The organism is Devosia sp. Root413D1 (genome assembly GCF_001425235.1).
GTDB lineage: Bacteria > Pseudomonadota > Alphaproteobacteria > Rhizobiales > Devosiaceae > Devosia_A.
On record NZ_LMEA01000008.1, the window covers coordinates 677,588 to 732,208 of the forward strand.

A 54,621-nucleotide genomic window follows, 5' to 3' on the forward strand; every position below is an offset into this window, starting at 1 on the left:
TGAGGAAGAACAACACCGCGATGCCGCCGACCAGCAGCAGCCTGAGGGCGAAACCAAAGGCCCCCATCTCGGCGCCGGGCACTCCGCCCAGGTAGAGCGCCAGCTCGACGAGGGTGGCGCCGACCAGCAGCACGGCGCCCCAGCTGGCGCGGATCCACAGGCCCACCGCGGCGAACAGCCGGGCGAGGCAGAACACGGTGAGGAAGGCAAAGCCGGTGGGGCCGAGCTGGGCGATCGGGCTGACGGCGCCGGAGGAGACCCCGAGCAGGCGGGACGCATCGGCAAGGCCGAGCAGCAGCGCGATGATCGCGATGATCCTCAGATAGCGCCCGGCGAGTTCGCTCTTGAAATCCATCCGGCGTGGATAGCGCGGATGGGATGGTGCGACAAGCGCAAGCCTTGGCGCAGGACCGCCGTGCCTGATAGAAGCGCCGCGGTCCGAAGCGTTCTCAGGAAAAGTTGCAGACTTTTCCGGTTCGAGAGCGCGACAAACAAAAAAATGAGGGCATCTCGCCGTTTGACGAATGGCGGGATGCCCTGATGGAGCGCCTGATGAGCACGAACTGGCCCAAGCACGACATGAGCTTTCTCGGCGGGCGGCGGCAACGTCGGCTGCGCCGCGCCGGCTGGATGCGCAACATGGTGCGCGAGACCGTGCTCACGCCGCACGACCTGATCTGGCCGCTCTTCATCATCGAGGGGCAGAACGAGCGCACCGCCATCCGCACGCTCCCCGGCGTCGAACGGTTGAGCGTCGATCTCGTGGTTGAAGCGGCAAGGGCGGCCGCCGCCGAGGGCATCCCGGCGCTGGCGCTGTTCCCCAATACCCAGGACGACCGGCGCAATGCCGACGGCAGCGAAGCCTGGAACCCGGATAATCTGACGGCGCAGGCGCTGCGCGCCATCCGCGACGCCGGCGTCGATATCGGGCTGATCACCGACGTGGCGCTCGACGAGTACTCATCCGACGGTCAGGACGGGCTGGTCCGCGACGGCGAGATCCTCAACGACGAGACGGTCGAGGCAATGGTCAAGGCCGCGCTGATGCAGGCGAGGGCAGGGGCCGACATCATCGCCCCGTCCGATATGATGGATGGCCGCGTTGCCGCCATCCGCCGGGCGCTCGATGCCGAGGGTTTTGACCACGTGGCCATCATGGCCTACTCGGCCAAGTTCGCCTCGGTCTATTACGGCCCGTTCCGCGAGGCGGTGGGCTCGGGCAGCCGGCTCATTGGCGACAAGCGCACCTACCAGCTCGACTATGCCAATTCGGACGAGGCGATGCGCGAAGTGGCGCAGGATATCGCCGAGGGCGCCGACATGGTGATGGTGAAGCCGGGACTGCCCTATCTCGATATCGTGCAGCGCGTGAGCGACGCCTTCGACGTACCGCTGTTCGCCTACCAGGTATCGGGCGAGTACGCGATGATCCGCTTTGCGGCGGAGGCTGCGGCGATCAATGGCGAGGGCGCCATGCTGGAAAGCCTCGTGGCCTTCAAGCGGGCAGGGTGCGACGGCGTGCTGACCTACTTCGCCCTCGAGGCGGCGCGGTTGCTGAACGCCTAGCTCGACTCGGCAGCCACACGGCGCAGCGGGCGCTTGCAGCCGATCAGATATCGGTATGCCTCCCGCTGCTGCAGGTCCCCGAGCGGTTCGATGGCGGGGACACCGATCCTCCGCGAGAGGTGCAGGACGACATCGGCTCCGACGCACAGTCCGACATGCGCGCCCCAGCTGTCGGGATTGTCGTGAACGAGCACCAGGTCGAACGGCGCCATTCGCTCAGCTTCAGCTGTGTCGTCCCGATCCAGCCACAACGCGTCGGACCGCAGGTCGGGCAGGACGAAGCCGTGATGGCGGAGCACGGCGTAGGCGTATTGCTGGCAGTTCGCGCCGCCTTCGACCCCAAGCACGCCGGGGGCGCCTGGAAAATGGCTGGCATTGTAGCGCACGTCCCTCAGATGGGGCGGGATGGCGATGCTGGAACGGCTCAGATCAAGCATGTCGATGCCCACGATCGCCTGCCCGGACGGACAGGCCCCGGACCAGACTGGCGTCACGCTCGGCCGCTGGCCAGGGGATTTTTCGTGTCCCCACTTGTGTGGGACCTCATGGTCCCCATCTTTTCCCTCATGAACCAGGGCAACACCATGAGCGACCATCTTCCCGACCCGTCCAACGCGCCGGAACTGTTCGAGGGCGTGTTGCTGCGCCGCGCTGCGGCGTGGCTGATCGACTGCGTGATCATCACCTTCATCACCATCGCCGCGCTGCTGGTCGGTGGGGTCTTCGGCATCGTGACGCTGGGGCTCGGGCTGCTGGCGCTGCCGATCATCATTCCGCTGGCCATCCTCGGCTACTATGCCGCAACGCTCGGCTCGCCGATGCGCGCCACCGTCGGCATGCAGATGATGGATATCGTGCTGACGCCGGTGCGCGGTACGCCGCTCAACGGCTGGAGCATCCTCATCCACCCGATCCTGTTCTGGGTGACGGTGTGGATTTCCTGGCCGTTCTCGATCCTTTTCGCGCTGTTCACGCCGCGCCAGCAGATGCTGCACGACCTCGTCGTGGGCACGCTGATGCTGCGCCGTTCACCGATGCAGCGGTTCTGGCGGTCCGGCGGCATGCACTCGGCTTGATCGCGGTGCGCTGAGGCATGATGGGCCATTGCCGGCCCATCGGGTCGCGTCTATCCTCTGAGCATCGCTCGAAGGACGACGATGACCGATCAGACGCCCGAGAACACCCAGCTCTTCCTTACCGCGGCCATGCCGTGTCCGTATCTGCCGGGTCGTCAGGAGCGTAAGCTCTTCACCCACCTGACCGGTCGCCGGGCCGCTTCGCTCCACCACCTGTTGAGCGACAACGGCTTCCGCCGCAGCCAGAACCTGATCTACCGGCCGGCCTGCGACGGCTGCTCGGCCTGCCAGTCGGTGCGCATCGTGGCGCAGGAATTCGTGCCGTCGGCGCGCTACCGGCGCATCCGCAAGGCCAATGCCGACATCGCCGTCGAGGTTTGTCAGCCGCGCGCCACCGCGGAGCAGTTCGCGCTGTTCAAGCGCTACCTCGATGCCCGCCATGCCGGCGGCGGCATGACGCAGATGAGTTTTGTCGACTACGAGTACATGGTCGAGGATACCCCGGTGCAGACCGTGGTGGTCGAGTACCGGCTCACCTCGCACCCGCAGCGCCCGCTGGTGGCCGTCGCGCTCACCGACGTCATGCCGGATGGGCTGTCGATGGTCTACAGCTTCTACGACCCGCTGCTCGACAAGCGCGGGCTCGGGAACCTCCTGATCCTCGACCACATCGAGCAGGTGAAGCTCGCCGCGCTCACCTATGTCTATCTCGGCTACTGGGTGAAGGACTCGCCGAAGATGGCCTACAAGGGCCAGTTCCGTCCGCTCGAAGTGCAGCGTGGCCCGCTGGGCTGGCGCCGCCTCGAGTAGCCTCAGGCCTTTCCCCGCAACCAGCGCGAGAAGGCCCGCAGCTTCTTCAGTTGTGGCAGGTACCGCATGTGCAGCCGTCGGCGCAGCGACAACCCCACCTTGATCGGGTGGTAGATGCGGTTCCGCTGGCGGAACTGCTGCGGCGCCCTGACGAAATAGCGGAATCCGCGCGGTGGCCGATAGGCGTGCGTGGTGCCCATTGTGTGCATATCGAGATGACTGCCGTCGTAGTGATGGCCCCAGCGTTCCCTGGGCGTCTGGGTATCATGGCCGCCAATCTCGGCGATGGAGAAGCCATCCGCCCGCGCCATCGAAGGCAGCAGCATCTCGAAGTGGCCGTGCCAGCCCGGCTGCAGCAGCATCCCGCAGTAGTGCTCCAGCAACCGTCGCGACAGGCGTGAGATCGGCATGAACACGATCAGCGGATCTGCGATCGCGTGCGCGGGCTGCCGATAGATCGGCGCGAAATAGTAGCTCGGCTCGGCGCTCAGCGGATGAATGCGGGTTGTCAGCAGATCACCCTCGTAGCCGGCCGCAGGCCTGAAGAAGTCAGCCCAGTCGCCCGAGAAATCGACGTCGTACTCGACCAGCCAGAAGCGGTCGTAAGCCGCCAGCCTGGGGTCGAGAAACGCCGTGATCCAGACCAGGTCGACATAGCCCCGGGGAGTAGGGTGCTGCAGGAATTCCTGGTAGCGAAGCGGGAAATGCCTGGCGCTGTCGGTCATGCGGACTACGAAATCCGCCTGCACCGGCGCGGGCGTGCCGAGTTCTCCCTCGTTGTGCTGATAGGCGAGGAAGACGTCGAGCACCGTGCCCGCCTCACGCTTCAGCCGCGCGTAGTGCTCGGCGACTTCCGACGTCCAGATATGGGTCACGAACACAACGCAGTCGCGTCGTGCACCGTTGGTTTCGGTTTTCGCTTCAGTCAAATCCGGAAGTCCGTCGCTAACCGACAAACCTGTTGTTTCTTGGGAAGCCCGTCGGCGGCTGACGACCGGCCGAGGCGCGATCGCCCAGCCATTCGGTCAGCTCAGTCATTGTCTTGGTATAGTTGCGCCCGGAGGAGTCGGTCCAGGTGAGCCCGACGCCGGAGGGGAAGGTCTTCAGATCCGAGAGGCCGCCGTCCTTGTATTTCTGCAAGCGGACGCCCTTGCCCCTGCCCATCTCGGGCAACTGGTCGAGCGGGAACACCAGCATCTTGCGGTTCTCGCCGATCACCGCGAGCATGTCGCCTTCGAGCGGCGCGATCAGCCGCGCTTCCTCGGTGTCGCCGACATTGAGCACCTGCTTGCCCTTGCGGGTATTGGCGATCAGCTCGTCCTCGGCGACGACGAAACCGTCGCCCTTGCGCGAGGCGATGACCCGCTTGCGGCCCGGCCGGTAGACGAAGAGATCGACCAGGTCCTGGCCTTCCTCGATATCGACCATCAGCCGCACCGGCTCGCCCTGGCTGCGGCCGCCCGGCAGGCGATCGCCGGCGAGCGTGAACACCTTGCCGCCAGTGGAGAGCAGCAGCAGCTTGTCGGTGGTCTGGGCGTGGAGGAACAGCTTCAGCCGATCGCCGGTTTTGAAGCCCTTGTCATCGATCTCGGTGGTGTGGCCGCGCATCGAGCGGATCCAGCCCTTTTCGGAGAGGATCACGGTGATTGGCTCGCGCTCGATCATCTGCGTCGCCACTTCCTCGTGGTCGATATCCATCGCCTCGGAGAAGTCGGTCTTGCGGCCCCAACGCGGGTGGCGGGTGACACCGTCCTTCTCGAATTTGGGGTAGGCCTTCTTCAGCTCGCCGATTTGCCTCGCGATCTCACCCCACTGCTTCTTGTCGGACGCGATGAGGGCGTTGAGATGCGCCTGCTCCTCGCTGAGCGTCTTGTGTTCGGTGCGCAGCTCGATTTCCTCGAGCTTGCGCAGCGAGCGCAGCCGCATATTGAGGATCGCTTCGGCCTGCACATCGCTGAGGCTGAAGGTCGCCATCAGCGAGGCCTTGGCGTCATCCTCCTCGCGGATGATGCGGATCACTTCATCGAGGTTGAGATAGGCGACGATATAGCCGTCGAGCACTTCGAGCCGGCGGGCGATCTCGGCCAGCCGGTTGTTGGTGCGGCGCACCAGCACGTCCTTGCGGTGCTCGAGCCAGGCGACGATCGCCTCCTTGAGGCTCATCACCCGCGGCACGACCCCGCGGTCGAGGACGTTCATGTTGAGCGAGATGCGCTGCTCGAGGTCGCTCAGCTTGAACAGCTGCTCCATCAGGATAGCCGGGTCGACCGTGCCGGCGCGCGGCTCGATGACGAGGCGGACATCGTCGGCGCTCTCGTCGCGGATGTCCTTGAGCAGCGGCAGCTTCTTGTTGAGCAAGAGCTCCGCGATCTTCTCGACCAGCTTGGACTTCTGCACCCCATAGGGGATCTCGGTGACGACGATCTGGTAGACGCCGCGCCCCTTGTCTTCGCGCTCCCAGCGGGCGCGCAGGCGGAACGAACCGCGGCCGGTCTCGTAGGAATTGAGGATCGAGCTCTGGCTTTCCACCAGGATGCCGCCGGTCGGAAAATCCGGACCGGGAATGTAGTGCATCAGATCGGCGGTGGTGGTGCCGTCGCGGCCATTGTTGATCAGGTGCAGCGCCGCGTCGCAGATTTCATCGACGTTGTGCGGCGGGATCGACGTGGCCATGCCGACGGCGATGCCGGTCGAGCCGTTGGCCAAAAGGTTGGGGAAGTTCGCCGGCAGCACCGAGGGTTCCTCGGTGGCGCCGTCATAGGTCGGCTTGAAGTCGACCGCGTTCTCGCCCAGGCCCTCGAGCAGCCGAGAGGCCACCTCGGTCATGCGCGCTTCGGTGTAACGGTAAGCCGCCGCCCCGTCGCCATCGATATTGCCAAAATTCCCCTGGCCGTCGACCAGCGGGTAGCGCATGGCAAAATCCTGCGCTAGGCGGACCATGGCGTCATAGATCGACTGGTCGCCGTGCGGATGGAAGCTACCGATCACGTCGCCGACCACCTTGGCCGACTTCTTGTAGGCGCCGCCCGGGTCGAGTCGCAGCAGTCGCATGGCGTGCAGGATCCGGCGGTGCACCGGCTTCAGGCCGTCGCGGGCATCGGGCAGGGCGCGCTGGGTGATGGTGGAAAGGGCGTAGGAGAGGTAGCGCTCCTCGAGCGCCTCGCGGAGATCTACGACCCGCTGGTTATCGCCATCGGGCGGAACGGTGTCCGGATCGTCGCTCATCGGGTGGTCTCAGTCATGCGAATCATTTTCGCACTATAGCGATTGGGGCCTCGAACCGGGGGTGCAGCAAGGCCGCATCCCCGGAGTTTAGCGTCCCGTCACAGGCGGCAGGTGTGATAGTTGCCGTCGTAGCCGCGATCCCGCGCAACTGCGTCAAAGGTTGCGCCGGCGGTGGCTTGCTCTACGATCTCCAGATGCTTCGCCTGATCCTCGTTCGTCACGCCAAATCCGCCTGGGACGATCCGGGCCTCAGTGATTTCGATCGGCCACTGGCGCTGCGCGGCATCGCCGCTGCGGCGTGGATCGGCGAGACCCTGACCAGGCACGGCTGGTTGCCCGACCGCATTGTCTGCTCTACCTCACGCCGGACGCGCGAAACGCTCGAGTTGGCCATGACCCGCCTGCCGGCCAACGGTCCGAGGCCCGACGTGGTCTGGAGCGACGCCGTCTACGACCGGCGCGACCACGACTATCTCGGCCTGATCGCGGAGCAGGGGAGCGGTGCGAAGAGTCTCATGCTGCTGGGGCACAACAGTGCGACCGAGCAAACGGCTCTGACCTTTAGCGCCGACGGCGCGGCTCTGGGGAATTTCCCGACTGCAGGCATCGCGGTGATCGACTGCGAGATCTCGGACTGGATGGAGCTGGCGCCGCGTTGCGGGCGGCTGGTGCACTTCCTGCGGCCGCCAAAGGGCTAGCCGAAGGTGGGGCGCCGCAGCGGACGCCAAAGGGCTAGCCGAAGGTGGGGCGCCGCAGCGGGCGCCCCCGGGGGCGGCGATCAGAGATTGCAGCGATGGTAGCGGCCATCATAGCCGAGGAACATGTCGGTCTCGGCGTTGTACGAGCGATAGCGGGCCTCGCAGGCAGCGACGTGGCCGTCGAAGCCGTCATAGCGGTCGACATTGCGGTTCATGCTGCCGACGATGGCGGCGCCCACTGCGAAGCCGAAAATGCCGGCGGCGACGCTGCCCAGGTTCGGCTGGTTCCAGCGGTACCAGTTGCGATAGTCGCCGGAGCCCCAGCGATTATGGTTCCGGCGCCAGTCATCGCAGCCACGCCAGTTCGGATGCTCGAGGCACCGCTCCGAAACGTAGCGCTGCTGCTGGCCGATACTGATGTTGACCGAAGCCGCGCTGGCAGGTGCTGGGATCATCATGATTCCGGCAAGGCTGGTAGCGACAATGGCGGAAGCGAGCTTTTTCATGTGAGGACTCCTCGTCTTCTTGTTGAGCTGACGCTGGCTCGCACAACGTTTTGAGGCACGCATAGTTGCGGGGGGCGCCCGGACTGGGGCTTTCATCGGCGGTTCAACTCTGCGATAATGAGGTGTTCGCGCGACTGGCGAGATCAGATGGGGCACCATCGGGGAACGCGAACGAGCAGCTGCCGCTCGCCTGGGCACCCAACCGAAACCTCATGGGAGCCCGCATGAACCGGACGATCCACAGATATTGCCAGGCTGTCCTCAGCTTGGAATCGCTTGGGCCAGCGTGCTACACGCACGCCAGCCGAAACCCCAATCCTACTGCCCCGGGAGACGCCAAATGAGCGCCGCCGCATCCCTTCCGCTCTTCCCCCGCTTCTTCACCAACACCCTGGCCGAGACCGATCCCGAGATCGCCGAAGCCATCAAGCTCGAACTCGGCCGGCAGCAGCACGAGATCGAGCTGATCGCCTCGGAAAACATCGTGTCCAAGGCCGTGCTCGAGGCGCAGGGCTCGATCATGACCAACAAGTATGCCGAGGGTTACCCGGGCAAGCGCTATTACGGCGGCTGCCAATATGTCGACATCGCCGAGAACCTCGCCATCGAGCGTGCCAAGCAACTGTTCGGCGCCAACTTCGCCAACGTCCAGCCGAACTCCGGCTCGCAGATGAACCAGGCGGTGTTCCTGGCGCTGCTCGAGCCCGGTGATACCTTCATGGGCCTCGACCTCAACTCGGGTGGCCACCTGACGCACGGCTCGCCCGTCAACATGAGCGGCAAGTGGTTCAAGGTGGTGTCGTATGGCGTGCGCCAGGATGATCACCTGCTCGACATGGACGAAGTCGCCCGCCTCGCCCGCGAGCACAAGCCCAAGCTGATCCTTGCCGGCGGCACCGCCTATTCCCGTGTCTGGGATTGGGCCCGCTTCCGCGAGATCGCCGATGAAGTCGGCGCCTACCTGATGGTCGACATGGCGCATATCGCCGGCCTCGTCGCCGGTGGCGTGCACCCCTCGCCGGTGCCACATGCCCATGTCACCACCACCACCACGCACAAGTCGCTTCGTGGCCCGCGCGGCGGCATGATCCTCTCCAACGACGAGGCGATCGCCAAGAAGATCAACTCGGCGGTGTTCCCTGGCCTGCAGGGCGGGCCGCTGATGCACGTCATCGCGGCCAAGGCCGTGGCCTTCAAGGAAGCGCTGCAGCCCGAGTTCAAGGCCTATGCCCGCCAGGTGGTGGCCAATGCCCGCACGCTTGCGGCGACGCTGATCGAGAATGGGCTGGACGTGGTTTCGGGCGGCACCGACAACCACCTGATGCTGGTCGACCTGCGCAAGAAGAACGCCACCGGCAAGCGGGCGGAAGCCGGCCTCGGCCGCGCCTACATCACCTGCAACAAGAACGGCATCCCGTTCGACCCGGAAAAGCCGTTCGTCACCTCGGGCGTTCGCCTGGGCACTCCGGCGGCCACCAGCCGTGGTTTCGGCGAGGCCGAATTCCGCGAGATCGGCAAGCTGATCGTCGAGGTGCTGGACGGCCTGCGTGAAGCCAATTCCGACGAAGGCAACGCCGCGGTGGAAGCGGCGGTGCGCGACAAGGTCATGGCGTTGACCTCGCGCTTCCCGATCTACGCCGACTGAGCATAGCTTCGCCTTCGCGGAGCATTCCTGGAGCCTACCGATGCGCTGCCCCTATTGCGGAAATGACGATACGCAGGTCAAGGACAGCCGGCCGACCGAGGACTCCAACGCCATCCGTCGCCGCAGGATCTGTAATGCCTGCGGCGGCCGTTTCACCACCTTCGAGCGCGTGCAGCTGCGCGAGCTGCTGGTGGTCAAAAAGTCCGGCCGCAAGGTGCCGTTCGATCGCGACAAGCTGGCGCGTTCGGTGGGCACGGCGCTCAGGAAGCGCGACGTCGAGCCGGAGCGGGTCGAGCGCATGATTTCGGGCGTGGTGCGCCAGCTCGAAAGCCTCGGCGATGTCGAGGTGACTTCCGATCAAATCGGCGAGTTCGTCATGGAGGGGCTGAAGGGCCTCGACGACGTCGCATTCGTGCGCTTTGCCTCGGTTTACAAGAACTTCTCCGCCGCCGACGACTTCCGTTCGTTCCTGACCGAGCTTGGCAACGACGAGCGCCTGAAGCCCAATCACGACGATTGAGATTGCGGTTCCCACGCCCAGTGGCTAAGCCAAGGGCAGAACATTGCGCGTTTGAGCGCGCACAACAGAATGACTTTCCAATATGGCCCAGCCCAAGCCGCGTGATCCCTCCGCGCCCCGCACCGCCAACCAGCGTGGCGCGGCCCGCCTCGCCGCCGTCCAGGCCCTCTACCAGATGGATGTCGGCCGCCAGACGCTCGAGGACACGCTCAGCCAGTTCAGCGCCATCCATGTGGGGCGTGAAGTGGAGGGGGAGGAGTATCTGCCGGCCGATGCCGACTTCTTCCGCCAGATCGTCACCGGCGTGATCAAGGCGCAGCTGCAGATCGACCCCGCGGTTGATAACGCCCTGGTCGACGGCTGGCCGATGCCCCGCATCGACGCGACGCTCCGCGCCATCCTCCGTGCCGCGACCTTCGAATTGCTGCGGCGCAAGGACATCCCGGCGCGCGTCGTGATCACCGAGTATGTCGACGTCGCCAAGGCGTTCTACGAAGACGACGCGCCCAAGATGGTCAACGCCGTGCTCGACGGCGTGGCCCGCGCCGCCGGCCGCGACGACGAAGCAGCCAAGGCCAGGTAGGACGGGATGGACGAGCGCGCCACCAGCATCGGCTCGCCGCTCCGCAATATCGGCCTGCTCGCCGTCGCCCAGGCGATCCTCGGCTCGAACCAGGCGATCATCATGTCGATCGCCTCGCTGACCGCCGCGACCATGATCGCCGACAAGGGCTTCGCGACTGTCCCCGTTACCCTGATGATCATCGGAACCGCGCTCGCCACCGGGCCGGCGGCACTGCTGATCCATTCGCTGGGGCGGCGCGAGGGGTTGATGCTTGGCGCATCGATCGCCATTCCGGCGGGGATGATCGCGGCGCTCGCCGCCTGGCTCGATCAGTTCTGGCTGTTCTGCCTGGCGCTCGCGGTCTTCGGCGTTACCGCGGCCTTCGCCAACCAGTACCGCTTCGCGGCGGCCGACAGCGTGCCCGCCAACCTCAAGTCGCGGGCCATCTCCTGGGTGCTGTTCGGCGGCGTGGTATCAGGCTTCCTCGGTCCGCAGGTTGCTGCACACACCAAGGGCTGGATCCCTGGACACGAGTTCGCCGCGACCTACTTGGTCATGGGCGTGCTGGCGCTGGTGGCGATCGGAGTGATCAGCCGCACCCGGCTGGCGCCCACCGTGAAGCGGGCGGAGGACCGCAAGGCCGGCCGGCCGTTGGCGGTGCTGCTGCGCGACACCGGCATCTGGGTGCCGATGGTGGTCGCTGCGATCAGCTACTCGCTGATGGTGCTGGTGATGGTCGCGGCGCCGCTGGCCATGGTCTATGTCTGCGGCCACACCACCGAGGAAGCGGCCTTCGCCATCCAGTGGCATATCGTCGCCATGTTCGCCCCCAGCTTCGTCACCGGCGCGATCATTCAGCGCGTCGGCGCCAGGCTGACCGCAGCCATCGGGCTGCTGCTGATCCTGTTGGCGGCTGGCGTCAACCTGCACGGCATCACCACGATGCACTTCAACATTTCGTTGGTGTTGCTTGGTGTTGGCTGGAATTTCGGATTCATCGCCGCAACCGCTATGCTCGCCGCCGCCTACCGGCCGGAAGAGGCCGCCAAGGTGCAGGCCGCCAACGAGCAGGTGGTGTTCGGGGTCATGGCCCTGGCCTCGATCGCCTCGGGCCTGCTGCTGCAGCTGATCGGCTGGGAGGCCATCAACCTCCTGGCCATCCCGGTCGCCGCGGTGGCGATCCTGGCGCTGGCATGGGTCAGCTTTCGGCCGGGCAGGGCGGAGGGGCAGCCGGGCTAGCTCTCGAACACGCCACAACCTCCGGCCGTCATCCCGGCGGACGCCGGGACCCAGTGCTCCCGCCAATCCACGCGCACGAAGCCATCCGACCTTGCTGTGATGGACCGGCGCGGCTGATGCCTGATCTGGCCGTCTGAGCAGTGGGTCCCGGCTTTCGCCGGGATGACGGCTGGTGGAATTGGTGAGCTTGAGATCGACGTCAGATCGAGCTGATGATCGACTCGAGGAAGGTGCGGTCCTGGCCGTAGGACGGGGTACGGCGGCTCTCGATCGAGAAGGATTTGCCATCCTTGACACCCAGGCGCTCGGTATCGACCACCTTGTTCTTCTTGTCGAAGTAGACGACGAGCAGGGTACGCTCCTTGCTCAGCTCCATGCCGAACGCGGTCTGCTGCACCTTTTCGCCCAGATAGTACCAGGCGGTTTCGGTGGCAAAGGAGTTGGTGACCTGCGGCGAGCCCAGCACGGCGGTAACCAGCGCGGCGCTCTGGCCGACGCGAATCTGCGCCACCGCATCTTCCGAGATCTCGTAGCCGCGCGCCTTTGATTGAGTGAGGCTCATGCCGCTGCCGCAAGCGGCGAGCGACAGGCTGACAAGCACGACGGCGGTCATCGGGAAGAGGCGGCTAGTGACGGTGCGCAAAGGCATCAATTTGACTTTCCCGATCGCTGTCTACTATTAGCACGGCCTTGGCCGGCCGGGCACTGTGTAGCTGTCAAAGGCGCCCGCTGGCAAGCTGGCTTGCGTCCTTGCCCGAACCCTTCCACACCGGCAGCACCTTGTCCCGCAAAACCGCGGAGCGCGACTGATGATATTGAACTTGTTCAGGAAAAACCCGTCCTCCGACGCTGTTTATGCCGTCTATACAGCCATTGTGGCGCAATCCCGGCAGCCCGTCTTCTACGCCGACTGGGGCATTCCCGACACGGTCACGGGCCGTTTCGACATGATCTCGCTGCACCTGTCGCTGCTGTTCCGGCGTCTGAGAGTCGAAAAGCAGGCCGGCCACGAGTTCAGCCAGGCGCTGTTCGACCTGTTTTTCAAGGACATGGACCGTTCGCTGCGCGAGCTCGGCGCAGGGGATATGGCCGTGCCCAAGAAGGTCCGCAAGATGAGCGAGATCTTCTATGGCCTGATGACCAGCCTCAACGAGGCGATGGACCGTGATGACCGGCCGGGCGTCGAAGCAGTGCTGCGCCGCAACGTCTACCCCGAGGCCGACTCGGAGCACGCCCCGCAACTGGCGGCCTACCTGTTCACTCAGTACGACAAGCTCGCCGGCCAGTCGCTGGCCGACATCTGCGGGGGGCGCCTCGAGTTGGCGACTGCGGCATGAGCGCTGACCAGTTCCGTATCCCCGACGCCAGCATCCGCCTCGATTCGATGCCGACGGCCGGCCGCGACCTGGTGCTTGCCGTGGACGCCGCCGATCGGCTGGCGGTCGCCGGGCAACTCGGCATCACCGCGGTCGAAAAGCTCGAGGTGAAGCTGCACGCGGTGCGCTTCAAGGGCGGCATCCGCGTCACCGGCCGGCTGGTCGCCACCACCGTGCAGCCGAGCGTGGTGTCGCTGGAGCCGGTGATCCAGGAGATCGCCGAGCCGATCGAACGGGTGTTCCTGCCCGGCGGCGAGAAGGTCTATGCCGGCCCGGCGGACGCGGAAATCTTCGTCGATCTTGACGGCGAGGACGTGCCTGACCATTTCGAGGGCAACGAGGCCGACCTGTCGGCACTGATCGTCGAGACCCTGGCGCTGGCGCTTGATCCATACCCGCGCCAGCCCGGCGAAACCCTGGGCGCGCTGCGCGATGATGGCGATACTGAGAGCGATCTGCCGTTCGCCGGCCTCAAAATCCTCAAGACTCCCGAGGACAAGGGCTAGAACGCTTTCTTTGAAACAGTGAAGCGCTCTAGGACCCCGCCACATCCGGGTGATATCTTGTTTGAGGTAAGCGTTTGAGTATGTTGAAACCCGTCTCCGTCAGGGGACGCTGGACCGGGCGGCGATGAGCGATTCCATCCGTATCTCCGTTGACGCCATGGGCGGCGACAAAGGGCCCCGCGTGGCCGTCGAAGGCGCGCGTCTGTTCTGGCGCGAGCGCAAGAACACCACCTTCATCTTCCATGGTCGCGAAGCCGAGCTGAAGCCGCTGCTCGACGAGTTTCCCGATCTCAAAAAGGTCTCGCGCATCGTCAACGCCGACATTGTCATCTCGATGGAGGAAAAGCCCTCGCAGGCGCTGCGCAAGGGCCGCGGCACCTCCTCGATGTGGGCGGCCATCCAGTCGGTGAAGGACGGCGAGGCCGATGTCGCGATCTCCGGTGGCAATACCGGCGCGCTGATGGCGATGGCCACGTTCTGTCTGAGGCCGATCGAGGGCATTTCGCGCCCCGCCATCGCGGCGCTGTGGCCGACGCTGCGCACCGACATCATCGTGCTCGATGTCGGCGCCACCGTCGGCGGCGATGCCAAGCAGCTGACCGATTTCTCGATTCTCGGCGCCGCCCTGGCGCGGGCACTGTTCGACCAGGAACTGCCCACCGTGGGGCTGCTCAATGTCGGCACCGAAGAGATGAAGGGCCACGACGAGGTGAAGGAAGCGGCGCGCATCCTGCAGGCGGCAAGCGGCGAGGGCTTCATCTATCATGGCTTCGTCGAAGGCGACGACATCGGCAAAGGCACCGTGGACGTGGTTGTCACCGAAGGCTTTGCCGGCAATATCGCGCTGAAGACTGCCGAGGGTACCGCGCGGCAAGTCGGCGCCTATATCCGCAACGCGCTGAAGGCCGACATCATTTCGATGCTGGGCGCAGCCATTGCCGGCCAGGCGCTGCAGGCGCTGCGCCGCAAGCTCGACCCGCGCAACATCAATGGCGGGGTGTTCCTCGGCCTCAACGGCGTCGTCATCAAGTCGCACGGCGGCACCGACGAGGTCGGCTTCAAGGGCGCCCTGAGCCTTGCCTATGAGATGGCCCGCAGCCGCGTCATGGACAAGATCGGCGAAGGCATGCGCCGCTTCCCCACACTCAACGCGGTGCCCTCGACCGAGGCGGCGCCCGTTCCCGAAACCGAGGCGAAATCCGCGTGACCGACAAGAAATCCATCATCCGCAGCGTCGGCTCCTATCTGCCGGCACGTGTGGTGAGCAATGACGAGCTGGCCAAGACCGTCGACACCTCCGACGAGTGGATTCAGCAGCGCACCGGCATCAAGCAGCGCTACATCGCCGCCGAGGGCGAGAACACCTCCGATCTTGCCGCCGCTGCGGGCCGCAAGGCGATGGAGAACGCCGGCATCACCATCGACGACGTCGACCTGATCCTTGTTGCGACGACCACGCCGGATATGACCTTCCCGGCGACGGCGGCAGTGGTGCAGCAGAAGCTCGGCATGCACCATGGCGCCGCCTTCGACATCCAGGCGGTGTGCTCGGGTTTCGTCTACGCCGTCGCGACGGCCGACTCGTATTTGAAGAACGGGCTCGCCAAGCGCGCCCTGGTGATCGGCGCCGAGACCGCCTCGCGCATCCTCGACTGGAACGACCGCACCACCTGCGTGCTGTTCGGCGACGGGGCAGGGGCAGTGGTGATGGAGCTCGGCAAAGCCGGCGAGGAACGCGGCGTGCTCGCGACCTCGCTGCGGTCCGATGGCCACTACTGGAACAAGCTCTATACCGATGGCGGCCCCAGTTCGACGCAGTCGATGGGCCACATCCGAATGGAGGGCAAGGAAGTCTTCAAGCACGCCGTCGGCATGATCACCGACGTGGTCTACAAGGTGCTCGAGGATACCGGCCATACCATCGACGATCTCGACTGGTTCGTGCCCCACCAGGCCAACAAGCGCATCATCGACGGCGCCGGGGTGAAGCTCGGCCTGCCGCCCGAAAAAGTGGTGGTGACCGTCGATCGTCACGCCAATACCTCCGCCGCCTCGGTGCCGCTGGCGCTTCACACCGCCGTAGCCGATGGCCGCATCAAGCGCGGCGACTTGGTGATGATCGAAGCCATGGGCGGCGGCTTCACCTGGGGCGCCTCGCTGATCCGCTGGTAAGCCCCGTCGCGATCAAACTCGGCGGGCCCCTCGTCATCCACGGTGCAGGATGGCCGTTGCCGACCTCTGGGAGGCCGTTTGCCAACCTCTGGGAGGCCGTTTGCCAACCTCACGCCTTTGATTGGTAAGCCAGATTGCCAGTGACGTGACAGCGCGTTAATCTTTGCCACAAATCCGTGGGTGGGGGCGCCTGACGGGCACCTGTATCCAGCTGGGCAAAAACGGAGGGGCGGCATATGACGCAGAGAACGGTCACGCGAGCCGACTTGGCGGAAGCGGTCTACGAAGCGGTGGGGTTGTCCCGCACCGAGTCGGCGGAACTGGTGGAGCGGGTGCTCGACCTCATCGGCGACGCGCTGGTGGAAGGCCACAACGTAAAACTCTCCTCGTTCGGCTCGTTCCAGGTGCGCTCCAAGAACGAGCGGATCGGCCGCAATCCCAAGACCGGCGAGGAAGTGCCGATCCTGCCGCGACAGGTTCTGGTGTTCAAACCCAGCAACGTGTTGAAATCCAAGATCAACAAATCTATGGTCCGGTCTGGAAAATAAGACTCTTTCCGGGCGGGTGAGTCCTTTTGGACAAGTCTCCAGACGCGTTTCGCACCATATCCGAGGCAGCCGACGAGCTGGACCTGCCGCAGCACGTGCTGCGCTTCTGGGAGACGCGTTTCTCCACCATCAAGCCGCTGAAACGTGGCGGTGGGCGGCGTTACTACCGGCCTGAGGACGTGCTGCTGCTCAAGGGCATCCGGCATCTGCTCTACGATCAGGGCTTCACCATCAAGGGCGTGCAGCGGATCCTGAAGGATCAGGGCATTCGCTATGTCATCGGCATCGGCGAGGGCCGCCCGGTCGAAGCGCTGGAGCACCAGCCCGCCGACACCGAGCCCGAGGAGGATTTCACCTCCGAGTCGGCGGTGATCCCCGAAGACGACATGACCGATGCCCCGCCGGCGCCGTCGCGCCTGAAGCTTCCGAGCTTCAAGCCCAAGCCAGCCGGCCTCACGACCGCTGATCGCGACAAGCTTTCCGACGTGCTGCGTGAACTGCTCGACTGCAAGCGGCTGCTGGAGCGCGCTCGCGAGGGTTAGCGCCCGACGCCTTCGTCGGCGTTTTCGGATTCCAGCACGCCGAACGACTGCGACGAGCCGTTGCCGCTGTTCGACACAGCCCCATCGACACCAAGTCCGCGGCGCAGCAATTCGCGGACTGCAGCCGCACGGCTCGGCATGCGGTTGGCGAAGCGGAAGTCGTCGAGAGCGCGCAGTTCGTCCGCTTCAAGCATGATCTGCAGCCGCTCGCCGCGGACTAAGTCGTTACCCTTGTAGGTTTTCTCTGACATCGCGAAGCAGGAATGAGGTTGCGTTACTCATTCAACTCATTGCACGCAGAATGGTTGCCTGCAAGCGGTGTACTCATTCGCCACAAACCGCTGCAAAGCGGCAACGTGCTAACTCCCTTTTTCCTCGATTTGTCGACCGCACGGGCGCATGTGAAAGGGAAAGGAGACAGCCAGTGCTATTGAACACGCAATCGGATGGTTCGGGTTTTGGAACGGTGCTGATCGTCGAGGACGAGGTACTGGTCTCGATCATGATCGAGGATTTCCTGCTCGACCTGGGCGCAGCCGAAGTCATCACCTGTGTGACCCCGAACGAGGCCGAAGCCACGATTGGCAAGCGTTCGATCAACTGCGCCATTCTCGATGTCAAAGTCGGCGGCGCCGACAGCTTCGGGTTGGCTGACGCGCTGACCCATCAGGATGTCCCATTCTTCTTCGCGACAGCCTCCGGGCCTGAGGCAATAGTGGAACGGCACCGGCACCGCCCCATCCTCGCCAAGCCATTCTCGAATGCGCAACTGCTGGAGTTTCTGCACGCCACGATGGCGGGGCAGGGCAGGGATCGCTAGAGCTTTTCGTCTCGAAGGCTCAGCAAAACAGAAGGGGGCCGGACGGCCCCCTCTTATTTTGCGACCTCGGCCGTCAGCCCCGCTTGGGGATCTGCACGTCCTTGAGCATGATGGTGAAGATCATCGCCAGCACATAGACCCCGGCAAGGAACAGGAACAGCGTGTTGAAGCCGGCGGTGTAGTGGCTGAGAACAACTTCGCGCGTCGCCTCCGGCAGGCCGGCCGCGATGTGCGGGCTGAGGCTGGTGAGGCCGCCCGGCACCGCAGCCGCGACATCGGCGGGGAGCTGTGTGTTCTGCTGGGTCAGCGCCCAGGTCATGACCGCGCCGTTCACGGCGAGCCCGAGCGAGGCGCCGATGGTGCGAGCCTGGGTGATGAGGCCGGTGGCGGCGCCGATATCCTGCAGCGGTGCCGCGGCCTGGATAGCGACCATCAGCACCTGGAACTGCAGACCCATCGAGATGCCGAACACCGCCATCAGCAGCGCCATGATCCAGACCGGCGTGTGCGCGTCGACGAAGGTGTAGCCCACCATCAGCAGCGCGCCGACCGCCATCGCGGCCACCGGCATCCACTTGTAGCGCCCCGTGGCCGCAATGATCCGGCCGGCAAGCATCGAGACGATCATCGAAGTCGCCGAAGCAGGCAGGAACAGGAAGCCGACCTCGGCCGGGCCGAACCCGGTGATCACCTGGAAGTAGAGTGCAAAGTAGAAGAACTGGCCGAGCGTTACGACACCCGCGAGCAGCGAGACCAGCGTCACGATGGTGATCGTGTGGTTCCGGAACAGCCGCAACGGCACGATTGGCTCGGCGGCGCGACGTTCGGTCACCACGAACCAGATAGCCGCGGCAATGCCGATGACGGGCAGGGCGAAGGTCAGCAGATCCGGGCCGGCCGGGTCGATCACATGGTCGCCCCAGTAGACGATGGCAGTGGTGGCGACGGCAAGCAGTACGCCGCCGAGATAGTCGACCTTGTGCTGCTTCTCGACGAACTTCGAGCGCATGGCGACGAAGATAAGCGCCAGGACGACGATGCCGACCGGCAGGTTGACGAGGAACACCCAACGCCAGCCGAACAGGCTGGTGATGTAGCCGCCGGCGACCGGCCCGAGAATCGAGCTCAGCGCGAACACGGCCGACGAATAGCCCTGGTACTTGGCGCGGTCGCGCGGCCCGAACAGCTCGCCGATCATGGCGAAAGCCGAGACCATCAGCCCGCCACCGCCGATGCCCTGCAGCACGCGCGCAGCGATCAGCGATTCCATCGACCAGGCGAGACCGCAGGCGGCCGAGCCGATGAGAAACAGCACGATCGCCGTCATCACCACGTTCTTGCGGCCGTACATGTCACCGAGCTTGCCGTAGAACGGCGCCACTGCGGCGGTGGAGAGCAGGTAGGCGGAGCCGACCCAGCCGAACAAATGCAGGTTGCCCAGTTCACCGGCAATGGTGGGCAGCGCGGTGACGACGATCTGCATGTCGAGCGTCGCCATGAACATCGCGATCAGCGCGCCGAAATAGACGAGCAGCGTCGCGCGGTCGGGGCGCGATGGCGCCTCGGCGACCGGCGCGGCGCCGGAAATGGGGTTGGTATCAACGCTCATCAAGCGACCTCCGAATTGGAACGGGGTTATGTGCCTGCTTCACATATGTGTCAACAGCAATTGTATGACATGAGCATGTAATTGACTCTGGCACACATATCTGCTAGCGCGAAGTCATGCAGGACGACACCAAGACCGACCTTCCGGCCATCTGTCACACGCAGGGGGACCAGGAACTCATCGAACTCGCCAAACGGAGCGGGTTCTCGCCGGATGCGGCAGAGGCAGTCGCAGCGATCGATGCGGTAATGCATAAGGTTCGGCGCTCCATCCAGCGCCGTGATTTCGGCCGGCAGGTGATGGCGCAGATCGACCCGACGCTCGACGTCGCGCACCTCGACGCGATCAGCGCGATCGCCCATGCCCCAGCTTACATCGAGGATGCCAAGGTCGAGGTGACCGTGGGGCTGATTGCCGAACGGCTTGCGGTTGATCCGTCACGGGCAAGCCGTATTTCGGCGGAGCTCGTCGATCGCGGCTACGCTCGGCGCGTTGCCTCGCAGCAGGATGCCCGCCGCATTTGTCTTGAGCTCACCTCTAAGGGGAAACGCTTCATCGAGGCGGTGCGGATCAACAAGTGGAATCTGTTCGCCCAGGCGCTCGGGCAATGGAACGAGCGCGACCTCGTGGCGTTCGCCGTGCTGTTCGAGCGCTTCTCGAACTGGTCGACCGACGATGGCGGCGTGGCAAAATCCGCTGCCAACATCAAGCGCCTGTTCGAGGAAAGCGAAGCCGCCGCGAGTGAGGTCGAACCAGCCGGCGCGGAGTAGCCTGCCGGCCAATGATAATGCGGTCCGGCGCGCCAGCTGGACGAGGGTGCGCTGTCGCCGTAACACTGCGCCATGTCGAAAACCACCGCCGCGACGCTCGCGCTCACCAAGGCCGGCATCGCCTTCACACATTTTCCCTACGACTATGACCCGGACGCGCCGCGTATCGGGCTGCAGGCGGCCGAGGCACTAGGCAAGGCGCCCGAGCAGGTGTTCAAGACCCTGATGGCCGAGGTCGACGGCAAGCCGGTTTGCGTCGTCGTGCCATCCGACTGCGAAGTCAGCATGAAGAAGCTCGCCGCGGCCTTCGGCGGCAAATCCGCCAACATGATGAAGCCGGTGGACGCCGAACGACTCACCGGCTTCAAGGTCGGCGGCATCAGCCCGTTCGGGCAGCGGAAGAAGGTTCCGACCGCTATCGACGAAACCGCCGAATTGTTCGACGAAGTCCTGATCAATGGCGGCCAGCGCGGTCTGCTGGTGGGGCTGAGCCCAGTGGACGCCGCGCAAGTGACCGAAGCGAAGCTGATTGATCTCGTCGCCTAGGGCAGCGACGCGTTCTAGAACACCGCCAGGTACTTCAGCAGCGAAACAATGCCGATGATGATCACCACGATCTGGATGATCTGCTTGACGCGAGCATCGACCGGCAGCCGCTGCACCAGCCACAGGATCAATACGACGACGAGGAAGGTAATGAGGATTCCGATGAGAACGGACATCTGAAGTCTCCGTGACGCTGCGGAATGCAGGTACCTGCTCAACGCGCAAACGCGCAATTCGTGGCAGGCGACGCGAAAACTTCGTGTCAAATCCGAATGTTGGCCTGACCGCGGAACCCTGACAGGGCGGCGCCAGTTGCATGGCGATGACCGATGCGATCGATCTCATCGCGCCGCCCGGCCTCCACTTCGGCCCGCTCGGCGCCAACTGGGTACACCTGTGCGTCGACATGCAACGCATGTTTGCTGAACAGACCGATTGGCACGCGCCGTGGATGCAGCGGGTGCTGCCCGAAGTGGTGCGGCTAGTCGAGATGGCGCCGGAACGCACGGTGTTCACCCGCTTCATTCCGGCCCGTTCGGCTGACGATGTCGGCGGCACCTGGCGCCGCTACTACCAGCGCTGGGCAGCAATGACCGGCGAGCGTCTCGATCCCGGACTACTCGAGCTGATCCCGGCCCTGGCGCTGCACACGCCGCCCGCCCGCGTGCTCGACAAGCCGATCTACAGCCCCTGGCTCGGCAGCCGGTTGCACGCTGAGCTCCAGGCTGCCGGCGTCGATACGGTGGTGATCTCCGGCGCCGAGACCGAGGTCTGCGTCATGGCCGCCGTCATCGGCGCCATTGACCTCGGCTACCGCGTCATCATCGCCACCGACGCGATCTGCTCGTCCGCCGACTCCACCCACGACGCCATGCACCACATCTACGACAGCCGCTTCGGCATGCAGGTCGAGACCGCCGAAGTGGTCGAGATTGTGGAGGCGCGAGGGCAATAGGGTGGCTGTCCCCGCTGACCGCTACGTCGCTAACCACTCGTTAAGCTGTTGCCTCAAATGCCATTGATCGGCGGTCTCCGGTGGTGAACCTCAGCGCCCAGTAACTGCCTCTCACCGCTGACCCCACCATGACCACCGCCGATCACCTCGACGGGGCCGGACCTTTGCGTCCTGCCCAAAGCCATCCCGAGATCATCGTGCCCGGGACGGCGCGAATCCACAACCGGATCACTCGCGGCCGCATTGCTATCGTCGCGCTGCTGCTGGTGGCGGGCTTCCTGCTGATCGGCGGGCGGCTGGTGCAACTGGGGCAGGTGAGGCTCGACGACACCATCGAGGGCGTCACGCGCGACATCATCCAGGCATCGCGCCCACCGATCGTCGATCGCAACGGCATCGCCATCGCCGTCGATATCCGCATCCCCTCGCTTTACGCCGAACCTCGTCGCATCGTCGACGTGGCGAACACGGCGGCGCAGTTGCGCACCGTGCTGCCGGATCTTGACGAGGACTGGCTGCGGCAGCGCCTCTCCGGCGACAAGGGCTTTGTCTGGCTTAAGCGAGAGCTGACGCCGGCCCTCGAGGATCGAGTGATGGCGCTCGGCCTGCCGGGCATCGATTTCATCGAGGAGAGCAAGCGCTTCTATCCGGCAGGGTCCGAGCTCGCCCATGTCATCGGCAGCGTCAATGTCGACAACCAGGGGATCGCGGGGATGGAACTGGCCATCGACCGCGACGATCTTGCCGTGCTGCAAGAGGTCGGGCTGGCGCGCGGTGCCGAGCTCGAGCCCAAGGTGCTGTCGATAGACACCCGCGTCCAGTACGTGATGCGCTCCGAGTTGCTCGCCGCGCTTGCCCGCTTCCGTGCCATTGCCGCTGCCGGAGCGATCGTCGACGTCAAGACCGGCGAGGTGATCGCCATGGTCTCGCTGCCGGATTTCGACCCGAACGAGCCGGCCACGGCGCTGAAGCCCGAGAGCTTCAACCGCATCACCAACGGCACGTTCGAACTGGGTTCGACCTTCAAGACTATCACTATCGCGGCCGCGCTCGACAGCGGCGCCGTCGGCATCGACGATATGATCGACGCGCGGGAAGGGGTACGCTTCGGCCGCTTCCTGCTCGATCACGGCCGGCACGAGATCATGTCGGTTTCGGACGTGTTCCGCTACTCCGACAATATCGGCACCATCCGCATCATGGAGACGATGGGCAAGGACAAGCTCCGCGCATTCCTTGGCACCGCCGGATTCGACCAGCGCTCCGGGATCGAACTGCCCGAGCGAGCCGCGCCCCGCGTGCCTGAGAGTTTCTCCGATGTCGCGGCCGCCACTGCCTCTTATGGCTACGGGTTTGCTGCGACGCCGATGCACATGCTGACGGCTGTCGCCGCGCTGATGAACAAGGGCAAGCTGGTGCCGCCGACGCTGTTCCGGCGCAGCGCGGCGGAGGCTGCGCAACTGGCGCGCCCGATCGTCAGTTCGAGGACCAGCGACGAGATGATGTACCTGTTCCGCATGAACGCGCTGCTCGGCTCCGGCCGCAACATGGACGCCGAAGCCGTCGGCTACCGCACCGGCGGCAAGACCGGCACGGCGGAAAAAACCATCAACGGCCGCTATTCCAAGACCAAGAACGTCACCGTGTTCACCTCGGCCTTCCCGATGGAGGATCCGCGTTACGCCATGCTGGTGATGCTCGACGAGGCGCAGGCCGAAAACGCCCGCTCCACCCGCGAGGCCGGCTGGAACGTCGCGGTGGTCAGCGGGCAGATCATCCAGCGGATCGCCCCGATGCTGGGGGTTCTTCCCACCACCGCTGCCGGCATCGACGACCGGCTGATGCGGATCGGCGGAGTGCCGGCGGCCGGTGCCGACGTGACCGTCCGGTGAGGGCCGAATAGGGCGATAAACACCACATTCAGGGGCGGTTCAGAGCAATTAGCGTCAAATGCTCACCATCGACGACGCCTCCCGCGTCGCCACGACAAGGAGAGAAAAGATGCCCGCACTTGGCCTCCGTCGTGCCTTCACCGCCGCCCTCGTCTCCGCCATCGTCGTGCTGCCACTGGCAACCAGCCCGGCCCTGGCGCGGATCAAGAAACCCGGACTCGACTCGCTGTCCCAGGAGTGCTTCAGAGTTCAGACGGCCGCCGATGCCCTTCGTGCCGAATACAAGAATGAGGGGACCACCAACGCCCGCCGCGAGGATATCCTGACCGAGCTGCGCAAGCTGGGCAGCTACTGGATCGCCGCCGGCTGCCGCGATCTCTTCGGCGATATGTCGAAGTTCTCCAAGGTGACCCCCGACGCTATCGCGCCCGAGCCGCCGCGCAGTCTGCTCGACTCGGGCGACAGCTCCAGTGACTCCAACGAGTCCGGCGGCGGCGGCGGCTCCGATTGGCCGGACGGCCCGATCTACTAGGCCGACGTCGCGGTATTTGACGCAGCGAGGCGGGCTGATCACCGCCCCGCTTCGCAGCCTGGGGCGCGCAATTGTTCCACCTGGATCGCATTGCCGCAAAAATGCCTCTTGCCTCAAAAGGCTGGTTTCTGTAGGCCTCCGCACCAGTCGGGGTGTAGCGCAGCCTGGTAGCGCATTTGTCTGGGGGACAAAGGGTCGTCGGTTCAAATCCGGCCACTCCGACCATTTCTTCCAAAGCCTAGAGGATAGCGGATTGGATATTGCCCCCAGCGATCCGCTCCCGGAGGAACTGTCGCTTGTCGCCGGCAGCCTCGAGCGCTGGCCGGTTGCCGCAGGCGGCGCACCGGTCCTGATCAATCTCTCCGAGAATCACACCTTCCGCATCGACGGGGCCAGCGGTTCGCGCCATGTGCTGCGCCTGCACCGGCCGCGCTACCAGTCGCGCACCGCCATCGGCAGCGAGCTCGCCTGGCTCGAAGCGATCACCGACGACACCGAAATCCCGGTGCCGCGCCCGATCCCCGGGGCGGATGGCGAGATTGTGCAGGAAGTGGCGCCGGACCGCTTCGCCGCCTTGTTCGCCTTCGAGAACGGCGCCGAGCCTCAGCCGGATGCGGACCTCGTGCCGCTGTTCGCAACGCTCGGGCGCTACGCTGCAACGCTCCACAACCACATTGCCACCTGGCAGCAGCCTGAAAAATTCGTCCGGCCGATCTGGGACGCGGTGGGCATCCTCGAGGCCTCGGGCCTATGGGGCGACTGGCGCAAGGCCCCGCATGTCGAAGGCGACACGCTGGCAACGCTGATCGCGCTCGATGCGGCGTTGCGCGCCGATCTCAGGGCCTATGGCACCGACATCGACCGCTTCGGGCTGATCCACGCCGACATGCGGCTCGCTAACCTCCTGGTCGACGGCGAGCACACCGTACTGCTCGATTTCGACGATTCCGGCTTTGGCTGGTTCCTCTACGATCTCGCCGCCAGCCTGTCGTTCATCGAGACTTCGCCGCAGGTGCCAGCGCTGATCCGCGCCTGGCTCGGCGCCTATATGGAAATCCGGCCGCTGAAGCCGGAGGACCTCAGGATGATCGATACGCTGATCCTGCTCCGGCGCATGGCGCTGCTGGCGTGGATCGGCTCGCATGGCGAAACCGACCTCGCGAAGTCGCATGCCGAACGGTTTGCGCTGGACACGGCGGCAATGGCGCGAAAGTATCTGAGCCGCTGACGACCGGGGGAGGGCGCCATGCGCATCCTCGCCGTCGCCGATTTACACTACAACCTGCCGCAGTTCGATTGGCTCGTCTCGGCCGCCAATCGCTATGACTTGCTGATCATCGCGGGAGACTTGCTGGATGGCAGCTCGCTGGTCACCATCAGCGCGCAAATGGTGGTGGTGCTGAAATATCTTGAGCGGCTCCGCGCCACCGTGCCGTTGGTGGTCTGCTCGGGCAACCACGACCTCAACCATGTCTACTCGACCGGCGAGCGCTATGCGCGCTGGGTGCCATACGCACGCGGCAACGGCGCTCATGCCGACAATGAGAGCTTTGCCATCGGCGAGGACAGCATCACCATCTGCCCCTGGTGGGATGGCGACATCGCCAAGCACGCCATCGGCCGGCAGCTGGCGGAAGCGGCGGCGACACGCGGGCGGAACTGGTTCTGGGTCTACCATGCGCCGCCGGCCGAGACGCCGGTGAGCTGGTCCGGTTCGCGCTCTTACGGCGATGTGGAGCTCGCGGGCTGGATCGCACAATACCAGCCGCAACTGGTGTTCAGCGGCCATGTGCACGAAGCGCCGTTTGCGCGCGGCGGCTCATGGGCCTCGCGACTGGGCGACACCTGGATCTTCAACCCTGGCCGGCAGGTTGGCGACGTGCCGACGCACATCGTGGTCGATACCGAGTTGAGGCAGGCGGCGTGGTTCTCCTTCGAGGGAGCGGGAACGCTCGACTGGGGCAGCGGCGGCGTGCCGGAGGAAATGCTCGAGTGGCCGGCCTGGCTGCCGCGGGCGCCGCTGGCGGCCTAGAGCGCTTTCTACCCCGGTTCGATTCGGTGAAGCGGCCTAGAGCCGCGGGTCGGGCTTGCCGGTGGCAATGACCGGGGCAGCCGTCTGGGCCGGCAACTGCTGGTTCACCAGCGCCTCGAGCACTTCATCGACCATACCCAGATGGTCGTTGCGGTCGGCGAACTGGTGCTTGAGGTCGGCGAGGTAGGTCGTGGCGTCGATCAGTCGGCTGGCGAGGATGCGGGCGACATGGAAGACGATCTCCGGTCGCATCTGCAGGAAACTCTCGGCATCCTCGATGCGGTGGACGATCACCGGTTCGATGGCGCGCACGGTGGCGCTGTGCGGCCGGCCGAGCAGGGCGGAGATCTCGCCAAACACTGCGCCCGGCTCGTCGACCAGCGAGACACGCACGTCGCCGCGCAGCACCTCGACCGCGCCCTCGACCAGAATGTAGAGCACCCCGCTGCTCGGGCCCTCGCTGATCAGGATATCGCCGGTGTCGTAGCGAACCTTGGCGAGGTCGTCAGTGGTGGCGAGCACCGCCTGCATCGAGCTGTTCTGTGGTTCCACGCTGGCCCCCGGCTGTCGCGCCGGGCCTGATCATGCTCTCAGGGAAGCGGCGCCGCCAAGCCAAATCGCTTGTCGACCCGCCCGTAACCGGCCGTGACGCCCCAGATCAGGCCGGCGACGAGGAAAAAGTGCCGCCAATGATCGATGTCGATGATCGCGGCCTCGCCGGCGAGCGGCACGAATACCGCGACCAGCGGGATCAGCAGCAGGCGGTTGGGACCGGGCCGGGCGATGAACGTGGCGCTCCGCCACAGCGTCACGCCGATGAACAGGATGAAGGCAAAGCCGCCACCCCAGCCATAGGCGTGCAGCACATTGACATAGGTATTGTGCGGCTCTTCCTTGACCCGGAGGTTGCGGAACTCGAGCGGGCCAAGTCCGAGCGGATGCTGCAACGCCAGGTCGAACGCATAGCCCTGCCGGCCGAAGCGGCCGCTTTCGCCGGTATCGTAATTCTGCGATTGGGTCCTGAGCTCGATGAACGAGCGGAACTGCGGGATCGACAGGATACCGGCCGCCGCGACGACGAGCAGCATCAGGCCGGCCATGGCGAGCAGCAGCATGCGGACCTTTTGCCGGGCATGCGCTTCGAGGACGAACACCAGCACGTAAACGATAGCGCTGGAGATGACGATGTGGCCCCAGGCAGCGCGCGAGAAACTGGCGAACACCCCGGCGACCAGCACGCCATAGGCGAGTGCCGCCCAGATGGCGCCGCGCGGCGTACCCAACAGCACGCGCTGCAGCACGTACATGGCCGGCAGCACCAGGAACGGGCCGAAGACGTTCGGATCGTTGAAGAACGCCTTGGCGCGGTCATAGCGGGTGAACAGCTCATGCCCGATGCCAAGATACCCGAGCGTGCCGAGCACGGCCGAGAGCAGGGCGGTTGCGAGGTAGGCACCGATGATCAGCCGCATCCGGGCCTGCGGCGCGTCGGCGACATAATTCGCCACCCAAAACGAGGTGAAGAACAGAAAGATCGTCACCGCCTGGTAGATCAGCGCATCCGGGATGGTGCTGAACTTCACCTGGAACGCCGCGATGATGGCGAACGGCACGAAGCTCGCGAACAGCACCAGCAGCCCCAGCGTCGAGCGGCGCAGCGCGAATCCGGCGACCATCGAGACCCCGAGCACCGCGAGGAACGCCAGCTCGTACGGCGACGGTTCGGTGATGACGAGGCCGCCGGCAAAGATCCAGCCGACGACGAGGGCGTCAAGCAGGGTGGTGGCGCGGGCGCGCAGCCAGGTGCCGGCAAGGGTGGGGGAGGCCGTCGAGGCCGCAGCACTCATCGTGCCACCCACGGGGTGTCATCCCTGCGAAAGCTGGGACCCATTTCACAGCGCGCACCAGCTGCGAGTTGGGTCCCAGCTTTCGCTGGGATGACATCGAGTATGGGGAAGAACCGGTGGCTCGCCCCGGTCATTTCAGAACGCGTTCTTGCGCTGGGTGAACAGCGAGATCGGGGTCAGCGCCACGATCTTCACGTCGAGCCAGAGCGACCAGTTTTCAATGTAGTAGAGGTCGCATTTGACTCGTTGCATGATCTTGTCGACCGTGTCGGTCTCGCCGCGCCAGCCGTGGATCTGGGCCCAGCCGGTCATCCCCGGCTTCACCCGGTGGCGGGCGAAATAGCCCTCGACCGCATCGTAGTAGAGCTGGTTGTCGGCCTTGGCCGAGAGGGCGTGTGGCCGCGGGCCGACGATCGAAAGTTCACCCAGCAGCACGTTGAACAGCTGCGGCAGCTCGTCGATCGAGGTCTTGCGGATGAACTTGCCCACCTTGGTGACCCGCGGATCGTCCTTGGTGACAAGTTTCACCGCGTTGGCGTCGAGCATGTCGGTCCGCATCGAGCGAAATTTCCACATCTCGATCAGCTGGTTGTTGAAGCCGTGCCGCTTCTGCCGGAAGAACACCGGCCCCTTGCTCTCGAGCTTGATAGCGATCGCCGTGGCGACCATCACCGGCGAGAGCAGGATCAGCGCCGTGGCAGCGACGAGTTTGTCGAACAGCCACTTGAACACCAGGTTCCAGTCCGAGATCGGCCGGTCGGCCATGTCGAACACCGGCACGCCGCCGACATAGGAATAGGCCTTCGAGGTGAAGCGCAGCTTGCTCATATGGGCAGAGAGCCGGATATCGACCGGCAGCACCCAGAGCTGCTTCAGCATGTCGAGCACGCGGTGCTCGGCGAATAGCGGCATCGAGACGATCACCAGGTCGATCCGGGTCTGCCGGGCGAACTCGATCAGCTCGGCGACGCGGCCGAGCTTGGCGAGGCTGGCGACGGATTCGGGCGAGCGGTCGTCGTTGCGGTCGTCGAACAGCCCGAGCAGGTCGATATCGTCGCGCCCGGTGGTCTGGATCGATTCGATCAGCGCTTCGGCATCCTGGCCGCCACCGACGATGACGGTGCGGCGCTTGAGCTTGCCCTGCCGGGTCCAGCGCATCACCACCTGATGCAGCGCCATGCGATAGACCGCGAGCATGCCAAGCCCGGCGGCCCAGAAGGCGGCGATCCACGGGCGCGACAATGCATGGCCACTATCGTAGAGCAGCACCAGCCCGCCGAGCAGCGCGAAGGCGGCCGTCCAACTGAGCGCGGCCTTCCAGAGCTGTGAGACGCCGAGCCGGTAGGCCGCAATGCCGTGCAGCCGCAGCAGGCTGATGAACACCTCAGCCACCGCAACGACGCCGAGCGTCGTGACGACGCTGAGCAGCGTATCGCCGCCATTGAGCCCGAACAGCGCCACCCCGGTTGCGATCAACAGGGCAATCTCTGCCACCTGCGCCACGCCGGCGACGACCGCCGCCGAGTAGGTTGGGGCGATCGGCTGATCGGCGAGGGCGGCGGCGAGGTCGCTCAGCCGCGGTGGCGCGGCTTTCGCCTTGGGCGGCTGCGCAACGTGCTCGAGGACGGCCTGCTGAGGATCAAGGTGGAACATCGGGGGCTCTTTGCTGGGCTCTTGTTGTGTGGAGGCTCTAAGACGTGAGCACTGAAGGCGACGTGACCCCTGCGGGCGCCCGGGCAGCGAGAACCTGCCGGTAGAGCGCCTCGATCTGGTCGGTCATGTGGGCGATGGAGAAACCGCCCCTGATATGCGCGAGCCGCAGTTCTACCTCGCGGGCTGCCGCGGCCGGATCGTCGAGAGCTGCCTGCATGGCGCCGCGCAGCGCAGCCGCGTCGGCCGCCGGCAGCAGGCTCGAGGCAGTGGGGCCGTAGATTTCCTTCACGCCGCCCACGTCGGTGGCGATCACCGGGCGACCAGCAGCTGCGGCCTCGAGAATCACATAGGGCAGCGACTCGGCGAGCGAAGGCACGACGGCGATGCGGCCCAGATGCAGGGTAGGACGCGCCGGCTTGACGCCGACCAGAGTGACGCGTTTGGCTAGCCCGAGACGTTCGACCTGCGCCCTGATCGTATCGAGGTCCGGGCCGCCGCCAGCCATCACCAGCGTCGCCGGGCGGCCATCGAGGGCGCGGACGTCGACCAGTGCGTCGAGCAGGTAGCTGATGCCCTTGACCGCGCGGAACTCGCCGATGAACACGAAATCGGCCGCCGCCGGTCCGGGGACGATCGCCTCGAACTCCGACGGCATCAACCCATTATGGATCACCGGGCCGGGGCACGAGGGTTTGCCGATCTGCTCAGTGTAAGCCCGTTGCGCGAAACCGCTCTCGAACACCATTGCGTCAGTCGCGCCGAGCAGCGCGCGCTCGATCAGGCGGAACAGCTGGCCGGCCGGCGAGCCGGGCCGGTAGTTCAGCACCCCGCCATGCGGCGTGTAGAGCGAAACGCGCTGCCGGGCGCCGATGCGGGCCAGCCGGGCGTTGAGCCCGCCCTTGGCGCCGTGGCCATGCAGCACGTCGATCTGCAGCACGTCGGCGAGACGGCGAACCCTGAGCGGCGTGGTGAGGTCGGCGGTCCCGAAGGTGCGGGGGATTGGCAATGAATGGATGCCGAGCGGCGCCAGCGGGCGGAGCTTTTCCAGCCGTTCCTCGGTCAGTGCATCGGTGTGGAGGCTGTCGGCGACGATGCCGATCTCGTGGCCGCGTGCCGCCAGTTCATGCGTCAGATCGTAGACGTGCCGGAACAGCCCGCCGACCGGGGCACGAAGGATCTGGAGGATGCGGAGCGGACGAGATGCGCTGGACATGCCCCCAGCGTTAGAGGGGGCGGGGTTTCCGAACCCTTTAGAGCCAGCGCTCCGACACTACGATGGTATCTCCGGGGTAAATGGGGAAGTCGAGGTTGACCGATCCCTTCACCATCTGGTTGCCCTGCCGGCGATAGATTACTGCCTTGCCGCGGTCCGCCGTGTCGGAGAATCCGCCGGCCGTGCTGATCGCCGCACGCACCGTCATGCCGTAGACATAGGGGAACTGGCCGCCGTTCTTGACTGCGCCCTGGATGAAGAACGGCCGGTAAGTCTCGATCTCGACTGCGACACTCGGCTCGCGAATATAGCCCTCGGCCAACGCCGCGGTGATCGAGGCGGCGGCGAGCTGCGTGGTTTTTCCGCGCACCTTTACTGGCCCGACCAGCGGCAGCGCCACGGCGCCCCCATCGTCAACCTGGTAGCTCTTGGAGAGTTCGGCTTCGCCATAGACGCTGACCCGCACCACGTCGCCGGTATCGAGCATGTAGGGGCCCTTCACCTCGACCAGGTAGGTCGACGGCTTGCCGTTGATGGCGCAGGCCGCAAGCGGCACGAGCAGCAAAATGAGAAGGAAACGCAGCCAGCGCATGGCTATCCCGAAAAACCCTGATCAGGGCGCCAGTGTCGCGGTGCTATGGTTAACATTCTGCTTAGAAAATTGCCTTCGGATCGTCAGATTGCGAGCCAGCTTAACTGAATGCTTACCACGCCGGCCCCATAGCTCAGGAGTAACAGTGAGGGCGGGCGAGTGAGTTCGGATTTCGAGCGCGCCGATGACGTGCGGATGGATGTGGGGGCGCTGATCGCCGCCGTGCTGTCGCGCGGCCTGCGCATCGTGCTCGTCACCGTGCTGCTGCTGGTCGCCTCGGCTGCGGTCCTGCTGTTCATCCCTAAGAGCTACGAATCGTCGGCGAGCCTGTTGGTCGAACCGCGCAGCAACATCTACACCCGCGCTGCGATGGACGTGACCTCGGGCGGCAACTCGGTGAACACCGAAGCGCTGATGTCGAGCCAGATCGAGCTGATCAAATCACGCGACCTGCTGCTCGAAGTGGTCGATTCGGAAAACCTCCGCTCGGTGCCTGAATTCTCCAATGCCGGCTTTTCGCCCATTGGCTTCGTGCTGCGCCTCGTGGGGCGCGGACCGGAGCAGCGTAGTGTCGATGAGACCGTGCTCGGCAATCTCGCCGACCGCATGACGGTGATCCGTGAGCGCGATTCTGCGGTGATCTCGATCTATGTGCGCTCGACCGACGCCGAGCTCGCAGCGCGCATCGCCAACGCCATCGCCGCCGCCCACGTGAAGCGCCGCGGGGCCCAGTCGCTGACCGATACCGCCGACGCCACCGTGTGGCTCGAGGAGGAGATCGACAAGCTCCGCCCCAAAGTGAGCGCAGCCGAGACCGCCGTCGCCAACTACAAGGTCGAGAACGACCTGTTCGTCGGCGCCAACAGCATCCCGGTGACCGACCAGCAACTGACTGTGGTCGCCACGCAGATCGCCGAAGCGCAGCAGCGCAAGAACGACGCTCAGGCCCGTTCGCAGGTGATCCGCGGGCTGCTCGACAAGGGCCAGTCGCTCGACGGCGTCAACGACGTCCGCAACTCGGTGGTGATCCAGGGGCTGCTCGAAACCAAGGCGAACCTGCAAGCCGAACTGGCGCAGAAATCGACGACCCTGCTGTCCAACCACCCGACCATCAAGGCGTTGAAGGCGCAGGTCGGCGAGCTTAACAAGCAGATCAGCAGCGAGGCCGACCGTGTCGCGGATTCGCTCGAGGCCGAGGCCAAGGTCGAGGCCGACCTCGAGCAGCGGCTGCGCGACGACCTGACCCGCGCCAAGCTCACGGCCGGTGACGCCACCAAGGGCGGCGTGACGCTCGACAGCCTCGAGCGCGAAGCCAAGGCGCAGCGTGACCTGTTGGAAAACTATCTCGCCCGCTACTCCGACGCGACGTCGCGCACGGCGTCGAACTCGGCGCTGCCCGATGTCCGCATCGTCAGCGAGGCGGCGCCTTCAGTCGAGCCGGCTTCTCCCAAAATCCCGCTGATCCTGGGCGCCATCGGCTTCGTGGCGCTGGCGCTGCAGATCGGCGCGATCCTGTTCGGCGAGCTGATGTCGGGCAGGGCGCTGACTGAGCGGACGCGCGCCGCAGGGCTGGAGTCGGAGGATCACGTCTACGACGCCGAAGCCACTGAGATCGACAACGACATGGTCGACGAAGCGATCGACGACGAGCTGGAGCATGCGGTGGAGTCGGGCATCGCCCCGCCGCCGTTGGCAGCCCGTCCGGCCGACGACGATGTGGCGCAGCTCTCGGCTGCCGTTACCACGCACCAGTTGCGCACCGTGCTGCTGGCCAGCCTCGATGGCGGCCAGGAGACGTTGATGGTGATGGACCGGCTGCTCGAGGATGCGCTGATGAGCGACCTGAGCGCCGTGGTGGTGGATGCCGGCAGCGGCGAAACCAGCGCTCTGCTCGGCCTCACCGACCTCGCTGCCGAGCAGGCTGACTATGGCGACGTCATGCAGCGTGCCGGCGACAACCTTGCCGAAGTGCCCTGGGGGCGCCTCCCGTCGCTCGACCGCCGCTCCTCCCGTCCTTCGACCTTGATCGAGGCGCTGGCCGATATCTATCACGTGGTGATCGTCGATACCGGCCGGGTCGGTGTCGCTTCCAGCCTGCCGCTGTTCGCGGGCGCCCGGGCCACCGTGGTGCTGGTCACCAGCGAGGACGCCAGCCCGGTAGCGATCGGCGTAGCCCGCCGCGATATCGCGGCGCTAGGCTTCGAGCTTGGTCGCGTCGTCCGCCTTCCCGCCGTCAGGGCGGACGTGGCTTAGGTCCGTGACAACGCTCAAGTACAGGCTGATCGGCGCCGCCTTCGAGCTGTTATGGGCAAGCGGCGTGACGCACCTGGTTCGCAAGCGCTCCAAGGCCCGCGGCGTGATCTTCACGCTGCATCGGGTGTTGCCGGACGATCCGGCCGACTTCGCCCCCAACGCCATTCTCCAGGTCAAGCCCGACTTCCTGGCCTTCGTCATCACCCGCGTCCGCGAGCTGGGCTTCGACATCGTCGACATGGACGAGGCGGCGCGGCGCATCGAGGCGGAGACGCCGAGCAAGCCCTTTGTCGTCTTCACTTTCGACGACGCCTATCGCGACAACCTCAGGTTCGCCCTGCCGGTGCTGCGCCGGCAGCAATGCCCGTTCACGCTCTACGTGCCGACGGCGCTGGTCGACGGGGTAGGGGAAGTGTGGTGGCAGGCGCTCGAGGACATCATCGCCGGCCAGAATGCGCTGGCCGTCACCTATGCCGGCGAGACCGAGTACTATGCCACCGCCAACCTCGAGGAAAAGCAGCGGGCCTATGACGCGCTCTACCGCCGGATGCGCACCATGCCCGAGGCCGACCGCGTCAAGCTGATCCGCGACATCGCCGGCCAGTACGGGTTCGATCTCAAGCAGCACTGCCGCGAGCTGATCATGGATTGGACCGAGCTCCGGCACTTCGCAGCCGATCCGCTCTGCACCATCGGCGCCCATACCGTGCATCACTATGAGCTGGCCAAGCTGGGCCCGCTCGATGCCCGCAACGAGATCGAGCAATCGGTCCGTATCCTCAAGGCGCAGTTCGGCAAGACGCCGCTGCACCTGAGCTACCCGATCGGCGGCACTGCCTCGGCCGGCCCGCGCGAGTTTTCGCTGGCCCGCGACTTGGGGCTCAGAACGGCCGTGACGACGCGTCCCGGCGGGCTATATGCTGGGCACCGGCACAGCCTCCATTCGCTGCCGCGGGTGTCCCTCAACGGCCTGTTCCAGTCCAAACGCTATGTCGATGTCTTCGCGACCCCGGCCGTGTTCGCAATGCTGCCCGGTTGATCGCGTTTCTCATGTCCCTTCTCTTACTGATTCCCCGGAGCTTTCATGGCTGACCTCATCGTCGATGGCGCACAACCGGTGTCCGGCACCATCCGGCCGTCCGGCAACAAGAACGCGGTGCTGCCCATGCTCTGCGCTACCTTGCTGACCGACGAAGCGGTGACGCTGACCAACGTCCCGGAAATCAGCGATATCGACAAACTGGTCGAGTATTTCCGCTCCAAGGGCTCGCGTGTACAACGCAGCCTCGAGGCACAGACGCTGACCATCCAGCATGACTTCAAGGCCTTCGCCACGACCGACGCCGAACTGCCGGTGGGCATTCGCGCCGCCGTGCTGCTGCTGGCCCCGGTGCTGCTGCGCAGCGACCACCTGATCTTCGATACCGAGGCCAAGGGCTGTGCGCTTGGCGTGCGCGAGATCGACCCGCACCTCGAGATCCTCGAACGCTTCGGCGGCACCATCGCCGGCACGCACCCGTACCGCATCGAGCGCCGCAACCAGATCAGGGGCGTCGATCTCTGGCCCGACTACGCCTCGGTCACCGCCACCGAGACCTTTGTGATGATCGCGGCGCTGGCGCACGGCACCTCGACCATGAACAACGCCGCCTCCGAGCCACACGTGCAGGCGCTTTGCGACATGCTGGCGGCGATGGGTGCCGATATCGACGGCATCGGCACCTCGCGGCTGACGGTGCGCGGCGTGGGCAAGCTGTCCGGCACCACCGCCCGCGTCCCGGACGATCACCACGAGGTCGCAACCTTCCTCGCCATCGGCGCGGTCACCGGTGGCCGGCTGACCGTCGAGACCGATATGGGCCCGCAGCTGACCCTGATCCTCCGCCAGTTCGGCAAGCTCGGGCTGGAGTTCGAGGTCGAGGAGGGCAAGGTCACGGCCACCGGCTGGACCCGCAAGGTCACCGAGCCCTACACCGCCGAGATGCTGCCCAAGATCGAGGCGGCGCCCTGGCCGTATTTCCCGGCCGACCTGTTGCCGCACGCCATCGGCATTTCGGTGGGCTGTACCGGCGACATCCTGTTCTGGAACAAGGTCTATGAGGGGGCGCTCGGCTGGAGCGCTGAGCTCCTGAAGTTCGGCGCCCGCGTGCACCTCTCCGACCCGCATCGCCTCGTGGTGTTCGGCGGCAACCCGCTGCGCCCGGCAACGGTCGAGGCGCCCTACATCATCCGCGTCGTCGTGGCGCTGCTGCTGGCGGCGATCCAGATCCCCGGCGAGTCGCGCATCAAGAATGCCGACCCGATCCGTCGCGCTTACCCGCACTTCGTCGAAAAGCTGACCAAGCTTGGCGCCAAGGTGCGCTGGGAGTAGGGGCGCGACGCGTCCACGAAAGTCATTGTGGAGACCGCACGTGGGATATCTGCTCGGCCTGGTCACGCTGGTGCTTGTATTCAGGTGGGTGCGGGGCCTGGTCGTTTATTTTCTTCGCCGCGATGAGTATGGAAACATCATCAAGACGAAGATGTTCTACGGCGAGGAGGGCGGGACCAAAGAGGTCGGCATAAAGAACCAGCTGTTCTTTTCGTATCCCCTTGGGATCCTGATTGCTGGTTTTCTGACCTACGCGGCGTTCTTCTGGCAGAAGTGAAGGACCTCAAGCGGCCGTGCGCTTGGGGTGGCTCGGGCGAACCCGCGCCGGTCAGTCCGGCTTCGCCATCCAGCGGATGATCCAGGTCGCCGGGTAGAACCAGCTCATCCCCATCACGGCGAAGAAGCCGATGAGCAGCCACCACACCGCGGCGCCCAGGAAGCTCATGTAGATCCACATGCCGAGCACCGACCAGACCAGCAGCGAGCCGAGGATCAGGACGGTGCCGAGGAGTTTGCGGGTGGACTGGGTCATGGCATCATAGCTTCCGATGCGGCATCGCGGCCATTGTAAGGGGGCGCTGCCGGGAGTAGTTCGGGGCCGAAAGGAACCCATCTTGGCTCTCAGCGCAACCGAACAATCCGTCACACCATCAACGCCGGCCACCGACCGGCTGCGGCCGGTCCGCCTCTGGCTCTATGGCATGGCGCTGCTGGTCTTGATCATGGTGGTGGTCGGCGGCGCGACGCGGTTGACCGAATCCGGCTTGTCGATCACCTCTTGGAAGCCGATTTCGGGCACCATCCCGCCGCTCAGCGCTGCCGACTGGCAGGCCGAATTCGACGCCTATAAGCAGATCCCGCAAGGCGTGCAGAATGCCTGGATGGGGATCGAGGACTTCAAGTCGATCTTCTGGTGGGAGTGGGCGCACCGCTTCCTCGGTCGCGTCATCGGCTTCGCCTTCGCCATCCCGTTCGTGGTGTTCCTGTTCCAGCGCCGTTTCAACTGGAGCCTTGCGGCGCCGCTCGCCGGGCTCTTCGTGCTCGGCGGCTTCCAGGGCTTTCTCGGCTGGTGGATGGTCTCGTCCGGCCTGTCGGAACTGACTTCGGTGTCGCAATACCGGCTGGCCGCCCATCTGGGCGCCGCCTCGCTGCTGTTCATCGCACTGATCTGGGTGGCGCGCCGGCTCGAACCCGCCAAGCCCGCCAGTCCCGCCGGCTGGCCGGTCTGGGGGCTGCTGGCGCTGATCCTCATCCAGATCGTCGCCGGCGCCTTCGTTGCCGGGCTCGATGCCGGCATGGGCTATAACACCTGGCCGCTGATGGATGGGGCGCTGATCCCGCGCGGCCTCGATGTCGTCGAGCCGTTCTGGAAGAACTTGTTTGAGAACACCCTCACCGTGCAGTTCATCCACCGGATGATCGCCTATGCTGTGGTGCTCTATGTCGGCTGGCTGCTGTGGCGCCAGTCGAAGCGCGGCGGTTTTGGCGGCGTGCATGGCTGGCTGCCGCGCATCTCGCTGCTGATCCTGCTGCAGGTCGGGCTCGGCATTGCCACGCTCCTCAGCATGGTGCCGATCTCGCTGGCGCTCGGCCACCAGGCCCTGGCCTTCATGTTGGCCGGGCTGGTGACGGCCTATCTGGCGGATACGACGGCGCGAAGGGCCTAGCAGCGGCGCTGCCCCATACTCGCTGTCATCCCCGCGAAAGCGGGGAACTCCGTTCGCGATCGTGCCTCACACGAGAAAACAGAGGTTCCCGCTTTCGCGGGAATGATCCGGTGGGGACGGGTGGCGTTTTGGCAGGTGGCGATGTCGTTTGATTTCAATGACTTAGTATGTGGTATCATAATACCAACTGCGCAAGTAATTGAAATTGAAGGGTAAAATCTTTCCGCTTGACGCTTCCCGGTCGCGTCCGTATATCCGCGCCACGAATACGGGGCAGGGGTCACTCTGCCTGCTTTCAAGGAAAACGAGATGAGCACCTACACGGCGAAGCCGGACGAGATCCAGAAGAAGTGGATCCTGATCGACGCCAAGGATCTGGTGGTTGGCCGTGTCGCCTCCATCATCGCCATGCGTCTGCGCGGCAAGCACCTGCCGACCTACACCCCGCACATGGATACCGGCGACCACGTCGTCGTGATCAATGCCGACAAGGTGAAGCTGACCGGCAAGAAGCTCGATCAGCGCCGGTTCTTCTGGCACACCGGGCATCCGGGCGGCATCAAGGACCGGACCCAGCGTCAGCTGCTCGAGGGCCGTTTCCCCGAGCGCGTGCTCGAGAACGCCGTCCGCCGGATGATCCCGGAAGGCCCGCTCGGCCGCAAGCAGTACGGCAACCTGCGCGTCTATGCCGGTGAGACCCACCCGCATGAGGCCCAGGCGCCCGTGAAGCTCGACGTCGCTTCGTTCAACTCCAAGAATGTGAGGGCCAAGTAATGGCCGAGACCATCAATTCGCTCGAAGACCTGGGCGCTGCCAACGTCGTCGCTGTTGCTGCCGATGCTCCCGTGCACGTGCAGAAGCTCGACGCGCAGGGCCGTGCCTATGCCACCGGCAAGCGCAAGAACGCTATCGCCCGCGTCTGGATCAAGCCGGGTGCCGGCAAGATCACCGTCAACGGCAAGGAGTTCAACGCCTTCTTCGCCCGTCCGGTGCTCCAGATGGTGCTGCAGCAGCCGATCGTCGCCGCTGCGCGCGTCGACCAGTACGACGTCATCGCCACCGTTTCGGGCGGCGGTCTGTCGGGCCAGGCCGGTGCCGTCCGTCACGGCATCTCCAAGGCTCTGACCTATTTCGAGCCCGAGCTGCGCGGCGTGCTGAAGGCCGGCGGCTTCCTCACTCGCGACAGCCGCGTGGTCGAGCGTAAGAAGTACGGCAAGGCGAAGGCCCGTCGTTCCTTCCAGTTCTCCAAGCGTTAAGCTTCGAGTTTCAGATTTGCCGAGGGGCCGGAGCGATCCGGCCCCTTTGCTTTTGGCGTCTGTCCAAGTTACCCATTGCCCGCCTTCAGACGAGCAGCCAATGCCGCAGCCCAAGACCGTTCTCATCGTCACCGATGCCTGGCACCCGCAGATCAACGGGGTGGTGCGCTCGATCGAGCTGGTGATCAAGGAGATGGAGAAGCGCGGTATCGCGGTAAAGCTCCTGACCCCGAACGAGTTCAAGACCTTCCCGATGCCCGGCTATGGCGAAATCCGCCTGAGCCGGACGCTGATGAAGCCGGTCTATGCACGGATCGAGGCTGCGGCGCCCGACGCCATCCACATCGCCACCGAGGGCCCGCTCGGCATCATGGCGCGCCGCTGGTGCCGGAAGCACCGGTTCGCGTTCTCGACCGCCTACCACACGCAGTTCCCGGAATACCTGCGGGCGCGGTTGCCGGTGCCGCTGCGCTGGAGCTACCGGTTCCTGCGCTGGTTCCACGGCGCGGCAAAATACTGCCTCGTCGGCACACCGCACCTGAAGACCCTGCTCGAGCAGCGCGGCTTCACCAATGCGGTGATCTGGCAGAAGGGCGTCGATACCGAGCTGTTCAACCCGGCCCGACGCGAGCCGCTTGCCTATGACGGCCCGGTGTTCCTCTATGTCGGCCGCGTCGCGGTGGAAAAGAACATCGAGGCGTTCGTCTCGCTCGACCTGCCCGGCACCAAGCTGGTGGTGGGGGGAGGGCCGAGCCTCGAGAAGCTGAAGGCCGAATACCCCCACGTGGTGTTCGTCGGCCCCAAACAGGGCGAGGAGCTGGCGAGGCTCTTCGCCTCGGCGGACGTGTTCGTGTTCCCTTCCAAGACCGACACCTTTGGCCTGGTGCTGCTCGAGGCCCTGGCCAGCGGCACCCCGGTGGCGGCCTTCCCGGTGACCGGGCCGATCGACGTGATCGGCGATGCCCCGGTCGGCGTGCTCGACCACGACCTCAAGGCCGCGGCGCTCAAGGCGCTCGACGTGTCCCGCGATGGCTGCCGCGACTATGCCGAGCAGTTCTCCTGGGCGGCCAGCACCGACCAGTTCCTTGAGTATCTGCCGGTGAAGGGCGATGTTCGTTCGTCTTGACTCTAATTAGAGTGTTTTCTAAATAAGGCTCATCGCCACGCGAGCGGGTCTTATGGGTATCAACGCCGTCTTCGAAGCGCTGTCGCACCCGGTGCGCCGGGAAATCCTCCAGCTCCTCAGGGGCGGGCCGATGTCTGCCGGCGCGCTGGCGGAGCACTTCACGCTGAGTAAGCCCACGCTCTCCGTGCACTTCGCCAAACTGAAGGAGGCCGAGCTCGTCGCCGTCGAGCGACAGGGCACCAGCCTCATCTATCACCTCAACATGTCCATTCTCGAAGAGGCTCTCTCGGGCCTAATGAGCTTTAAGGAGCCCAAGTCATGAGCCCGCTGTTCACCCCGATCCGCATCGCGCTGCTCGTCGCTCTCGTCGCGGCCTTCGCCGCGGGCCTGGCGTTGGTCCCGGCCGGCACGATGCTGCCGGTCCATTGGGGCGTCGGCGGCGAGGCGGATGGCTTCCTGCCGCGCGAGTGGGCACTGCTCATGCCGCTGCTGATGGTGCTATTCGTCTGGGCGATCTTCTTTGTCGTCGGCCGGGTCGCCAAGCCATCCGATGCCGCCGCCGGACGGCACCCCGCCGGCGTGGTGATCACCGCGCTGATTGGCCTCGCCCTGGTGATCGAAGCCGCGACGGTGCTGATCGGCATCGGCGTCGCGGTCAGCATGGTGCAGGTGCTCGGGCTTGCACTCGGCGTGCTGTTGGTGGTTCTCGGCAACGCCATGCCGAAGTCCCAATCCAACAGCTTCGCGGGCATCCGCCTGCCGACCACATTGGGCGACGCCGCCAACTGGCAGGCCACCCACCGTCTCACCGGGCTGCTCTGCATCATCGCCGGACTCGTGCTGATCGTTGCAGCGGCGCTGCTCCCTGCGCCAGCCCTGATCTGGTGGCTGCTCGGCTGCGTCTTCGCGCCGATCCTGATCGGGGTCGTGTACTCATTGGCCTACGCCAGACGACAGCGGGCTTGACCATCGGCCGTTGTCGCCACTAAAGCTCCGTAATCCTCGCTCAGGGTTTGGACATGACTCAGGGAGTAGCAGCGCCAATCGCAGCCGCCGGTTTTGCAGCCGCAGCGGTCGCGCGCGCTAGCGCCGCCGCTCGCTAGCTCTCCCCGAGCGCCGCCATGCGGCTGGGGAGAGCGGAACCTACCGAGCCTGGCGATCGTGATCGCCGCTTAACTGAGTCAAAACCATAATTCCGCGATAATCGGCGCCTCACTGAAGGCGTCGCGGCACGACGGGGAGCGTTTCCAGGAAAAGTTGCAGACTTTTCCGGTTCGGAAGCGTGACAAGTCCTCTACTGCATCGCGGGTCCACCGAGGTTCCAATGAACGAAGATTTCCACCGCATCCGCCGCCTTCCGCCCTACGTCTTCGCCCATATCGATCCGATCAAGGCCAAGCTCCGCGCCAACGGCGTCGATATCATCGACCTCGGCATGGGCAACCCGGATATGCCGACCCCGCAGCACATCGTCGACAAGCTCAAGGAGACGGTGAAGGATCCGCGCACCCACCGCTATTCCTCGTCCAAGGGTATCCCCGGGCTCAGGAAGGCCCAGGCGAGTTACTACGGTCGCCGCTTCGGCGTGAAGGTGAACCCCGACACCCAGGTCGTCGCGACGCTCGGCTCCAAGGAAGGCTTCGCCAACATGGCTGCGGCGATCACCGCGCCGGGCGACGTGGTGCTGGTGCCCAACCCGACCTATCCGATCCATGCCTTCGGCTTCATCATGAGCGGCGGCGTCGTCCGCTCCATGCCGGCCGAGCCGGACGAGAATTTCATGCGGGCCCTCGATCGCGCCGTGCGGCACTCGATCCCCAAGCCGATCGCGCTGATCCTCAACTACCCGGCCAATCCCACCGCCTATACGGCGTCGCTGGATTTCTACAAGGAAGTGGTCAAGTACTGCCGCGAGCACTCGATCTTCATCCTCTCCGATCTCGCCTATTCCGAGATCTATTTCGATGACGAAGTGCCGCCCTCGGTGCTGCAGGTGGAAGGCGCGATGGACATCACGGTGGAGTTCACCTCGATGTCCAAGACCTACTCCATGCCCGGCTGGCGCGTCGGCTTTGCCGTCGGCAACGAACGGCTGATCGCGGCGCTGACCCGTGTGAAGTCGTATCTCGACTATGGCGCCTTCACCCCGATCCAGGTCGCCGCCGCGTCGGCCCTCAACGGCCCGGATAGCGTCATCGAGGATGTGCGCACCGTCTATCGCGACCGTCGCGATGTGATGGTCGAGAGCTTCGGCCGCGCCGGCTGGCACATCCCGTCGCCCAAGGCGACGATGTTTGCCTGGGCCCCGATCCCCGATCAGTTCGCCCATCTCGGTTCGCTCGAGTTTGCCAAACTGCTGATCCAGGAAACCGGCGTCGCCGTCGCCCCGGGCGTCGGCTTCGGCGAGTATGGCGACCAGTACATCCGGCTCGCCTTGGTCGAGAACGAGCAGCGCATCCGGCAGGCGGCGCGCAACATCAAGAAGTTCCTGCAGAGCCAGCCGAGCCACGGCAACGTCGTGCCCATCACCGTGGCGAAGTAGGGCGGTCAGATCAGAGTTTGCAACGGCCCGGTCAATGACCGGGCCGTTTGCCTTTGTGAGCGCCACCACAGCTTCCCCTCACTCGGCGTCATCCCCGCGGGGTGTGGCGAACGCCCGAATCCCCTTGCTCCAATAACATGACTGTGGTTATCAGCTTTCAGCTTGGAGGCCATGTCATGTTCCGTCGACTTCTTGTTGCGCTCGCCCTGCTGTTCGCCGCCGCTCCGGCGCTGGCGCTGGCGCTGGCGCAGTCCTTTCCGGTCACCGTCAAGCACGCCTTCGGAGAGACGGTGATCGAGAAGGCGCCCGAGCGGATCGTTACCTGGGGCTGGGGTAACCATGATGCGTTGCTGGCACTGGGGGTGGTCCCTGTGGCCATGCCGTTCTCCACCTATGGCGGCGGCGATAATGGCCTCCATCCCTGGGTGGAAGAGAAGCTGACGCAGCTCGGCGCGGCGACGCCGGTCCAACTCGCGGACAGCTCGGACATCCCGTTCGAGCAGATCGCCGCCCAGAAGCCGGATGTGATCATCGCGGTGTTCTCGGGCATCAGCGCCGAGCAGTATGCCCGTCTGAGCCAGATCGCGCCGACCGTCGCCTATCCGGATCAGCCGTGGAGCACGCCGTGGCAGGACGTGACCAGAATCGTCGGTCAGATCGTCGGCAAGCCGGCGGAGGCCGAACAGCTGGTCGCCGATACGCTGAAATTCGTCACCGACGAGGCAGCGAAGTATCCCGAAATCGCCGGCACCAGCTTTGCCGGGGTCAACGACTTCGACGGCTCGATCGCCGTCTATGACGCGCTCGATGCGCGCATGAAGTTCCTCACCGATATCGGCCTGGTGCTGGCGCCCAGCGTCACCGAGCTCTCACCCAAGGACGGCTCGTTCTATTACCCGCTGAGCTACGAGCTGTTCGACCAGCTCACGAGCGACATCCTCATCACCTATTACGAGACGCAGGCCGCTTCGGACGAGTTCTTCGCAAAGCCCTACGCGCAGAGCCAGCCGCAGTATCAGAAGGGCGCTTTCGCCTCGCTGGTCGGCATCGAATATGTGGCCGCTGTTTCGCCGCCAAGTGCGCTGTCGCTGCGCTGGGGCTTTCCGCATTACGCCGAAATCATCGCTGCGGCCGCCCGCAACGCAAGGAAGTGAGATCTCACATGAAGCTGGTCCTCCACGCCATCGCGGCGCTGTTCCTCGCGCTGCTCGCTTCGCCCGCGCTCTCGCAGAGCTTTCCCGTCACCATCAAGCACGCGCTGGGCGAGACGGTGATCCCGGCCGCGCCACAACGCATTGTGACGCTCGGCTGGTCTTCGACCGATGCCGCCATCGCGCTCGGCACCGTGCCGGTCGGCTTTCCAAGCTTCCGCTCGGCCGGCTTCGACAAGGACATCGTGCCCTGGGTGGAGGAGGGCATCGCCAAGGCCGGTGGCGCCACGCCCGTGACCTTCGACGATAGCGCCGGTGCACCGATCGAAAGGATCGCCGCGCTGAAACCCGACCTGATCCTTGCGGTCTACTCGGGCATCAGCGAGGACGAGTACAAGCTCCTGAGCCAGATCGCTCCGGTTGTGGCTTACCCCGAGCATCCCTGGACGGCGACCTGGCAGCAGGTGATCACCATCTCCGGCGAGGCGATGGGCAAGCCTGCCGAAGCGACGGCGCTGGTCGCCGAGCTCGAGACCTTCATCAGGGCCGAGGCGGCCAGGTACCCGGCGCTGTCAGGCAAGAGTGCCGTGACGCTGATCGACTACAACGGCGCTGCTGCTATCCATTCGGCCGATGACGCGCGCGCCAAGCTGCTGGCGCTGGCCGGGCTGGTGATCCCGCCCAAACCCCAGGCTGCCGGTGCCAACGAGGGCTTTTGGTATCCGCTGAGCTACGAGAATTTCGACCAGATCCCGGCCGACATCCTGATCGGCTTCTTCAACTCACCCGAGCTGGCTGACGAGTTCTTTGCCCGCCCCTATATCGCAGCCGCTCCGCAGGTGAAGAGCGGCGCCTATGTGAGGATGGACGACCGCATCCTCAACATGTCGGTGATCTCCTCGAGCGCCCTGTCGATCAAATGGGGCATGCAGCGCTACTTCGAAAAGCTCGCCGCGGCGGCCGAGCACGTCGGGAAGTAGCAGCGTTCAAGTAGACCACGGGTTGATCAGTTCAACGCCGCAGCCCTCGAAGTCGCCGTCCCGCGTTGCGACAGCGGCACCACGCGACAAGGCGATGGCCGCGATTTGGGCATCAAGGGGGAGGATGGGGCGCCCAATTCGCACCCTGCCTGCGACGATGCCAGCATAACTTGCCGCGTCTGCCTCGGTGAACGGCAGAACTCGCTCCGCGAAGCGTTCGAGAATTGCCGCCACGAGCTGGGTCAATGCGGCTTTTCGCTTGCCGTCGGCTAGACGTTCGACGCCGAACAGCAGCTCCGCTTTGGTCACGGCCGTGGTCGCAAGGCTCTGGCGAGGTTGTACATCCATCCAGGCAACGACCCGTGGGTCCGCCTCAACCCTTATCAATTCGGACAGCACATTGGTGTCGAGGATGATCACTCGTCGAAGATATCCGGCAGTGGGCGCGCCGGCCCGCGAGGCGGGAGATCGAGCTCAATGCCGCCAGTTGCTTCCACAAGCTTGCGAATTTCGCTGCCGAGGCCGCCCTCTGTTCTCCCGGGCGCGTCCAGCTCCCGACGAAGGATGACTCTCGCTTCTTCTTCCATCGACCGATTGTTGGCTGCAGCCCTCCGTCGCAGCCGACCCTTGAGATCGTCATCGAGCTTGCGAATGGTGAGTGAACTCATAACAAGCGCTCCGATGCATTCATTGCATGCAATGCTATCACTCCGTGCCCTCGCCATCAATCCTATTGACGGATAGGGTCTTTCCTATCCATAGCTCTCGCACCAATTCCGAGAGCTGTTCTTATGTCCGATATCCAGTCGTTCCGCCAATCCGTCGAAGCCTTCATTGCGGCGCGCGGTTGGACCCCGACCCGGTTCGGACGGACCATCGCCGGCGACCCGCTATTTGTGTTCGACCTCAGGGAAGGGCGCGAGCCGCGCTCGGATACCCGGACCCGGATTCTCAAGTCGATGCAGGACCACGCGGACGCTGCGCTCGAGGCGCCGCTGCGTATCGGCGTTGCCGGCCTCGGCAATGTCGGCGCGACGCTGGTCCGCATCATCCAGAAGGATGGCGAGGAGCTGACCCGCAAGCTCGGTCGCAAGATCACCGTCACCGCCGTTTGCGCCCGCTCGCGCAGCCGCGACCGCGGCATCGATGCGAGCAATCTCGAGTGGTTCGACGATCCGGTGGCGCTGGCAAAATCCGACAGCATCGACCTGTTCGTCGAGTTGATCGGCGGCGAGGACGGGCCGGCTTTGGCCGCCGTGAAAGCTGCGCTGGAGATCGGCCGGCCGGTGGTCACCGCCAACAAGGCGCTGCTGGCCCGGCATGGTGTGAACCTCGCCAGGGCGGCCGAGGAATCGGGCGCCCAGCTCGGCTTCGAAGCGGCGGTGGCCGGCGGCATCCCCGTCATCAAGACGCTGCGCGAGGGCCTCGGCTCGGCCCGCATCGCCCGCGTCTATGGCATCATGAACGGCACCTGCAACTACATCCTGACCCGCATGGGCAACGAGGGTATCAGCTTCGCCGAGTGCCTCGCCGATGCGCAGAAGCTGGGCTATGCCGAGGCCGATCCGAGCTTCGACGTCGACGGTTTCGACACCGCGCACAAGCTCGCTATTCTCGCCTCGCTCTGCTTCGGCTGCGAGATCGCGCCGGACGAGATTTTCGTCGAGGGCATCACCAGCATCAGCCAGGCTGATATCAAGGTGGCCGGCGATCTGGGCTACAAGATCAAGCTGCTCGGCATCGCCCAGCGCTCGGCCGACGGCATCGACCAGCGCGTGCACCCGACGCTGGTGCCCAAGACCTCGGCGGTGGCCGGTGTCGATGGGGTGCTGAACGCGGTGGCGCTCGAAACCGACCATGTGCACGAGTTGCTGCTCGCCGGCCCGGGCGCCGGCGGCCCGCCGACGGCGTCCTCGGTGCTCTCGGATATCCTCGACATCGCCCGCGGCACGCGGGTGCCGCCGCTCGGCGTACCAGTGGCGGAGCTGACGCCCTATCGGCGCGCCCCGATCCGCGAGCACGAGGGCGGCTATTACATCCGACTAAATGTCAGGGACGTGCCCGGCGCGTTTGCCGCTATTGCTACCCGCATGGGTGCCGCCGGCATTTCTCTCGAAAGCGTCATCCAGCGTCCGGATTTGCGTGTTAGCGAGCCGGGCGTGACGGGGACCGAGTCCCGCACGGTGGTGCTGCTCACGCACTCCACCATGGAGCAGACCGTCCGCGACGCCCTCCAGGCGATCAAGGGCGACGGCTTCATCGTCGGCGATCCGCAGATGATCCGGATCGAGCAACTCTAGGAGCGCTTTCAGGAAAAGTTGCAGACTTTTCCACCTCGAAAGCGCGACACATCAATGCCCAGGAGCATTTCACCGCTTCAACGAAGCGGTAAAGTGTCCGGGAGCCCTCCCGGCGTTGCGGTTCGGGATGGCGACCGCATAGGCCACGTAATGCCCCGTGCGGCGGGGCAGGGAGTGTTCATGAAGCTCAGCAAGTCCGATACCGACCGGCAGGCGGCCATCGACCGTTCGCTCACCCTCGAACTGGTGCGTGTCACCGAAGCGGCGGCGCTCGCCGCCGCCACCTGGCGCGGCAAGGGCGACGAGAAGGCGGCCGATGCCGCCGCCGTCGAAGCGATGCGCGGCGAGATGGGGAACGTCCACATCCATGGCCGGATCGTCATCGGTGAGGGCGAGCGCGACGAGGCGCCGATGCTGTTCATCGGTGAGGAAGTGGGCGCCGGCGACGGCCCGGAGGTCGATATCGCCGTCGATCCGCTCGAAGGCACGACGCTGTGCGCCAAGAACCAGCCGGATTCGATCTGCGTACTGGCGATGGCCGAGCGCGGCGGGCTGCTGAACGCCCCGGACGTCTACATGCACAAGATCGCCATCGGCGCCGGCTACCCCGCGGGCCTCGTCGACCTCGATGCGGGCGCTACCGTCAACGTCAAGGCGCTGGCCAAGGCCAAGGGCGTACCGGTGAACGAGATCACCGCCTGCGTGCTGGATCGACCCCGCCATGCTGCGCTGATCGATGACCTGCGCACCGCCGGCGTCGCCATCAAACTGATCTCGGACGGCGACATCGCCGGCATCATCCACGCGGTGAACACTGAAGATACCGGCATCGATATCTATCTCGGCTCCGGCGGCGCCCCTGAGGGGGTCCTGGCCGCGGCGGCGCTGCGCTGCATCGGCGGCCAGATGCAGGGCAAGCTGATCCTCGATACTGATGAGAAGCGCGCCCGCGCGCTGAAAATGGGCATCACCGATCCGAACCGGAAATACCGCACCGACGAGCTGGCTTCCGGCGACGTGCTGTTCGCCGCTACCGGCGTCACCGACGGCACCCTGTTGAGCGGCGTGCGCTACGGCAAGAATACGGTTCGCACCAATACCGTCGTGATGCGCTCCTGGAGCCAGACGGTCCGCTGGATCACCGCGGAGCATCACCGCTAGCTTGATTGGGCATAGCGCTTGTGGCGTTCTGCCCGTTCGAGGAGGGCGCTATGGCGAGCAAAGATGACGTGCAGGTCGAAGCGCTGATGGCGGCGCTCGACCATCCGCTGAAGCCCGAAATCGAAGCGCTGCGTACAACCATCAAGTCCGCAGCACCCGAGTTGGGTGAGCGGGTCAAGTGGAATGCGCCCAGTTACTATCTCGGCCCGCACGACATGGCGGCGTTCAACCTGCGTCAGAGCAGCTTCGTGCAACTGGTGCTGGTGTTCCCGGGAGGCCTGATGATCGAGGATCGGCGCGGGCTGCTCGAGGGCGACTACAAGGATCGGCGCCTGTTGCGGGTCGACTCGATGGCCGATGTCGAGCACAAGCGGCCGGCCATCGAGGCCGTGGTCAGGCAGTGGGTGGCGCTGGTTTCGGCGTTACCCTGAAATGAAAACGGGCCGCCCACTGGGCGGCCCGCTCGCATTCGGTAATCGGAAGCTTACGCTTCCTGGATGGCGCTGATCAGCCAGCGGCTGCCGTTCTGGCGCTGGAAGGTCCAGACCTCGGTGGTCTCGGTGATCCGATCGTCGCCGGAGACGATCTCACCGGTGCCGCGGTTACGGGTGACGTCGCGGCTCTCGTAGCGCATCGCCACGCTCGCGTAGTCGGTGCCGTCTTCCCGCCAGGCTTCGGCCACGTCGCCGGCGAGAAGGTTCACATCGAACACCTCGTTGCGCAGGCCCTTGGAGGCGTTCTCGCCCAGTTCCTCGGCAAGGTAGCCCATCACTTCGGGCGTGGTGATCCGGCGGAGCGCCGCATAGTCCTCGCGCGAGTAGGCGTCCTGCATCTCCTTGAGCTGGCTCTCGAAAGTGCCGAGGTCCTGGTCGGTGATGCCAACCTCATCGCGCCGGCCGGCACGCTGCGAAGCTGCCGAGCGCGGGCCGCGCGGAGCCGCAGCGCCACCGCCGCCGCCATAGGTGCGGGCCGTGTTCTGTGCCTCGTAGTTCAACGGGCCGCCGGCCATGGCCGGGCGCTGCTGCCGGCGCCTGAGGAAGAAGCTGACGATAAGGCCGATGATCGCCACCTGCACCAAGAGGGCAAGCATGCCGCCGAAACCGCCGAAGCCGAACCCGAACAGCATGCCGAACAGACCGGAGAACAGGAAGCCGCCGAGCAGCGCGCCGCCAAAACCGCCGAACAGGCTGGGGCGGGCCGGTGTCGTGGCATTACCCACGGTATTCCGCGTCGTGCTGTTGGTCATCGTGTTCTGCACCGGCGCCGTGGTGTTCGGCGACACCTGGGTAGACGGCACGCTCCGCTCGGTACGGATGCCGCGGCTGCCAAAGCTGCCGCCGCGCCGCGCTTCTGCGGTATCGACCGCAACCAGCGAGAAGGCCATGATCAGAGTGGCAAGGAGGGCCGAAAACCGGAAGCCCTTCGAAGCGAACATTGTGGTTCCCCATGTAAAACGTTGGGGTTGATATGGGGACCTTTGCCACCCGGCGCTAGACCTTTCGTCGCCCGCTTGTCCGTTTTTCATCGGTTCGCCGTCCGGCCCCTTGGCTGCCGCCCTGATCCCGGCGGGAAAACCGCCATGGCACCCTCGACTATCACTTGCTTTCTGCTTACCTCGCGGGGTGATGGACGAGCCGCGCCCCAACTTCCTCGACGTATCGAATTCCGCCTTGGGCCGCGCCTGGGTGGATCGGCTCGATCCGGCGGCAGCGCGGACTGCCGCGGCCATCGGCCAGCGCACGAACCTCTCGGAGATTCTCGCCCGCATCGTCGCCGGGCGTGGGGTCGGCGTCGATGCCGCCGAGATCTATCTGCAGCCGACCATCCGCGAGCTGATGCCCGACCCCTCGACGCTCGCCGGCATGGATGCTTTGGCCGAGCGGCTGGCCAGCGCCATCACCGACAACGAGCCGGTGGCGCTGTTCGGCGACTATGACGTAGACGGCGCCTGCTCCTGTGCGCTGATGGCCCGCTACCTCCGGCATTTCGGGCTCGACCCCCAGGTGCATATCCCCGACCGCATCTTCGAGGGTTATGGTCCCAACACCACCGCGATCGACAAGCTGGTCGACGGCGGCGCCAAGCTGCTGATTACGCTCGACTGCGGCACCACCAGCGATGGCCCGATCGCCCATGCCCGCGAACGTGGCCTCGACGTACTGGTGATCGACCATCACTTGTCCGACGCCGAGCTGCCGCGGGCCAATGCACTGGTCAACCCCAACCGCCCCGATGACATCTCCGGCCTCGGCTACCTCTGCGCGGCCGGCGTCACCTTCATGGTGCTGGTGGCGACCAACCGGCTGCTGAAGCAACGCGGCGACACGGGCCTGCCCAACCTGATGACGATGATCGACCTCGTGGCGCTGGCGACGGTCTGCGATGTCGTGCCGCTGAAGGGGCTGAACCGCGCATTCGTGGCGCGCGGCCTCGAGGTGGCGCGCACCGGTTCCAACCGCGGCATCGGTGCCCTGGCGCTGGCGGCGCGGCTTTCCGGTCCGCTCAATGCGTATCATCTCGGTTACCTGATTGGACCGCGCATCAATGCCGGCGGCCGCATCGGCGATGCGGCGCTCGGCACCAGGTTGCTGTCGCTCGACGACGAGCAACAGGCGCTGATGATCGCGGCGCAGCTCAACGAACTGAACTCGGAGCGCCAGCGCATCGAAGTCGAGGCGGTGGAGGAGGCGGCGCGCGCCGCCGAGGCCGAGATCGGCGGCGGCGAGGGGCCGCCCGTACTGGTGCTGGCCTCGGCCAACTGGCACCCCGGCGTGGTCGGTCTGATCGCGGCGCGGCTGCGCGAGCGCTTCGAACGCCCGACCTTCGCCATCGCGCTGGCCCCCGACGGCACCGGCACCGGCTCGGGCCGCTCGATGCCGGGTGTCGACCTTGGTAGCGCCGTGATCGAGGCGGTAGAGCTGGGTCTCGCGGTGAAGGGCGGCGGGCACGCCATGGCGGCTGGCGTGACACTGAAGCCGGGGCAGCTCGGGCCGTTCCGTGCCCACGTCACCGACCGGCTGGGCAACAGCGTCAGCGCGGCGCGGGCGCTCACCGCGCTCGAGATCGATGCGGCGATGACGGCGCGTGGCGCCAACCCGCAATTCGTGCATGAGATCGAGCGGGCAGGGCCGTTCGGCGCCGGCAACCCACAGCCGGTGTTTGCCTTTCCGGCGCACAAGGCGAAGTTCGCCGAGATCGTCGGCGCCGGTGGGCATGTGAAGTTCACCTTGACCGCCGACGATGGCGCGCGACTCAAGGCCATTGCCTTCCGCGCCGCCACTACCGCGCTCGGCGAAGCGTTGCTGAGCGCCGGCAACGACACCCCGCTGCACATGGCGGGGACGCTGTCGATCGACCATTGGCAAGGCCGCGAAGAAGCGCAGTTCCGCCTGCTGGATGCGGCGCGACCGGGCGGTCGCTAGCCGCTCGAGCGGGTGCTCTGAGGGTTGAAAGTCATGCTTGCATATCCACTTATGACGACTAAAGTGCTGCCCTAATTCACGGGGAGCCCCGTTGCTCGGTCGCGTCTTTGCGGCCCCGCGGCGGCGCTGGTTTGGCCGCTCGGCGGAGCGGACTTAGTCTGGAATGTTGCGTCATGGATAAGCTTGCGGTTGAAACGAGGGCAGCGTCGCCCACGCCGTGGACCCATCTGCTCTCGACCGTTGCGGCCTTTCTCGGCAAGCGGCTGATCGGCCGCCCCAAGCACGGCGCGGTCACCATCACTTTCCCGAATGGCAAGACCCGCACCTTCGGCGACCCGTCGACCGGGGTGCATGCGCAGCTGACGCTGCACAACTTCAAGGTGTTGCAGAAGACCCTGCAGCGCGGCACCGTTGGCTTCGCCCAGGCCTATATCGACGGCGACGTCGAGATCGAGGACCTGACGGCGCTGTTCCGCTATTTCCTGCAGAACCGTGACGTGCTCGATAGCGGCGAGAACTCCTGGTACGGCCGGGCCGCCCAGGACTTCACCTACCACCTGAGTCGGCACAACTCGAAAGAGGGGTCCAAGAAGAACATCTCCGAGCATTACGACCTCGGCAACGACTTCTATGCCGAGTGGCTCGACCCTTCGATGACCTATTCCTCGGCCCTGTTCACCTCCGACGAGCAGTCGCTCACCGATGCGCAGCACACCAAGTACCGCCGCGTCGCCGAGCTGGCCGGCGTCAAGGCAGGGCACCGCGTGCTGGAGATCGGCTGTGGTTGGGGCGGCTTTGCCGAAACCGCTGCCAAGGACTTCGGCGCCGAAGTCTACGGCATCACGCTCTCGGCCGAGCAGCTGAAATATGCCAACGAGCGCCTTGAGCGGCAGGGGCTCGACCAGCTCGCCACCATGCATTTCGAAGATTATCGCGATACCCGCGGCGATTTCGACCACGTCGCCTCGATCGAAATGATCGAAGCCGTTGGCGAAGAGCACTGGCCGAGCTACTTCAAGACCGTGCACGATCGGCTGAAACCGGGCGGCACCGCGGCGATCCAGGCGATCACCATCGGCGAGCAGGATTTCCACGATTATCGGGCGCGTCCGGATTTCATCCAGCGCTTCATCTTCCCCGGCGGCATGCTGCTGACCAAGACCGCCATGCAGGAGCAGGGCGACAAGGTCGGGCTCATCCTCGAGAATGTCGAGACCTTCCGGCTGAGCTATGCCAGGACGCTGAAGCTTTGGCGCGAGCGCTTCCTCGACCGCTGGAATGACATCAAGAAGCTCGGCTACACCGAGGAATTCCGCCGCAAGTGGGTGTATTACCTCAGCTATTGCGAAGCGGGCTTCTTCGAAGGCTCGATCGACGTCGGCATCTACCAGTACCGGCGGCCGGCCTGAATGGCTGAAGCGCGATGAAGCAGAGCTGAACAGCTCGGCTTGGATCGGTTCAAAAACCTCCCCCTACGGTGCGTTGTCACCATAGGGAGATGGAGATGGACCGGTCCACCGAGTTCGACGCCTGGAGCGTCGGCCACAACTACGAGCAGTATATGGGGCGCTGGAGCCGGCAACTGGCCGGGCGTTTCCTCGATTGGCTGGAGCCGCCGCGCGGCGCCGATTGGCTCGACATCGGCTGCGGCACCGGCGCCCTCACCGGCGCCATCCTCGAACGGGTGGCCCCGCGCTCGATCCTCGCACTCGATCCGTCAGCGGATTTCGTCGCTTACGCCCGCAGGGCCGTCGGCGATGACCGCGCCAGCTTCATCGTTGGCGACGCCACGGCGTTGCCGGCGACCGCAAGCGTCGATGTCGCCGCAGCGGCGCTGGTTCTCAACTTCCTTCCCGACCGGGTGGCGGCGCTGCGCCAGATGCAGCGAGTGCTGAAACCGGGCGGCATGCTGGCCTTCTACGTCTGGGACTATCCCCGCGGCGGCATGGAAATGATCGACGTGTTCTGGAAGGCCGCGGCAGAAATCGACCCGCACGCCGCTGCGCTCGATGAAGCGTTGCGCTTCCCGTTCTGCACCGACGCTGGGCTGGCGGCGCTGAGCCGCGATGCCGGTCTCGCCGCGCCTGATATCGAGACCATCGAAATCGACACCGAGTTCGCCGACTTCGAGGCCTTCTGGCACCCGTTCACGCTCGGGGCAGGGCCGGCCCCCGGCTATTGCACGAAGCTGCCGGCTGAAGCGCGAGAAGCCTTGCGGCAGCGCCTGGCGAAACGGCTCGGCAACGGGCCGATCCGCCTCGCTGCGCGGGCCTGGGCGGTGAAGGCCCGGCGATAGCGGCAGTGTCAGATGCCGATACCGCCGACCGGCTCGGTTGCGGCGATCGTCTCGAACTTGGCGATCAGCAGCCGGCCGCGCGAGATCGCGTCCTTTACCTGCGGCAATGCCAGCGAAGCGCGATGTGCTTCGCTGCTTTCCCAGACCTCGGTGACATAGATGGCATCGGCGTCATCAGTGGCTTTGGCCACGACGTAGCTGATGCATCCGGCCATGGTGCCGCCCGGCGTCAGGATGGCGATGAGCTCGTCGCGCTTGCCCGGCGCTGTGGTGATCCGGCCGATCAGCCCGTACATCAGCCGCTTCCCACCAGCGTATCCCGATAGAACTTCAGTACCGCACCCGCGTTGACGCCGACCGCGATGCGCTGGCTTGGCCGGCCGTCCCACGCGCCGGGCGGATAGTTCCGTCCATCCGGCTTGATGATGGTCTGCCCGATGGCGATGCCCTCGGTGACCACCCGGATCGCACCCGTCTCCATTTGGTAGAACTCGGGATGCAGCGCCAGCGCCACGGCGCTCGAATCGTGCACGTAGAAGCCGTCGAGCCCGGCGCTTTCGCGGTGGAAGTTCTGGTAGAACGCCGAAATGGCGCGAACGAACGCCCCATCCTCGCCGGCGGCTGCGAGCTCGGCCACGTAG

At 65.3% G+C, this 54,621-nt stretch carries 61 protein-coding genes, 1 tRNA gene and 1 riboswitch (2 of these 63 only partly in view); of the genes, 42 read left to right on the plus strand and 20 right to left on the minus strand.

Going from position 1 to position 54,621, the window contains the following annotated elements; translation table 11 throughout:
• On the minus strand, positions 1-355 hold the 5' portion of the coding sequence (locus ASC89_RS11755) for a hypothetical protein (protein WP_055878947.1). The gene continues 29 nt to the left of window position 1, outside the view; the window shows 355 of its 384 coding nt (coding positions 1-355); the start codon lies at positions 353-355; the stop codon falls past the left edge of the window.
• Positions 356-552: 197 nt separating this feature from the next.
• Between ASC89_RS11755 and hemB the strand changes: the two genes are divergently transcribed.
• Complete coding sequence (hemB, locus tag ASC89_RS11760) at positions 553-1,566, plus strand: porphobilinogen synthase (protein WP_055998060.1); 1,014 nt, start codon at positions 553-555, stop codon at positions 1,564-1,566.
• Here the strand turns inward: hemB and ASC89_RS11765 are convergent.
• Positions 1,563-2,015: a hypothetical protein gene (locus ASC89_RS11765; RefSeq protein ID WP_244488444.1), complete on the minus strand. Its 453-nt coding sequence runs from the start codon at positions 2,013-2,015 to the stop codon at positions 1,563-1,565. The genes hemB and ASC89_RS11765 overlap by 4 nt on opposite strands.
• Positions 2,016-2,150: 135 nt before the next feature.
• Here ASC89_RS11765 and ASC89_RS28140 point away from each other — a divergent pair, with 135 nt between their 5' ends.
• A complete protein-coding gene (locus tag ASC89_RS28140; protein WP_162247935.1) occupies positions 2,151-2,642 on the plus strand; it encodes an RDD family protein in 492 nt (163 codons plus the stop codon).
• A gap of 81 nt (positions 2,643-2,723) precedes the next feature.
• Positions 2,724-3,452 (plus strand): arginyltransferase, encoded by a 729-nt coding sequence (locus tag ASC89_RS11775; protein WP_055878940.1) that lies wholly within the window; start codon positions 2,724-2,726, stop codon positions 3,450-3,452.
• Positions 3,453-3,454: 2 nt separating this feature from the next.
• On the opposite strand, the gene ASC89_RS11780 is transcribed toward ASC89_RS11775, so the two are convergent.
• Positions 3,455-4,381 (minus strand): hypothetical protein, encoded by a 927-nt coding sequence (locus ASC89_RS11780; protein WP_156384586.1) that lies wholly within the window; start codon positions 4,379-4,381, stop codon positions 3,455-3,457.
• A 16-nt stretch (positions 4,382-4,397) separates the two neighbouring features.
• Positions 4,398-6,677 (minus strand): DNA topoisomerase IV subunit A, encoded by a 2,280-nt coding sequence (parC, locus tag ASC89_RS11785; RefSeq protein ID WP_055997851.1) that lies wholly within the window; start codon positions 6,675-6,677, stop codon positions 4,398-4,400.
• A gap of 194 nt (positions 6,678-6,871) precedes the next feature.
• Here parC and ASC89_RS11790 point away from each other — a divergent pair, with 194 nt between their 5' ends.
• Positions 6,872-7,375 carry a histidine phosphatase family protein gene (locus ASC89_RS11790; protein ID WP_082533334.1) on the plus strand — a complete coding sequence of 168 codons (504 nt, stop codon included), beginning with the start codon at positions 6,872-6,874 and terminating at the stop codon, positions 7,373-7,375.
• An 80-nt stretch (positions 7,376-7,455) separates the two neighbouring features.
• On the opposite strand, the gene ASC89_RS28960 is transcribed toward ASC89_RS11790, so the two are convergent.
• Positions 7,456-7,881 carry a BA14K family protein gene (locus tag ASC89_RS28960; RefSeq protein ID WP_055878931.1) on the minus strand — a complete coding sequence of 142 codons (426 nt, stop codon included), beginning with the start codon at positions 7,879-7,881 and terminating at the stop codon, positions 7,456-7,458.
• A 120-nt stretch (positions 7,882-8,001) separates the two neighbouring features.
• Positions 8,002-8,084: riboswitch (ZMP/ZTP riboswitch) on the plus strand.
• Between the two features lie 137 nt (positions 8,085-8,221).
• Here ASC89_RS28960 and glyA point away from each other — a divergent pair.
• The 4 genes from glyA to ASC89_RS11815 all read left to right on the plus strand — a co-directional run bounded on the left by glyA (position 8,222) and on the right by ASC89_RS11815 (position 11,850).
• Complete coding sequence (gene glyA / locus ASC89_RS11800) at positions 8,222-9,526, plus strand: serine hydroxymethyltransferase (protein WP_055878928.1); 1,305 nt, start codon at positions 8,222-8,224, stop codon at positions 9,524-9,526.
• A gap of 40 nt (positions 9,527-9,566) precedes the next feature.
• Positions 9,567-10,046, plus strand: a complete 480-nt coding sequence (gene nrdR, locus ASC89_RS11805; protein WP_055997857.1) for a transcriptional regulator NrdR — start codon at positions 9,567-9,569, stop codon at positions 10,044-10,046.
• Positions 10,047-10,128: 82 nt separating this feature from the next.
• A complete protein-coding gene (gene nusB, locus ASC89_RS11810; protein ID WP_055878923.1) occupies positions 10,129-10,629 on the plus strand; it encodes a transcription antitermination factor NusB in 501 nt (166 codons plus the stop codon).
• Positions 10,630-10,635: 6 nt separating this feature from the next.
• Positions 10,636-11,850, plus strand: a complete 1,215-nt coding sequence (locus ASC89_RS11815) for an MFS transporter (protein WP_055878921.1) — start codon at positions 10,636-10,638, stop codon at positions 11,848-11,850.
• A 199-nt stretch (positions 11,851-12,049) separates the two neighbouring features.
• Here ASC89_RS11815 and ASC89_RS11820 read toward each other — a convergent pair whose 3' ends face one another.
• On the minus strand, positions 12,050-12,499 hold the full coding sequence (locus ASC89_RS11820) for an outer membrane protein assembly factor BamE (RefSeq protein WP_055997860.1): 450 nt from the start codon (positions 12,497-12,499) through the stop codon (positions 12,050-12,052).
• A 160-nt stretch (positions 12,500-12,659) separates the two neighbouring features.
• Between ASC89_RS11820 and ASC89_RS11825 the strand changes: the two genes are divergently transcribed.
• From ASC89_RS11825 to ASC89_RS11850, 6 genes are all read left to right on the plus strand, one after another.
• On the plus strand, positions 12,660-13,187 hold the full coding sequence (locus ASC89_RS11825) for a ubiquinol-cytochrome C chaperone family protein (RefSeq protein WP_055878915.1): 528 nt from the start codon (positions 12,660-12,662) through the stop codon (positions 13,185-13,187).
• The gene (locus tag ASC89_RS11830) at positions 13,184-13,732 is read left to right on the plus strand and encodes a DUF177 domain-containing protein (RefSeq protein ID WP_055878912.1); all 549 of its coding nucleotides are present in this window, start codon (positions 13,184-13,186) and stop codon (positions 13,730-13,732) included. Before ASC89_RS11825 ends, ASC89_RS11830 begins: the two co-directional genes overlap by 4 nt.
• A 124-nt stretch (positions 13,733-13,856) precedes the next feature.
• On the plus strand, positions 13,857-14,939 hold the full coding sequence (plsX, locus tag ASC89_RS11835) for a phosphate acyltransferase PlsX (protein ID WP_055997864.1): 1,083 nt from the start codon (positions 13,857-13,859) through the stop codon (positions 14,937-14,939).
• Positions 14,936-15,904: a beta-ketoacyl-ACP synthase III gene (locus ASC89_RS11840; protein ID WP_055878908.1), complete on the plus strand. Its 969-nt coding sequence runs from the start codon at positions 14,936-14,938 to the stop codon at positions 15,902-15,904. Before plsX ends, ASC89_RS11840 begins: the two co-directional genes overlap by 4 nt.
• Before the next feature lie 236 nt (positions 15,905-16,140).
• Complete coding sequence (locus ASC89_RS11845; RefSeq protein WP_055048678.1) at positions 16,141-16,452, plus strand: integration host factor subunit alpha; 312 nt, start codon at positions 16,141-16,143, stop codon at positions 16,450-16,452.
• Between the two features lie 26 nt (positions 16,453-16,478).
• Positions 16,479-16,994: a MerR family transcriptional regulator gene (locus tag ASC89_RS11850; protein WP_055878905.1), complete on the plus strand. Its 516-nt coding sequence runs from the start codon at positions 16,479-16,481 to the stop codon at positions 16,992-16,994.
• Here the strand turns inward: ASC89_RS11850 and ASC89_RS11855 are convergent.
• Entirely contained in the window at positions 16,991-17,245 is a 255-nt protein-coding gene (locus tag ASC89_RS11855) for a hypothetical protein (RefSeq protein WP_055878902.1), read from the minus strand. The genes ASC89_RS11850 and ASC89_RS11855 overlap by 4 nt on opposite strands.
• Positions 17,246-17,418: 173 nt before the next feature.
• Between ASC89_RS11855 and ASC89_RS11860 the strand changes: the two genes are divergently transcribed.
• Positions 17,419-17,814, plus strand: a complete 396-nt coding sequence (locus ASC89_RS11860) for a response regulator (RefSeq protein WP_162247936.1) — start codon at positions 17,419-17,421, stop codon at positions 17,812-17,814.
• Between the two features lie 73 nt (positions 17,815-17,887).
• Here ASC89_RS11860 and ASC89_RS11865 read toward each other — a convergent pair whose 3' ends face one another.
• Positions 17,888-19,423, minus strand: a complete 1,536-nt coding sequence (locus ASC89_RS11865) for an MDR family MFS transporter (protein WP_055997871.1) — start codon at positions 19,421-19,423, stop codon at positions 17,888-17,890.
• A 116-nt stretch (positions 19,424-19,539) separates the two neighbouring features.
• Between ASC89_RS11865 and ASC89_RS11870 the strand changes: the two genes are divergently transcribed.
• The gene (locus ASC89_RS11870; protein ID WP_055997874.1) at positions 19,540-20,193 is read left to right on the plus strand and encodes a MarR family winged helix-turn-helix transcriptional regulator; all 654 of its coding nucleotides are present in this window, start codon (positions 19,540-19,542) and stop codon (positions 20,191-20,193) included.
• 72 nt (positions 20,194-20,265) lie between these two features.
• Positions 20,266-20,739 carry a Cys-tRNA(Pro) deacylase gene (gene ybaK / locus ASC89_RS11875; protein ID WP_055878892.1) on the plus strand — a complete coding sequence of 158 codons (474 nt, stop codon included), beginning with the start codon at positions 20,266-20,268 and terminating at the stop codon, positions 20,737-20,739.
• A 14-nt stretch (positions 20,740-20,753) separates the two neighbouring features.
• Here ybaK and ASC89_RS28805 read toward each other — a convergent pair whose 3' ends face one another.
• Positions 20,754-20,915 carry a Thivi_2564 family membrane protein gene (locus ASC89_RS28805; protein ID WP_141728495.1) on the minus strand — a complete coding sequence of 54 codons (162 nt, stop codon included), beginning with the start codon at positions 20,913-20,915 and terminating at the stop codon, positions 20,754-20,756.
• Between the two features lie 140 nt (positions 20,916-21,055).
• On the opposite strand from ASC89_RS28805, the gene ASC89_RS11880 reads away from it, so the two are divergent.
• The 6 genes from ASC89_RS11880 (at position 21,056) to ASC89_RS11905 (ending at position 26,150) form a co-directional block, all read left to right on the plus strand.
• Positions 21,056-21,694, plus strand: a complete 639-nt coding sequence (locus tag ASC89_RS11880) for an isochorismatase family cysteine hydrolase (RefSeq protein WP_244488445.1) — start codon at positions 21,056-21,058, stop codon at positions 21,692-21,694.
• Positions 21,695-21,822: 128 nt separating this feature from the next.
• The gene (locus ASC89_RS11885) at positions 21,823-23,586 is read left to right on the plus strand and encodes a penicillin-binding protein 2 (RefSeq protein WP_055997877.1); all 1,764 of its coding nucleotides are present in this window, start codon (positions 21,823-21,825) and stop codon (positions 23,584-23,586) included.
• Between the two features lie 109 nt (positions 23,587-23,695).
• Positions 23,696-24,118: a hypothetical protein gene (locus ASC89_RS11890; protein ID WP_055878886.1), complete on the plus strand. Its 423-nt coding sequence runs from the start codon at positions 23,696-23,698 to the stop codon at positions 24,116-24,118.
• A 148-nt stretch (positions 24,119-24,266) separates the two neighbouring features.
• Positions 24,267-24,343, plus strand: a tRNA-Pro gene (locus ASC89_RS11895).
• A 28-nt stretch (positions 24,344-24,371) separates the two neighbouring features.
• A complete protein-coding gene (locus tag ASC89_RS11900) occupies positions 24,372-25,346 on the plus strand; it encodes a phosphotransferase enzyme family protein (RefSeq protein WP_055997880.1) in 975 nt (324 codons plus the stop codon).
• An 18-nt stretch (positions 25,347-25,364) separates the two neighbouring features.
• Positions 25,365-26,150 carry a metallophosphoesterase gene (locus ASC89_RS11905; protein ID WP_055997883.1) on the plus strand — a complete coding sequence of 262 codons (786 nt, stop codon included), beginning with the start codon at positions 25,365-25,367 and terminating at the stop codon, positions 26,148-26,150.
• 36 nt (positions 26,151-26,186) lie between these two features.
• Here the strand turns inward: ASC89_RS11905 and ASC89_RS11910 are convergent, their stop codons facing one another.
• The 5 genes from ASC89_RS11910 to ASC89_RS11930 all read right to left on the minus strand — a co-directional run bounded on the left by ASC89_RS11910 (position 26,187) and on the right by ASC89_RS11930 (position 31,455).
• Complete coding sequence (locus ASC89_RS11910; RefSeq protein ID WP_244488446.1) at positions 26,187-26,702, minus strand: cyclic nucleotide-binding domain-containing protein; 516 nt, start codon at positions 26,700-26,702, stop codon at positions 26,187-26,189.
• Positions 26,703-26,740: 38 nt separating this feature from the next.
• Positions 26,741-27,997 (minus strand): O-antigen ligase, encoded by a 1,257-nt coding sequence (locus ASC89_RS11915; protein ID WP_055997888.1) that lies wholly within the window; start codon positions 27,995-27,997, stop codon positions 26,741-26,743.
• A gap of 135 nt (positions 27,998-28,132) precedes the next feature.
• The gene (locus tag ASC89_RS11920; RefSeq protein ID WP_055878871.1) at positions 28,133-29,650 is read right to left on the minus strand and encodes an undecaprenyl-phosphate glucose phosphotransferase; all 1,518 of its coding nucleotides are present in this window, start codon (positions 29,648-29,650) and stop codon (positions 28,133-28,135) included.
• A 37-nt stretch (positions 29,651-29,687) separates the two neighbouring features.
• A complete protein-coding gene (locus ASC89_RS11925; RefSeq protein WP_055997891.1) occupies positions 29,688-30,863 on the minus strand; it encodes a glycosyltransferase in 1,176 nt (391 codons plus the stop codon).
• Between the two features lie 37 nt (positions 30,864-30,900).
• Positions 30,901-31,455 carry a polysaccharide biosynthesis/export family protein gene (locus ASC89_RS11930; protein ID WP_055997894.1) on the minus strand — a complete coding sequence of 185 codons (555 nt, stop codon included), beginning with the start codon at positions 31,453-31,455 and terminating at the stop codon, positions 30,901-30,903.
• A 159-nt stretch (positions 31,456-31,614) separates the two neighbouring features.
• Here ASC89_RS11930 and ASC89_RS11935 point away from each other — a divergent pair, with 159 nt between their 5' ends.
• Genes ASC89_RS11935 through ASC89_RS11950 form a run of 4 tightly spaced genes read left to right on the plus strand, consistent with a single transcriptional unit; the run spans position 31,615 to position 36,356 of the window.
• Entirely contained in the window at positions 31,615-33,708 is a 2,094-nt protein-coding gene (locus ASC89_RS11935; RefSeq protein WP_055997897.1) for an exopolysaccharide transport family protein, read from the plus strand.
• 4 nt (positions 33,709-33,712) lie between these two features.
• The gene (locus tag ASC89_RS11940) at positions 33,713-34,747 is read left to right on the plus strand and encodes a polysaccharide deacetylase family protein (RefSeq protein WP_055878862.1); all 1,035 of its coding nucleotides are present in this window, start codon (positions 33,713-33,715) and stop codon (positions 34,745-34,747) included.
• Between the two features lie 45 nt (positions 34,748-34,792).
• Positions 34,793-36,079, plus strand: coding sequence for a UDP-N-acetylglucosamine 1-carboxyvinyltransferase (locus ASC89_RS11945; RefSeq protein WP_055878859.1), 1,287 nt, complete (start codon positions 34,793-34,795; stop codon positions 36,077-36,079).
• Positions 36,080-36,119: 40 nt separating this feature from the next.
• The gene (locus ASC89_RS11950) at positions 36,120-36,356 is read left to right on the plus strand and encodes a hypothetical protein (RefSeq protein WP_055878857.1); all 237 of its coding nucleotides are present in this window, start codon (positions 36,120-36,122) and stop codon (positions 36,354-36,356) included.
• A 51-nt stretch (positions 36,357-36,407) separates the two neighbouring features.
• On the opposite strand, the gene ASC89_RS11955 is transcribed toward ASC89_RS11950, so the two are convergent.
• Positions 36,408-36,611, minus strand: coding sequence for a DUF2842 domain-containing protein (locus tag ASC89_RS11955; RefSeq protein WP_055878854.1), 204 nt, complete (start codon positions 36,609-36,611; stop codon positions 36,408-36,410).
• An 82-nt stretch (positions 36,612-36,693) separates the two neighbouring features.
• On the opposite strand from ASC89_RS11955, the gene ASC89_RS11960 reads away from it, so the two are divergent.
• From ASC89_RS11960 to ASC89_RS12000, 9 genes are all read left to right on the plus strand, one after another.
• Positions 36,694-37,746 (plus strand): COX15/CtaA family protein, encoded by a 1,053-nt coding sequence (locus ASC89_RS11960; protein ID WP_055878850.1) that lies wholly within the window; start codon positions 36,694-36,696, stop codon positions 37,744-37,746.
• Positions 37,747-38,055: 309 nt separating this feature from the next.
• The gene (gene rplM / locus ASC89_RS11965) at positions 38,056-38,520 is read left to right on the plus strand and encodes a 50S ribosomal protein L13 (protein ID WP_055878849.1); all 465 of its coding nucleotides are present in this window, start codon (positions 38,056-38,058) and stop codon (positions 38,518-38,520) included.
• The gene (gene rpsI, locus ASC89_RS11970; RefSeq protein WP_055997900.1) at positions 38,520-39,002 is read left to right on the plus strand and encodes a 30S ribosomal protein S9; all 483 of its coding nucleotides are present in this window, start codon (positions 38,520-38,522) and stop codon (positions 39,000-39,002) included. The genes rplM and rpsI overlap by 1 nt, the downstream gene beginning before the upstream one ends.
• A gap of 100 nt (positions 39,003-39,102) precedes the next feature.
• Entirely contained in the window at positions 39,103-40,128 is a 1,026-nt protein-coding gene (locus tag ASC89_RS11975) for a glycosyltransferase family 1 protein (RefSeq protein WP_055997903.1), read from the plus strand.
• Positions 40,129-40,180: 52 nt separating this feature from the next.
• A complete protein-coding gene (locus tag ASC89_RS11980; RefSeq protein ID WP_244488447.1) occupies positions 40,181-40,450 on the plus strand; it encodes an autorepressor SdpR family transcription factor in 270 nt (89 codons plus the stop codon).
• Positions 40,447-41,094, plus strand: coding sequence for an SdpI family protein (locus tag ASC89_RS11985; protein ID WP_055997906.1), 648 nt, complete (start codon positions 40,447-40,449; stop codon positions 41,092-41,094). Before ASC89_RS11980 ends, ASC89_RS11985 begins: the two co-directional genes overlap by 4 nt.
• Before the next feature lie 358 nt (positions 41,095-41,452).
• The gene (locus tag ASC89_RS11990) at positions 41,453-42,670 is read left to right on the plus strand and encodes an LL-diaminopimelate aminotransferase (RefSeq protein ID WP_055878839.1); all 1,218 of its coding nucleotides are present in this window, start codon (positions 41,453-41,455) and stop codon (positions 42,668-42,670) included.
• Positions 42,671-42,846: 176 nt separating this feature from the next.
• Positions 42,847-43,824 carry an iron-siderophore ABC transporter substrate-binding protein gene (locus ASC89_RS11995; protein WP_055997909.1) on the plus strand — a complete coding sequence of 326 codons (978 nt, stop codon included), beginning with the start codon at positions 42,847-42,849 and terminating at the stop codon, positions 43,822-43,824.
• Positions 43,825-43,832: 8 nt separating this feature from the next.
• Positions 43,833-44,801: an iron-siderophore ABC transporter substrate-binding protein gene (locus ASC89_RS12000; RefSeq protein ID WP_055997912.1), complete on the plus strand. Its 969-nt coding sequence runs from the start codon at positions 43,833-43,835 to the stop codon at positions 44,799-44,801.
• A gap of 6 nt (positions 44,802-44,807) precedes the next feature.
• Here the strand turns inward: ASC89_RS12000 and ASC89_RS12005 are convergent, their stop codons facing one another.
• Positions 44,808-45,221, minus strand: a complete 414-nt coding sequence (locus ASC89_RS12005) for a type II toxin-antitoxin system VapC family toxin (protein WP_055997915.1) — start codon at positions 45,219-45,221, stop codon at positions 44,808-44,810.
• Positions 45,218-45,469: a FitA-like ribbon-helix-helix domain-containing protein gene (locus ASC89_RS12010; RefSeq protein WP_055878828.1), complete on the minus strand. Its 252-nt coding sequence runs from the start codon at positions 45,467-45,469 to the stop codon at positions 45,218-45,220. Before ASC89_RS12010 ends, ASC89_RS12005 begins: the two co-directional genes overlap by 4 nt.
• 291 nt (positions 45,470-45,760) lie before the next feature.
• Here ASC89_RS12010 and ASC89_RS12015 point away from each other — a divergent pair, with 291 nt between their 5' ends.
• From ASC89_RS12015 to ASC89_RS12025, 3 genes are all read left to right on the plus strand, one after another.
• The gene (locus ASC89_RS12015; protein WP_055998071.1) at positions 45,761-47,101 is read left to right on the plus strand and encodes a homoserine dehydrogenase; all 1,341 of its coding nucleotides are present in this window, start codon (positions 45,761-45,763) and stop codon (positions 47,099-47,101) included.
• Between the two features lie 180 nt (positions 47,102-47,281).
• Positions 47,282-48,262: a class II fructose-bisphosphatase gene (gene glpX, locus ASC89_RS12020; RefSeq protein ID WP_055878826.1), complete on the plus strand. Its 981-nt coding sequence runs from the start codon at positions 47,282-47,284 to the stop codon at positions 48,260-48,262.
• 50 nt (positions 48,263-48,312) lie between these two features.
• Entirely contained in the window at positions 48,313-48,693 is a 381-nt protein-coding gene (locus ASC89_RS12025) for a DUF1801 domain-containing protein (RefSeq protein ID WP_055997918.1), read from the plus strand.
• Between the two features lie 53 nt (positions 48,694-48,746).
• Here ASC89_RS12025 and ASC89_RS12030 read toward each other — a convergent pair whose 3' ends face one another.
• A complete protein-coding gene (locus tag ASC89_RS12030) occupies positions 48,747-49,697 on the minus strand; it encodes a TIM44-like domain-containing protein (RefSeq protein WP_082533318.1) in 951 nt (316 codons plus the stop codon).
• A gap of 190 nt (positions 49,698-49,887) precedes the next feature.
• Between ASC89_RS12030 and recJ the strand changes: the two genes are divergently transcribed.
• The 3 genes from recJ (at position 49,888) to ASC89_RS12045 (ending at position 53,980) form a co-directional block, all read left to right on the plus strand.
• Positions 49,888-51,684, plus strand: a complete 1,797-nt coding sequence (recJ, locus tag ASC89_RS12035; RefSeq protein WP_055997922.1) for a single-stranded-DNA-specific exonuclease RecJ — start codon at positions 49,888-49,890, stop codon at positions 51,682-51,684.
• Between the two features lie 173 nt (positions 51,685-51,857).
• Entirely contained in the window at positions 51,858-53,093 is a 1,236-nt protein-coding gene (locus ASC89_RS12040) for a cyclopropane-fatty-acyl-phospholipid synthase family protein (protein WP_082528080.1), read from the plus strand.
• Positions 53,094-53,188: 95 nt separating this feature from the next.
• Complete coding sequence (locus ASC89_RS12045; protein ID WP_055997925.1) at positions 53,189-53,980, plus strand: class I SAM-dependent methyltransferase; 792 nt, start codon at positions 53,189-53,191, stop codon at positions 53,978-53,980.
• Between the two features lie 8 nt (positions 53,981-53,988).
• Here the strand turns inward: ASC89_RS12045 and ASC89_RS12050 are convergent, their stop codons facing one another.
• Both ASC89_RS12050 and ASC89_RS12055 read right to left on the minus strand, forming a co-directional pair.
• A complete protein-coding gene (locus ASC89_RS12050; protein WP_055878815.1) occupies positions 53,989-54,276 on the minus strand; it encodes an antibiotic biosynthesis monooxygenase family protein in 288 nt (95 codons plus the stop codon).
• A protein-coding gene (locus tag ASC89_RS12055) for a nucleoside hydrolase (RefSeq protein WP_055997928.1) crosses the window boundary here: on the minus strand, positions 54,276-54,621 show its final stretch. It continues 614 nt past the right edge of the window; the window shows 346 of its 960 coding nt (coding positions 615-960); the start codon falls outside the window, past its right edge; its stop codon occupies positions 54,276-54,278. The genes ASC89_RS12050 and ASC89_RS12055 overlap by 1 nt, the downstream gene beginning before the upstream one ends.

Excerpts from the sequence above, each read along its gene's own strand:
- hemB (WP_055998060.1), top strand. The coding sequence starts at position 553 with ATGAGCACGAACTGGCCCAAGCACGACATGAGCTTTCTCGGCGGGCGG.
- ASC89_RS28140 (WP_162247935.1), top strand. The coding sequence starts at position 2,151 with ATGAGCGACCATCTTCCCGACCCGTCCAACGCGCCGGAACTGTTCGAG.
- ASC89_RS11775 (WP_055878940.1), top strand. The coding sequence starts at position 2,724 with ATGACCGATCAGACGCCCGAGAACACCCAGCTCTTCCTTACCGCGGCC.
- parC (WP_055997851.1), bottom strand. The coding sequence starts at position 6,677 with ATGAGCGACGATCCGGACACCGTTCCGCCCGATGGCGATAACCAGCGG.
- ASC89_RS11790 (WP_082533334.1), top strand. The coding sequence starts at position 6,872 with ATGCTTCGCCTGATCCTCGTTCGTCACGCCAAATCCGCCTGGGACGAT.
- ASC89_RS28960 (WP_055878931.1), bottom strand. The coding sequence starts at position 7,881 with ATGAAAAAGCTCGCTTCCGCCATTGTCGCTACCAGCCTTGCCGGAATC.
- glyA (WP_055878928.1), top strand. The coding sequence starts at position 8,222 with ATGAGCGCCGCCGCATCCCTTCCGCTCTTCCCCCGCTTCTTCACCAAC.
- nrdR (WP_055997857.1), top strand. The coding sequence starts at position 9,567 with ATGCGCTGCCCCTATTGCGGAAATGACGATACGCAGGTCAAGGACAGC.
- nusB (WP_055878923.1), top strand. The coding sequence starts at position 10,129 with ATGGCCCAGCCCAAGCCGCGTGATCCCTCCGCGCCCCGCACCGCCAAC.
- ASC89_RS11815 (WP_055878921.1), top strand. The coding sequence starts at position 10,636 with ATGGACGAGCGCGCCACCAGCATCGGCTCGCCGCTCCGCAATATCGGC.
- ASC89_RS11820 (WP_055997860.1), bottom strand. The coding sequence starts at position 12,499 with ATGCCTTTGCGCACCGTCACTAGCCGCCTCTTCCCGATGACCGCCGTC.
- ASC89_RS11825 (WP_055878915.1), top strand. The coding sequence starts at position 12,660 with ATGATATTGAACTTGTTCAGGAAAAACCCGTCCTCCGACGCTGTTTAT.
- ASC89_RS11830 (WP_055878912.1), top strand. The coding sequence starts at position 13,184 with ATGAGCGCTGACCAGTTCCGTATCCCCGACGCCAGCATCCGCCTCGAT.
- plsX (WP_055997864.1), top strand. The coding sequence starts at position 13,857 with ATGAGCGATTCCATCCGTATCTCCGTTGACGCCATGGGCGGCGACAAA.
- ASC89_RS11845 (WP_055048678.1), top strand. The coding sequence starts at position 16,141 with ATGACGCAGAGAACGGTCACGCGAGCCGACTTGGCGGAAGCGGTCTAC.
- ASC89_RS11855 (WP_055878902.1), bottom strand. The coding sequence starts at position 17,245 with ATGTCAGAGAAAACCTACAAGGGTAACGACTTAGTCCGCGGCGAGCGG.
- ASC89_RS11865 (WP_055997871.1), bottom strand. The coding sequence starts at position 19,423 with ATGAGCGTTGATACCAACCCCATTTCCGGCGCCGCGCCGGTCGCCGAG.
- ASC89_RS11870 (WP_055997874.1), top strand. The coding sequence starts at position 19,540 with ATGCAGGACGACACCAAGACCGACCTTCCGGCCATCTGTCACACGCAG.
- ybaK (WP_055878892.1), top strand. The coding sequence starts at position 20,266 with ATGTCGAAAACCACCGCCGCGACGCTCGCGCTCACCAAGGCCGGCATC.
- ASC89_RS28805 (WP_141728495.1), bottom strand. The coding sequence starts at position 20,915 with ATGTCCGTTCTCATCGGAATCCTCATTACCTTCCTCGTCGTCGTATTG.
- ASC89_RS11880 (WP_244488445.1), top strand. The coding sequence starts at position 21,056 with ATGGCGATGACCGATGCGATCGATCTCATCGCGCCGCCCGGCCTCCAC.
- ASC89_RS11885 (WP_055997877.1), top strand. The coding sequence starts at position 21,823 with ATGACCACCGCCGATCACCTCGACGGGGCCGGACCTTTGCGTCCTGCC.
- ASC89_RS11890 (WP_055878886.1), top strand. The coding sequence starts at position 23,696 with ATGCCCGCACTTGGCCTCCGTCGTGCCTTCACCGCCGCCCTCGTCTCC.
- ASC89_RS11905 (WP_055997883.1), top strand. The coding sequence starts at position 25,365 with ATGCGCATCCTCGCCGTCGCCGATTTACACTACAACCTGCCGCAGTTC.
- ASC89_RS11915 (WP_055997888.1), bottom strand. The coding sequence starts at position 27,997 with ATGAGTGCTGCGGCCTCGACGGCCTCCCCCACCCTTGCCGGCACCTGG.
- ASC89_RS11920 (WP_055878871.1), bottom strand. The coding sequence starts at position 29,650 with ATGTTCCACCTTGATCCTCAGCAGGCCGTCCTCGAGCACGTTGCGCAG.
- ASC89_RS11925 (WP_055997891.1), bottom strand. The coding sequence starts at position 30,863 with ATGTCCAGCGCATCTCGTCCGCTCCGCATCCTCCAGATCCTTCGTGCC.
- ASC89_RS11930 (WP_055997894.1), bottom strand. The coding sequence starts at position 31,455 with ATGCGCTGGCTGCGTTTCCTTCTCATTTTGCTGCTCGTGCCGCTTGCG.
- ASC89_RS11945 (WP_055878859.1), top strand. The coding sequence starts at position 34,793 with ATGGCTGACCTCATCGTCGATGGCGCACAACCGGTGTCCGGCACCATC.
- ASC89_RS11955 (WP_055878854.1), bottom strand. The coding sequence starts at position 36,611 with ATGACCCAGTCCACCCGCAAACTCCTCGGCACCGTCCTGATCCTCGGC.
- rplM (WP_055878849.1), top strand. The coding sequence starts at position 38,056 with ATGAGCACCTACACGGCGAAGCCGGACGAGATCCAGAAGAAGTGGATC.
- rpsI (WP_055997900.1), top strand. The coding sequence starts at position 38,520 with ATGGCCGAGACCATCAATTCGCTCGAAGACCTGGGCGCTGCCAACGTC.
- ASC89_RS11975 (WP_055997903.1), top strand. The coding sequence starts at position 39,103 with ATGCCGCAGCCCAAGACCGTTCTCATCGTCACCGATGCCTGGCACCCG.
- ASC89_RS11980 (WP_244488447.1), top strand. The coding sequence starts at position 40,181 with ATGGGTATCAACGCCGTCTTCGAAGCGCTGTCGCACCCGGTGCGCCGG.
- ASC89_RS11985 (WP_055997906.1), top strand. The coding sequence starts at position 40,447 with ATGAGCCCGCTGTTCACCCCGATCCGCATCGCGCTGCTCGTCGCTCTC.
- ASC89_RS11990 (WP_055878839.1), top strand. The coding sequence starts at position 41,453 with ATGAACGAAGATTTCCACCGCATCCGCCGCCTTCCGCCCTACGTCTTC.
- ASC89_RS11995 (WP_055997909.1), top strand. The coding sequence starts at position 42,847 with ATGTTCCGTCGACTTCTTGTTGCGCTCGCCCTGCTGTTCGCCGCCGCT.
- ASC89_RS12000 (WP_055997912.1), top strand. The coding sequence starts at position 43,833 with ATGAAGCTGGTCCTCCACGCCATCGCGGCGCTGTTCCTCGCGCTGCTC.
- ASC89_RS12010 (WP_055878828.1), bottom strand. The coding sequence starts at position 45,469 with ATGAGTTCACTCACCATTCGCAAGCTCGATGACGATCTCAAGGGTCGG.
- ASC89_RS12015 (WP_055998071.1), top strand. The coding sequence starts at position 45,761 with ATGCAGGACCACGCGGACGCTGCGCTCGAGGCGCCGCTGCGTATCGGC.
- glpX (WP_055878826.1), top strand. The coding sequence starts at position 47,282 with ATGAAGCTCAGCAAGTCCGATACCGACCGGCAGGCGGCCATCGACCGT.
- ASC89_RS12025 (WP_055997918.1), top strand. The coding sequence starts at position 48,313 with ATGGCGAGCAAAGATGACGTGCAGGTCGAAGCGCTGATGGCGGCGCTC.
- ASC89_RS12030 (WP_082533318.1), bottom strand. The coding sequence starts at position 49,697 with ATGTTCGCTTCGAAGGGCTTCCGGTTTTCGGCCCTCCTTGCCACTCTG.
- recJ (WP_055997922.1), top strand. The coding sequence starts at position 49,888 with ATGGACGAGCCGCGCCCCAACTTCCTCGACGTATCGAATTCCGCCTTG.
- ASC89_RS12040 (WP_082528080.1), top strand. The coding sequence starts at position 51,858 with ATGGATAAGCTTGCGGTTGAAACGAGGGCAGCGTCGCCCACGCCGTGG.
- ASC89_RS12045 (WP_055997925.1), top strand. The coding sequence starts at position 53,189 with ATGGACCGGTCCACCGAGTTCGACGCCTGGAGCGTCGGCCACAACTAC.
- ASC89_RS12050 (WP_055878815.1), bottom strand. The coding sequence starts at position 54,276 with ATGTACGGGCTGATCGGCCGGATCACCACAGCGCCGGGCAAGCGCGAC.